This is a genomic window from Stenotrophomonas geniculata ATCC 19374 = JCM 13324, assembly GCF_001431625.1.
In the GTDB taxonomy this organism is placed as follows: Bacteria; Pseudomonadota; Gammaproteobacteria; order Xanthomonadales; family Xanthomonadaceae; genus Stenotrophomonas; species Stenotrophomonas geniculata.
On record NZ_LLXT01000094.1, the window covers coordinates 1 to 56506 of the forward strand.

At 68.1% G+C, this 56506-nt stretch carries 53 protein-coding genes and 2 pseudogenes (1 of these 55 cut by a window edge); 14 read left to right on the plus strand and 41 right to left on the minus strand.

Annotated elements, in window-relative coordinates; translation table 11 throughout:
• Nucleotides 1-22 precede the first annotated feature (22 nt).
• Nucleotides 23-730, minus strand: coding sequence for an alpha/beta fold hydrolase (locus ARC63_RS08075; protein ID WP_057502989.1), 708 nt, complete (start codon nucleotides 728-730; stop codon nucleotides 23-25).
• A gap of 136 nt (nucleotides 731-866) precedes the next feature.
• On the opposite strand from ARC63_RS08075, the pseudogene ARC63_RS23630 reads away from it, so the two are divergent.
• A pseudogene (locus ARC63_RS23630) lies at nucleotides 867-1060 on the plus strand (YbjQ family protein); the annotation flags it as partial.
• Between the two features lie 45 nt (nucleotides 1061-1105).
• Here the strand turns inward: ARC63_RS23630 and ARC63_RS08080 are convergent.
• Nucleotides 1106-3832, minus strand: a complete 2727-nt coding sequence (locus ARC63_RS08080) for a bifunctional acetate--CoA ligase family protein/GNAT family N-acetyltransferase (protein WP_057502990.1) — start codon at nucleotides 3830-3832, stop codon at nucleotides 1106-1108.
• 85 nt (nucleotides 3833-3917) lie between these two features.
• Nucleotides 3918-5288, minus strand: a complete 1371-nt coding sequence (gene mgtE / locus ARC63_RS08085) for a magnesium transporter (RefSeq protein WP_057502991.1) — start codon at nucleotides 5286-5288, stop codon at nucleotides 3918-3920.
• Between the two features lie 345 nt (nucleotides 5289-5633).
• On the opposite strand from mgtE, the gene ARC63_RS08090 reads away from it, so the two are divergent.
• The gene (locus ARC63_RS08090) at nucleotides 5634-7412 is read left to right on the plus strand and encodes a monovalent cation:proton antiporter-2 (CPA2) family protein (RefSeq protein WP_010482289.1); all 1779 of its coding nucleotides are present in this window, start codon (nucleotides 5634-5636) and stop codon (nucleotides 7410-7412) included.
• Between the two features lie 75 nt (nucleotides 7413-7487).
• Here the strand turns inward: ARC63_RS08090 and ARC63_RS08095 are convergent, their stop codons facing one another.
• From ARC63_RS08095 to ARC63_RS08220, 26 genes are all read right to left on the minus strand, one after another.
• Nucleotides 7488-10826 (minus strand): ankyrin repeat domain-containing protein, encoded by a 3339-nt coding sequence (locus tag ARC63_RS08095; protein ID WP_057502992.1) that lies wholly within the window; start codon nucleotides 10824-10826, stop codon nucleotides 7488-7490.
• Nucleotides 10819-11079, minus strand: coding sequence for a YcgL domain-containing protein (locus ARC63_RS08100; protein ID WP_010482302.1), 261 nt, complete (start codon nucleotides 11077-11079; stop codon nucleotides 10819-10821). Before ARC63_RS08100 ends, ARC63_RS08095 begins: the two co-directional genes overlap by 8 nt.
• Before the next feature lie 160 nt (nucleotides 11080-11239).
• Nucleotides 11240-11680 carry a hypothetical protein gene (locus ARC63_RS08105; protein WP_010482305.1) on the minus strand — a complete coding sequence of 147 codons (441 nt, stop codon included), beginning with the start codon at nucleotides 11678-11680 and terminating at the stop codon, nucleotides 11240-11242.
• Nucleotides 11681-11742: 62 nt separating this feature from the next.
• Nucleotides 11743-12981, minus strand: a complete 1239-nt coding sequence (locus tag ARC63_RS08110; protein ID WP_010482307.1) for a beta-ketoacyl-ACP synthase — start codon at nucleotides 12979-12981, stop codon at nucleotides 11743-11745.
• The gene (locus ARC63_RS08115; protein WP_006401885.1) at nucleotides 12981-13712 is read right to left on the minus strand and encodes a 3-ketoacyl-ACP reductase FabG2; all 732 of its coding nucleotides are present in this window, start codon (nucleotides 13710-13712) and stop codon (nucleotides 12981-12983) included. The genes ARC63_RS08110 and ARC63_RS08115 overlap by 1 nt, the downstream gene beginning before the upstream one ends.
• The gene (locus ARC63_RS08120; RefSeq protein WP_010482310.1) at nucleotides 13709-14164 is read right to left on the minus strand and encodes a hotdog family protein; all 456 of its coding nucleotides are present in this window, start codon (nucleotides 14162-14164) and stop codon (nucleotides 13709-13711) included. Before ARC63_RS08120 ends, ARC63_RS08115 begins: the two co-directional genes overlap by 4 nt.
• Nucleotides 14161-15345: a beta-ketoacyl-ACP synthase gene (locus ARC63_RS08125; protein ID WP_057502993.1), complete on the minus strand. Its 1185-nt coding sequence runs from the start codon at nucleotides 15343-15345 to the stop codon at nucleotides 14161-14163. The genes ARC63_RS08120 and ARC63_RS08125 overlap by 4 nt, the downstream gene beginning before the upstream one ends.
• The gene (locus ARC63_RS08130; protein ID WP_043399552.1) at nucleotides 15342-15899 is read right to left on the minus strand and encodes a DUF3261 domain-containing protein; all 558 of its coding nucleotides are present in this window, start codon (nucleotides 15897-15899) and stop codon (nucleotides 15342-15344) included. The genes ARC63_RS08125 and ARC63_RS08130 overlap by 4 nt, the downstream gene beginning before the upstream one ends.
• Nucleotides 15887-17137: an NAD(P)/FAD-dependent oxidoreductase gene (locus ARC63_RS08135; protein ID WP_019336780.1), complete on the minus strand. Its 1251-nt coding sequence runs from the start codon at nucleotides 17135-17137 to the stop codon at nucleotides 15887-15889. The genes ARC63_RS08130 and ARC63_RS08135 overlap by 13 nt, the downstream gene beginning before the upstream one ends.
• Before the next feature lie 53 nt (nucleotides 17138-17190).
• Nucleotides 17191-19545, minus strand: coding sequence for an MMPL family transporter (locus ARC63_RS08140; RefSeq protein ID WP_057502994.1), 2355 nt, complete (start codon nucleotides 19543-19545; stop codon nucleotides 17191-17193).
• Complete coding sequence (locus ARC63_RS08145; protein WP_228355381.1) at nucleotides 19538-20161, minus strand: LolA family protein; 624 nt, start codon at nucleotides 20159-20161, stop codon at nucleotides 19538-19540. The genes ARC63_RS08140 and ARC63_RS08145 overlap by 8 nt, the downstream gene beginning before the upstream one ends.
• 2 nt (nucleotides 20162-20163) lie before the next feature.
• Nucleotides 20164-20595 (minus strand): acyl-CoA thioesterase, encoded by a 432-nt coding sequence (locus ARC63_RS08150; RefSeq protein ID WP_019336783.1) that lies wholly within the window; start codon nucleotides 20593-20595, stop codon nucleotides 20164-20166.
• A complete protein-coding gene (locus ARC63_RS08155; protein WP_057502996.1) occupies nucleotides 20582-22132 on the minus strand; it encodes an HAL/PAL/TAL family ammonia-lyase in 1551 nt (516 codons plus the stop codon). The genes ARC63_RS08150 and ARC63_RS08155 overlap by 14 nt, the downstream gene beginning before the upstream one ends.
• Nucleotides 22122-23063, minus strand: a complete 942-nt coding sequence (locus ARC63_RS08160) for a lysophospholipid acyltransferase family protein (RefSeq protein ID WP_057502997.1) — start codon at nucleotides 23061-23063, stop codon at nucleotides 22122-22124. The genes ARC63_RS08155 and ARC63_RS08160 overlap by 11 nt, the downstream gene beginning before the upstream one ends.
• 1 nt (nucleotide 23064) lies before the next feature.
• Entirely contained in the window at nucleotides 23065-23835 is a 771-nt protein-coding gene (locus ARC63_RS08165; protein ID WP_043399560.1) for a glycosyltransferase family 2 protein, read from the minus strand.
• The gene (locus ARC63_RS08170; protein ID WP_057502998.1) at nucleotides 23825-25510 is read right to left on the minus strand and encodes an ApeI family dehydratase; all 1686 of its coding nucleotides are present in this window, start codon (nucleotides 25508-25510) and stop codon (nucleotides 23825-23827) included. The genes ARC63_RS08165 and ARC63_RS08170 overlap by 11 nt, the downstream gene beginning before the upstream one ends.
• Nucleotides 25503-26054, minus strand: a complete 552-nt coding sequence (locus tag ARC63_RS08175) for a COG4648 family protein (RefSeq protein WP_010482325.1) — start codon at nucleotides 26052-26054, stop codon at nucleotides 25503-25505. Before ARC63_RS08175 ends, ARC63_RS08170 begins: the two co-directional genes overlap by 8 nt.
• Before the next feature lie 22 nt (nucleotides 26055-26076).
• A complete protein-coding gene (locus ARC63_RS08180) occupies nucleotides 26077-26334 on the minus strand; it encodes an acyl carrier protein (protein WP_006402206.1) in 258 nt (85 codons plus the stop codon).
• Between the two features lie 17 nt (nucleotides 26335-26351).
• Nucleotides 26352-26609, minus strand: coding sequence for a phosphopantetheine-binding protein (locus ARC63_RS08185; protein ID WP_005411610.1), 258 nt, complete (start codon nucleotides 26607-26609; stop codon nucleotides 26352-26354).
• Nucleotides 26596-27393 (minus strand): lysophospholipid acyltransferase family protein, encoded by a 798-nt coding sequence (locus ARC63_RS08190; RefSeq protein WP_010482327.1) that lies wholly within the window; start codon nucleotides 27391-27393, stop codon nucleotides 26596-26598. Before ARC63_RS08190 ends, ARC63_RS08185 begins: the two co-directional genes overlap by 14 nt.
• Nucleotides 27386-28129, minus strand: a complete 744-nt coding sequence (locus ARC63_RS08195) for a beta-ketoacyl synthase chain length factor (RefSeq protein ID WP_049435994.1) — start codon at nucleotides 28127-28129, stop codon at nucleotides 27386-27388. The genes ARC63_RS08190 and ARC63_RS08195 overlap by 8 nt, the downstream gene beginning before the upstream one ends.
• Nucleotides 28130-28346: 217 nt before the next feature.
• The gene (gene cydB, locus ARC63_RS08200; RefSeq protein WP_049454168.1) at nucleotides 28347-29360 is read right to left on the minus strand and encodes a cytochrome d ubiquinol oxidase subunit II; all 1014 of its coding nucleotides are present in this window, start codon (nucleotides 29358-29360) and stop codon (nucleotides 28347-28349) included.
• 1 nt (nucleotide 29361) lies between these two features.
• Complete coding sequence (locus tag ARC63_RS08205) at nucleotides 29362-30759, minus strand: cytochrome ubiquinol oxidase subunit I (RefSeq protein WP_049413148.1); 1398 nt, start codon at nucleotides 30757-30759, stop codon at nucleotides 29362-29364.
• Nucleotides 30760-31009: 250 nt separating this feature from the next.
• On the minus strand, nucleotides 31010-31225 hold the full coding sequence (locus tag ARC63_RS08210) for a hypothetical protein (RefSeq protein ID WP_057502999.1): 216 nt from the start codon (nucleotides 31223-31225) through the stop codon (nucleotides 31010-31012).
• The gene (locus ARC63_RS08215) at nucleotides 31222-31875 is read right to left on the minus strand and encodes an RNA polymerase sigma factor (protein ID WP_057503000.1); all 654 of its coding nucleotides are present in this window, start codon (nucleotides 31873-31875) and stop codon (nucleotides 31222-31224) included. Before ARC63_RS08215 ends, ARC63_RS08210 begins: the two co-directional genes overlap by 4 nt.
• Nucleotides 31876-31912: 37 nt before the next feature.
• Entirely contained in the window at nucleotides 31913-32242 is a 330-nt protein-coding gene (locus ARC63_RS08220) for a hypothetical protein (RefSeq protein ID WP_010482336.1), read from the minus strand.
• Between the two features lie 167 nt (nucleotides 32243-32409).
• On the opposite strand from ARC63_RS08220, the gene ARC63_RS08225 reads away from it, so the two are divergent.
• From ARC63_RS08225 to ARC63_RS08255, 7 genes and pseudogenes are all read left to right on the plus strand, one after another.
• Nucleotides 32410-34779 (plus strand): S9 family peptidase, encoded by a 2370-nt coding sequence (locus ARC63_RS08225; RefSeq protein ID WP_057503001.1) that lies wholly within the window; start codon nucleotides 32410-32412, stop codon nucleotides 34777-34779.
• Nucleotides 34776-35195: an NUDIX hydrolase gene (locus ARC63_RS08230; protein WP_057503002.1), complete on the plus strand. Its 420-nt coding sequence runs from the start codon at nucleotides 34776-34778 to the stop codon at nucleotides 35193-35195. The genes ARC63_RS08225 and ARC63_RS08230 overlap by 4 nt, the downstream gene beginning before the upstream one ends.
• A gap of 30 nt (nucleotides 35196-35225) precedes the next feature.
• Entirely contained in the window at nucleotides 35226-35786 is a 561-nt protein-coding gene (locus ARC63_RS08235) for a hypothetical protein (RefSeq protein WP_019661728.1), read from the plus strand.
• 32 nt (nucleotides 35787-35818) lie between these two features.
• A pseudogene (locus ARC63_RS23845) lies at nucleotides 35819-36937 on the plus strand (hypothetical protein).
• A gap of 37 nt (nucleotides 36938-36974) precedes the next feature.
• Nucleotides 36975-38591, plus strand: coding sequence for a hypothetical protein (locus ARC63_RS08245; protein ID WP_057503003.1), 1617 nt, complete (start codon nucleotides 36975-36977; stop codon nucleotides 38589-38591).
• 54 nt (nucleotides 38592-38645) lie between these two features.
• Complete coding sequence (hemF, locus tag ARC63_RS08250; RefSeq protein WP_010482345.1) at nucleotides 38646-39542, plus strand: oxygen-dependent coproporphyrinogen oxidase; 897 nt, start codon at nucleotides 38646-38648, stop codon at nucleotides 39540-39542.
• A gap of 194 nt (nucleotides 39543-39736) precedes the next feature.
• Nucleotides 39737-41158 (plus strand): hypothetical protein, encoded by a 1422-nt coding sequence (locus ARC63_RS08255; RefSeq protein ID WP_231298604.1) that lies wholly within the window; start codon nucleotides 39737-39739, stop codon nucleotides 41156-41158.
• Nucleotides 41159-41236: 78 nt separating this feature from the next.
• Here the strand turns inward: ARC63_RS08255 and ARC63_RS08260 are convergent, their stop codons facing one another.
• Both ARC63_RS08260 and polA read right to left on the minus strand, forming a co-directional pair.
• Complete coding sequence (locus tag ARC63_RS08260; RefSeq protein ID WP_010482347.1) at nucleotides 41237-41716, minus strand: DUF421 domain-containing protein; 480 nt, start codon at nucleotides 41714-41716, stop codon at nucleotides 41237-41239.
• A gap of 328 nt (nucleotides 41717-42044) precedes the next feature.
• Complete coding sequence (gene polA, locus ARC63_RS08265; protein WP_057503004.1) at nucleotides 42045-44819, minus strand: DNA polymerase I; 2775 nt, start codon at nucleotides 44817-44819, stop codon at nucleotides 42045-42047.
• A gap of 98 nt (nucleotides 44820-44917) precedes the next feature.
• On the opposite strand from polA, the gene ARC63_RS08270 reads away from it, so the two are divergent.
• Nucleotides 44918-45202, plus strand: coding sequence for a DUF2782 domain-containing protein (locus tag ARC63_RS08270; RefSeq protein WP_005411628.1), 285 nt, complete (start codon nucleotides 44918-44920; stop codon nucleotides 45200-45202).
• A gap of 134 nt (nucleotides 45203-45336) precedes the next feature.
• On the opposite strand, the gene ARC63_RS08275 is transcribed toward ARC63_RS08270, so the two are convergent.
• Nucleotides 45337-45783, minus strand: coding sequence for a universal stress protein (locus tag ARC63_RS08275; protein WP_005411629.1), 447 nt, complete (start codon nucleotides 45781-45783; stop codon nucleotides 45337-45339).
• Between the two features lie 183 nt (nucleotides 45784-45966).
• On the opposite strand from ARC63_RS08275, the gene ARC63_RS23500 reads away from it, so the two are divergent.
• The gene (locus tag ARC63_RS23500; RefSeq protein ID WP_019337920.1) at nucleotides 45967-46113 is read left to right on the plus strand and encodes a hypothetical protein; all 147 of its coding nucleotides are present in this window, start codon (nucleotides 45967-45969) and stop codon (nucleotides 46111-46113) included.
• An 88-nt stretch (nucleotides 46114-46201) separates the two neighbouring features.
• Here the strand turns inward: ARC63_RS23500 and ARC63_RS08280 are convergent, their stop codons facing one another.
• From ARC63_RS08280 to ARC63_RS08320, 9 genes are all read right to left on the minus strand, one after another.
• Nucleotides 46202-46756 carry a hypothetical protein gene (locus tag ARC63_RS08280; protein ID WP_057503005.1) on the minus strand — a complete coding sequence of 185 codons (555 nt, stop codon included), beginning with the start codon at nucleotides 46754-46756 and terminating at the stop codon, nucleotides 46202-46204.
• 106 nt (nucleotides 46757-46862) lie between these two features.
• The gene (locus ARC63_RS08285; protein ID WP_057503006.1) at nucleotides 46863-47189 is read right to left on the minus strand and encodes a low molecular weight protein tyrosine phosphatase family protein; all 327 of its coding nucleotides are present in this window, start codon (nucleotides 47187-47189) and stop codon (nucleotides 46863-46865) included.
• A 104-nt stretch (nucleotides 47190-47293) separates the two neighbouring features.
• Entirely contained in the window at nucleotides 47294-49486 is a 2193-nt protein-coding gene (uvrD, locus tag ARC63_RS08290) for a DNA helicase II (protein WP_057503032.1), read from the minus strand.
• Between the two features lie 10 nt (nucleotides 49487-49496).
• The gene (locus ARC63_RS08295; RefSeq protein WP_057503007.1) at nucleotides 49497-50921 is read right to left on the minus strand and encodes an FAD/NAD(P)-binding protein; all 1425 of its coding nucleotides are present in this window, start codon (nucleotides 50919-50921) and stop codon (nucleotides 49497-49499) included.
• Between the two features lie 45 nt (nucleotides 50922-50966).
• Nucleotides 50967-52385: a cardiolipin synthase gene (gene cls, locus ARC63_RS08300; RefSeq protein WP_010482360.1), complete on the minus strand. Its 1419-nt coding sequence runs from the start codon at nucleotides 52383-52385 to the stop codon at nucleotides 50967-50969.
• 274 nt (nucleotides 52386-52659) lie between these two features.
• Nucleotides 52660-52827 (minus strand): 50S ribosomal protein L33, encoded by a 168-nt coding sequence (gene rpmG, locus ARC63_RS08305; protein WP_169411268.1) that lies wholly within the window; start codon nucleotides 52825-52827, stop codon nucleotides 52660-52662.
• 10 nt (nucleotides 52828-52837) lie between these two features.
• On the minus strand, nucleotides 52838-53074 hold the full coding sequence (gene rpmB, locus ARC63_RS08310; protein ID WP_005411638.1) for a 50S ribosomal protein L28: 237 nt from the start codon (nucleotides 53072-53074) through the stop codon (nucleotides 52838-52840).
• A 249-nt stretch (nucleotides 53075-53323) separates the two neighbouring features.
• Nucleotides 53324-53833, minus strand: a complete 510-nt coding sequence (gene dnaQ / locus ARC63_RS08315) for a DNA polymerase III subunit epsilon (protein WP_057503008.1) — start codon at nucleotides 53831-53833, stop codon at nucleotides 53324-53326.
• Nucleotides 53834-54005: 172 nt separating this feature from the next.
• Nucleotides 54006-54893: a LysR family transcriptional regulator gene (locus ARC63_RS08320; RefSeq protein WP_057503009.1), complete on the minus strand. Its 888-nt coding sequence runs from the start codon at nucleotides 54891-54893 to the stop codon at nucleotides 54006-54008.
• Between the two features lie 108 nt (nucleotides 54894-55001).
• Here ARC63_RS08320 and ARC63_RS08325 point away from each other — a divergent pair, with 108 nt between their 5' ends.
• The 3 genes from ARC63_RS08325 to ARC63_RS08335 all read left to right on the plus strand — a co-directional run.
• Nucleotides 55002-55400 carry a RidA family protein gene (locus ARC63_RS08325; protein WP_019661743.1) on the plus strand — a complete coding sequence of 133 codons (399 nt, stop codon included), beginning with the start codon at nucleotides 55002-55004 and terminating at the stop codon, nucleotides 55398-55400.
• Nucleotides 55401-55558: 158 nt separating this feature from the next.
• Complete coding sequence (locus ARC63_RS08330) at nucleotides 55559-55891, plus strand: hypothetical protein (RefSeq protein ID WP_019337929.1); 333 nt, start codon at nucleotides 55559-55561, stop codon at nucleotides 55889-55891.
• Between the two features lie 56 nt (nucleotides 55892-55947).
• Nucleotides 55948-56506, plus strand: partial view of a TolC family protein gene (locus ARC63_RS08335; protein WP_010482369.1) — the 5' end (the start) only. Its footprint extends 695 nt past the window's final position; the window shows 559 of its 1254 coding nt (coding positions 1-559); the start codon lies at nucleotides 55948-55950; the stop codon falls past the right edge of the window.

Consider the following 56506-nt stretch of genomic DNA (forward strand, 5'->3'; position numbering starts at 1 on the left):
GACCCAGGTCGGCACCTACCGTTCACTCCCTACCCTGCAGCAACCACCCACGCATCGCTGCACTGACCTCGTGCGGCTTTTCCATCGGGGCCAGGTGCCCGCAATCGGGCACCACCACCAGCTGCGAGTGCGGCACCAGGTCGTGCATTTCCTCGCTCACTGCCAGCGGCGTGATGCGGTCGTTGGCCCCGCAGACGATCAACAGCGGATCTTGGTAACCCGCCAGCACGTCATGGCCGTCGCGCCGCTCCAGCGCACTCTGGCGCAGGAATACCTCCGCCCCCAGGCGGGCGGTCATGTCGCGCACGCGCTGCACCAGCACGTAGTCGTCCAGCCGCGAGGCGTCGATGTAGCTGCGCATCAGCGCATCGCCGAAGCCGTGGAACCTGCCCGGCAGGCGCACGCTGGCGCGCTGGCTGCGGCGTTGTTCGGCACGTTCCGGTGAATCGGCGTGGATCGAGGTATCGATCAGCGCCAGCTGCAGCACGCGCTCCGGCGCAATGCGCAGGATCTGCTGGGCAACGAAGCCGCCCAGTGAGAAACCAGCCAGCGCAAAGCGCTCCGGTGCCTGTGCGAGCACGTCCTCGGCGACCGCTTGGAGGGTCTCGCCACGGGTCTGGTCGCCTACCGTGCAGTCAGCGATGTCGGCCAGGTCGGCCATCTGCGCACGCCACAGCTCGGCATCGTTGAGCAGGCCGGGCAGCAGGAGCAGGGGGGTACGGTCGGTCATGGGGTATTGTCGCGCCATCACGGTGACGGAGCCATGCCGCAACAGGGGGTTGGATTGTAGCGTCGAGCCACGTTCGACGGCTGCGCAGCCAGTGGCGCATGGCTCGACGCTACAGAAGGCAGCGGCGGAGCCGCTCTTCGGCGACACCATCACCATCTACACCGCGCTGTGCGAACAGGCCGCGAAGAAATCTGGCGCAGCAGGGACAAGCACGCACGGCAGCTGGGTGCCATCCTGATCATCGGCATGCGCTACGACGCCACCTATGTGATGACCGGACTGACCGAGCTGCTGTGCTATGGCACGGCGGTGGTGGTGGAACCGCTGCGTTGGGGTGATCGCCGGGCATGGCCCGGCGCTACCGATGGGCGGCGATCACGCCACCGGGGGGACATCGGGCACTTCGACCTGCTGCACCGGCAGCGTCACCACCATCACCGTCGGGTCATCCGGGTCGAGTCGGGTCTTGAAGCCCAGGCTCTGGCACATCGCCAGCATGGTGCTGTTCTCGCGCAGCACCTGGCCTTCCACCACGTCCAGGCCCAGCCACTTGGCGTACTCGATCATGATCGCCATCAGCCGCCAGCCGATGCCGTGGCCCTTCAGGTCCGAGCGGATCAGGATGCCGTACTCGCCGCGGTGGTAATCGGCATCGGCGTGCAGGCGTACCGCACCGAGCATCTCGCCACTGCGCGGTTCGATCGCCACCAGTGCGATCGAGCGTGCGTAATCGAGCTGGGTCAGGCGCGCGATGAATTCGTGGCTGAAGTGCTTCACCGACTGGAAGAAGCGCAGGCGCAGGTCCTCGTCACTGACACGGGCGAAGAATGCGCGGAACAGCGCATCGTCTTCCGGACGCACCGGACGCACGAAGGCGCGGCCGCCATCGGACAGTTCGATGGTGCGCTCCCACTCCTTCGGGTACGGGAACACCGAGAAGCGCGGATGGCCACGGCCCTTGTGCAGGATGCGCGACGGTGCCACCGCCACGCGTGCGTCGAGGGCAAGAATGCCCTTGCTGTCGACCAGCAGCGGGTTGATGTCCAGCGTGCGCACTTCGGGAATGTCTGCGGCCAGCTGTGCCAGCTTGACCAGCGCCAGCGCCAGTGCGCGCTCGTCGGCGGCGGGCACATCGCCATAGGCCTTGAGGATGCGCGAAGCCCGGGTCTGCCCGATCAGCTCATGGGCCAGGCGCAGGTCCAGCGGCGGCAACGCCAACGCCTTGTCATTGATCACTTCAACTGCGGTACCGCCACGACCGACTACGATCACCGGGCCGAACGTCGCGTCATCGGCGATGCCGACAATCAGTTCACGCGCCTTCGGGCGAACAATGGTCGGCTGCACCAGCAGGCCATCGATGCGGGCATCCGGCCGCAGCTGGCGTGCGCGCGACAGGATCGCGTTGGCCGCGCTCTGCACCGCCGGCAACGTGGACAGGTTCAGGCGCACGCCGTCCACTTCCGACTTGTGCGGGATGTCCGGTGACAGGATCTTCAGTGCGACCGTGGCACCGCGCTCGAGCAGCGGCTGCGCCAGGTCCATCGCCTCGTGCGCATCGCGCGCATGCATGACCGGTGCGGACGGAATGCCGTAGGCCTTGAGCAGTTCATGGGTGGCCAGCGGGTCCAGCCACTGCTGGCCGTTGGCCAGCGCGGCATCGACCAGCGCGCGTGCGGCCGCCGCGTCGACACTGAAGTCCTGCGGCAGGCTGGGTGGCGTTTCCATCAGGGCGTTCTGCGCTTCACGGTAACGCACCAGATGCTGGAAGCCGCGTACTGCCTCCGCCTCGGTCGGATAGGTCGGCACCCGCGCCGCGTTGAGCGTGGCGGTGGCCTGGTCATCGTTGCCCAGCCACACCGCGAACACCGGCTTGTCGCGATGATGGCGCGGACGCAGGCCGAGCGTGCGGGTGAGCGCCTGCGCAGCGTCTGCGGACGAGGTGAATGCGGTCGGCACGTTGACCACCATCACCGCGTCGTTCTCGTTGTCGGCCAGCAGCGCTTCGATGGCCGCGGCATAGCGGTCACCATCGGCGTCGACCACGATGTCGACCGGATTGCTGCGCGACCAGCCCTGCGGCAGCACGGCGTCCAGCTTTTCGACCGTGGTGTCGGACAGGTTGGCCAGGGTGCCACGCAATGCGATCAGCTGGTCCACGGCGAGGCGACCGACGCCGCCGCCGTTGCTGAGAATCGCCAGGCGACGGCCCGGGAAGGTGCCCAACCGCCCCAGCGATTCGGCAGCAGTGAACAGTTCGTCCAGCGCGCCCACGCGCAGCAGGCCGGCACGGTTGAACGCGGCGCCGTACACGTCGTCGGCGCGGGCCAGGGCCTGCACATGGGTATCGCGGCTGCCCGGCTGCACGCGCTCGGCGCGGCCGGACTTCACCACCACCACCGGCTTGGCGCGGGCGGCGGCACGCGCAGCCGACATGAACTTGCGCGCGTCCTTGATCTGCTCGACATAGAGCAGGATGGCGCGGGTGCGGTAGTCGGTGGCGAAGTAGTCGAGCAGGTCGCCGAAGTCGACGTCCATCGTGTCGCCCAGCGAGACCACCGCGGAGAAGCCGACCGAGCGCGCTACACCCCACTCCACCAGCGCGGCGGCGATCGCCGAGGATTCGGAAATCAGGGCGAGGTCGCCTGCCTGCGGGAAATGTGCGGCGATACTGGCATTGAGTCGCGCGTGCGGCGCGATCACGCCCAGGCAGTGCGGCCCGAGGATGCGCAGGCCATGCTTGCGCGCCACCGCCTCTACCTGTGCGGACAACGAACCCGGGCCTTCGCCCAGGTGCGCAGTGAGGATGATCGCCGCCTGCACGCCGCGCTCGGCGGCGGTACGCACCACCTGCGGCACGATCGCCGCTGGTGCGGTGATCACCACCAGGTCGGGCACCCAGTCCAGGTCCTTCAGCCGCTTGATCGTGCGGATGCCATCGATCTCGGCATGCCGCGGGTTGATCCACGCCACCTTGCCGGGGAAGCCGGTGCCGCGCAGATTGCGCATCACCGCACGGCCGGCCGAACGCTCACGCGGACTGCCGCCGATCACCGCGACCGACTGCGGACGGAACACAGACTGCAGGTGGTAGGTACTCATGCGCCTACGGTACCCAAAAAAGGGGACGGAGGGGATTAAGTCGTTTGTGGCACAAACGACTTAATCCCCTCCGTCCCCTTTTTTGTTACAGCAGCGTGCCGTGCAGGATCATCGCGGCGATGCTGAAATAGATCACCAGCCCGGTGACATCCACCAGGGTGGCCACGAACGGCGCCGAGGCGCTGGCCGGGTCGAAGCCGAGCCGCTTGAGGATGAAGGGCAGCATCGAGCCGGACAGCGAGCCGAAGGTGACGATGCCGACCAGGGCGGCACCGATGGTGATCGCCAGCAGGATCCAGTGCTCGCCGTAGTCATGCAGGCCGCCCAGCTGCCAGATCACGATGCGCACGATCGCCAGGCAGCCGAGGATGGCACCCAGCACCATGCCGGTCGGGATCTCGCGGATGGCCACCTTCCACCAGTCGCGCAGGCGCAGTTCACGCAGCGCCAGGCTGCGGATCAGCAGCGAGGTGGCCTGCGAACCGGAATTGCCGCCCGAACTCATGATCAGTGGGATGAACAGGGTCAGCACCACCGCGCGCGCCAGTTCGTCCTCGTAGTGCTGCATCGCGCTGGCGGTCAGCATCTCGCCCAGGAACAGCACGCTCAGCCAACCGGCGCGCTTGCGCAGCATCTCGAAGAAGCCGATCTGCATGTAGGGCTTGTCCAGCGCTTCCATGCCGCCGAACTTGTGCGCGTCCTCGGTGGATTCCTCGATCAGCGCATCGAGCACGTCGTCCACGGTGACGATGCCCAGCATCTGCTGCTGGTCGTCGACCACCGGAATCGCCAGTAGGTCGTGGCGGCGGATCAGCCGCGCCACTTCTTCCTGGTCCATCAGCGCATCCACCGTCACCGGCGGGTTGACCTGGGCCACGTCCAGGATCGACTCCTCGGGCAGGCCGGTGATCAGCCGGCGCATGGTCACCACCTGCTGCAGCTGCTGGCTGGCCGGGTCCAGCACGTAGATCGCGTATACCGTCTCGCGGGTGCGCTCGACCTGGCGGATGTGCTGCAGGGTCTGCGCCACGGTCCAGCTGGCGGGTACCGCCACGTACTCGGTGGTCATCAGCGCGCCAGCGGTGTTCGGCGGGTAGCTGAGCAGCTTCTGGATGGCCTGGCGGGCGTCGGTGCCCAGCAGCGGGATCAGCCGCGCGCGTTCTTCCTCGTCCAGCTCGTGGACGATGTCGGTGGCACGGTCATCGGCCATCAGACCCAGCAGGGCGGCGGCGCGTGCCGGCGGCAGCGCGGCCACCAGTTCGCCGCTGCGGTGCAGTTCCGGTGCCTCCAGCATCTTCACCGCACGCGGCAACGGCAGCGCGGCCAGCGTTTCCGCAGCGCGGGTCAGTTCCAGCGTGTTGAGGAATTCCACCGCATCGGCGGTGTTGTAGTTCGCCAATGGCGCGGCCAGTGCGGCGGCATCGGCCACCGGGCGCAGCAATTGCTTCTGGTTCATCGGGTTTGCCTTGTGGGGGTGCGACCTCGCGCAACGCCAACGCAGGCAAACCGTCCCGATGTCAGGCGGTGGCCATCGCTGGCGTCGAACGAGGTCGACTTCTACTGTCGCTGGACATGGGTTGGGGACTCCGGGATGCGTGTGCGGGCGGACGCGCCGCCAGCGGCGGGCAGTCTGGACCCGTGGGCCATGCAGGTCAACCCGGTCCCGCCGCGGCAGCACCCTGCCCCGCAGGTTGTTCTCGTGCGTACACAGACCGGCGCGCATAATGGCGCGGTGGTGTTCGCCACGCTTTCTCCACCCGAACGGACGCACAGCGGGCTCCCCCGATGACCAGGTATTCCCATGCATAGCGGTGGTCTGGAACTGGCCCTGGTGCTGCTGCTGGCGGCGGTCATCGCCGTGCCGGTGTTCAAGAAGTTCGGCTTCGGCGCGGTGCTGGGCTACCTGGCGGCCGGTGTGGTGCTGGGCCCGGACGGGCTGGGCTTCGTGCAGGACGCCGACCGCATCCTCGGTGCCGCCGAGATCGGCGTGGTGATGCTGCTGTTCGTGATCGGCCTGGAGCTGTCGCCGGCACGCCTGAAGGTGATGCGGCGCTCGGTGTTCGGCGCCGGCGCCGCACAGGTGGCGCTGTCCGGGCTGGTGCTGGGCGGCCTGCTGCTGCTTGACCATTTCCAATGGAAAAGCGCGCTGGTGGTGGGTGTGGCGCTGGCGTTGTCATCCACCGCGGTGGGCCTGCAGCTGCTGTCCGAGCACAAGGCGATCAACAGCGACCATGGCCGGCTCGGGTTCGCCATCCTGCTGTTCCAGGACCTGATCGCGATTCCGCTGCTGGCGGCAATCCCGCTGCTGGGCGGGGTGAAGAACGAGACCCTGCGCTGGGAAGACGCCGCCGTGGCCCTCGGTGCGCTGGCCGTGGTGATCCTGTGCGGGCGACCGGTGCTGCGCAAGGTGTTCAGCATCATCGCGCGCACCCGCAGCCCGGAAGTATTCACCGCCACCGCATTGCTGGTGGTGCTGGGCACCGCCTGGTTCATGCAGGAAGCCGGCCTCAGCCCCAGCCTGGGCGCGTTCCTGGCCGGCGTACTGCTGTCCGATTCGGAGTTCCGGCACGAACTGGAAGCGCAGATCGAGCCGTTCAAGGGGCTGCTGCTGGGCCTGTTCTTCATCGCGGTGGGGATGGGCATCGATCTGGACCGCATCGCCGCCGAGCCGTGGCTGATCGCTGCCGGCGTGGCGATCCTGCTGGTGGTCAAGTTCAGCCTGCTCTACGTGATCGGGCGTATCGCCAAACTCAGTTCGCGACAGTCGCTGCTGCTGGGCAGCGTACTGTGGCTGGGCGGCGAGTTCGCCTTCGTGGTGTTCAATGAAGCACAGCGCGCGCACCTGCTGGGCAACGCCAACCACGACCGGCTGGTGGCGATCGTCGGCCTGTCGATGGCGATCACGCCGCTGCTGATGATCGCGCTGCTCAAGCTGCTCGGTCAGGAGAAGGCCGCACCGCGCCAGGCCGCCGAGGCCGACAAGGTGGCGCCGGACAATCGGCCGAAGGTGCTGATCGCCGGCATGGGCCGTTTCGGCCAGGTGATCGCGCGCCTGCTGACCGCGCAGAAGGTGCCGTTCGTGGCGCTGGAAGCGAACCCGGACACCGTGGCCGACCTGCGCCGCTTCGGCAACCAGCTGTACTACGGCGACCCGACCCGGCCGGAGATGCTGCGTGCGGCGGGCGGCGAGCACATCGATGTGTTCGTGATCACCGTGGACGACCCGGAGACCAACCTGCGCGCGGTGCGCATGGTGCGTCGGCTGTACCCGGACGCGACGGTGCTGGCGCGTGCACGCAACCGCCAGCATGCGTGGCGCCTGATGGACATGTCGGCCGAGCCGTTCCGCGAAGTGTTCGGCACCAGCCTGGAGATGAGCGGCCGCGTGCTGACCGCGCTGGGCGTGGCACCGGACGTTGCCGAACGCCATGTGCAGCGCTTCCGCGAGCACGACGAACAGCTGCTGCGCGATCAGTATCTGGTGTACGACGACGAGGCGGCGGTGATCCAGACCTCGCGCGATGCACGCAACGACCTGATGCATCTGTTCGAGGCCGACGCGGAAAGCGACGGCAAGTAGGGTGCCGACCAACGGTCGGCACCCACCACAGATTGCGGTTGCCGGCCAGCGGCCGGCACGACCCTTTTCCAGGAATCAGCCGTTGTCGCGCAGGAACCGCGCCATCGACGAAACGCCCGGCACGCGCGGTTCGAACTCACCGGCCACGTCGATGAAGCCACGCATCACCGCGATCTCGCGCGGGCTGCGGTTGAGGCTGTCGCGCACTTCCGGATCGGCACCTGCACGCAGCAGGCGCTGCACCAGCAGCGGCAGGCCATGCAGCGCGGCCAGGTGCAGCGGGCCGAAACCGCGCGGATCGCGCACGTCCAGGCTGACGTCCTCATCCAGCAGGCGCTCCACCGCCGCCATCACCACCTGCTCGTCGCAGGCGGTACCCGGCTCGGCACGCGCGCCCAGCAACAGCAGCAGCGGCGTCACCGAACCGGCAGCGGCCTGGTCCGGTTCGGCACCGGCCAGCAGCAGGGTGTCGAGCAGGGCCAGCAGGCGCGAGCGGTCGCGGGCACTGAAACCGTACAGCGCGGCGCAGTGCAGCGGGCCCAGCTGTTGCGCATCACCGGCATGCACGTCGGCACCGGCAGTGAGCAGGCGCGCGACGATGTCCGGCAGGCCCAGCGCCGAGGCCAGCATCAGCACGGTCACGCCGCCCGGCAGGCGGTGTTCCAGCTTGGCGCCGGCGTCGAGCAGGGCCGAGACGATATCCACCTGGCGCATGCTGACCGCCGCCGACAGCGGCGTGGCACCACTGGCCGCAGCGTGCTGCGGATCGGCGCCACGCGCCAGCAGCAGGTCGGTCACCGCCAGATGGCCACCACCGGCGGCGCGCAGCAGCGCGGTGCAGCCCTGCGCATCGACCGCGTCGACGGCGAAGCCCAGATCGATCAGGCGGCGCACCGCATCCACGTCACCAGCCATCGCGGCGGCCGGCAGATCGGCCTCGCGCAGGGTGCGGCGCGGCAACGGCCATACCCGCCAGTCCAGCCAGTCGGCCAGATCGCGGCGACCAATCGACAGCGCCACGCCCAGCGGCGTCTGGCCGTCGGCGGCACGGGCTTCCGGCGAGGCACCGTGCTGCACCAGCAGCTTCAGCGCGCCTTCGCGGGCCAATGCGGTGGCCAGATGCAATGCGGTCATGCCATGGCTGTCGCGCGCTTCGCGATCGACACCAGCCTTGAGCAGGGCCTGCTGCAGGCGCAGCCAGCCCAGGCGCACCGCCAGCGACAGCGGCGGATCACCGGCCGGCGAGGCGGCGAACGGATCGGCGCCACGTTCCAGCAGTTCCAGTGCCAGCTGTTCCAGGCCACGGGCGGCCTGGTCGTGCTGCGCACACGCGGCGAGGAAGCGTGCCAGGCCACCGCGTCCGGCCGGCGACAGGCCACGCTGCAGCATGACCTGCAGCGCCGGCACCGCGTCGATGCCACGCGACAACAGCGCGAACATCGGCGTGTCGGAACAGGCGTCACGCACGTAGGGATCGGCACCGTGGGCCAGCAGCCAATCGACCGCACGCGGCTCCAGCGCCAGTTCCGGATCGAGCAGCAGGCCACCCAGTTCTTCCGGCTGGCACAGCTTGGCCAGCGCGGCCATGCCTTCGGTGTTGCCGAAGCCCAGCGCCTCACGCAGCAGGGTCAACGGCGGACGGTCCGGCAGCAGGCCACTGGCACTGGCGGCTTCGCCGCGCTCGGCCAGGCCATCACTGACCGCGGCCGGCAACGGATAGGACGGGTCCAGCAGAGCCACGATCGCCCAGCGGCCGGCTTCGGCAGCGTAGTCCACCGCACGGCGACCGACCGGATCGGCGGCATCGGCGGCGATGCCCAGTTCGACCAGGCGCTTGATCAGCAGCGGTGAGACATCCTCGGCCATCGCCGCCAGCTGCACCGCGTTGCGGCCTTCGCCGTCCACCGCGACCAGGTCCGGCTTGTGAGGCAGCAGATGCTCGACCACGGCGGCACGACCGGCACGGGCCGCTTCCAGCCATGGCGTACGGCCCAGCGCATCGCGCGCTTCCAGATTGGCACCGGCGCCGAGCAGCACGCCGATGATCTCCACGTGGCCGGCCAGGGCCGCCTCGTGCAATGCACTGCGGCGCTGGCGATCGCGGGCGTCGGCGCGCGCCTTGTGCTTGAGCAGCAGCTGCACCCCGGCCGGATCGTCATCTTCGGTGGCAGCGGCGGCCAGCAGCACCGGCGTGCCCTCGGCCGGTTCGCTGCGCGCACCGCGCTCGAGCAGGAAGCGGGCCAGGCGCCAGTTGCCGACCTGGCAGGCCACCGCCAGCGGCGACCAGCCCTCGTTGTTCAACGCATCGACTTCGGCGGCGGCATCGCGCAGCAGCGCGGCCACGCCCGGGTCGGAACTGCGCGCGGCATGGTGCAGCGGGGTGTTGCCATCGCTGTCGACGGCACGCGAGTCGGCGCCGTTGGCGAGCAGGGTCATCACCGCTTCGGGGCGGCCGTGCCAGCTGTCGCGGGTGGCGGCCAGCAGCGGGGTCATGCCCCGGTGCGGCGCATTCACATCGACGCCGCGGGCGATCAGTTCGCGCAGCAGGCGCAGGTCCGGCAGCACCGCCGCCAGCACCGCCAAGCTGCGCTGGTCGCGCCAGTTCGGGTCCGGCAGCGCATACGGATCGGCACCGGCCTGCAGCAGCTGCAGGCCCCGGTCGATGCGGCCATGGCGGGCGGCTTCATACAGTGCCGGGGTCAGTTCCTGCGGTGCCATCGCCTCCAGCGGCGCGGTTTCGGCCGCCGCTGCGAACATCGGTTCGGGTGCAGCGCTGGACGCCGCCAACGGGCTGGAGCGCAGCGACACCAGCGGCGCGGGCGCGACCCGCTGCAGCAGCAGGTGCAGCACTGGAGACAACAGCATCACCGCCAGTACGGCAGGCCAGCGTGCGCTTTCCGGCAGCAGGCCCGGCCAGGCCGGCAGCACCACCAGCGCGGCCAGCGCGATCACCAGCGCGGCCACGCCGAGGCCACGCCAGGCGGTCAGGTCGCGCCCGGCCAGCGCCTGCCAGTGCTGGGCCAGGCTGCCATCGAGGCGTTCGACATCGTTCCACAGCGGCCAGGTGCGCCAGGCCGCCAGCAGGCCGGCACTGACCAGCACGCTCAGGCCCAGCACCGCCGCAAGGCTGCCGCTGTCACGCAGTGCGGCCAGCGGCCAGGCCAGCAGCAGCGCCAGCAACAACGGCGCTGCCGTCCACAGCGCCAGCAGCGCCGGCAGGTCCTGGCGCGCGACCACCTTCAGCGGCAGCAGCGCGCGGCTGCGCCGCCACCACGACACACCCAGCGCGAACGCCGGCTGCGCCAGTGCAGCAAGGATGGCGCCTGGAACGCCGCCCACGGCGGCGCCCAGCGCCAGCACGGCGCCCACGGCGAAGGCGATCGACAGGGCGCGCGGACGGGACGTGTCAGTCATAGTGGCGCGGCATCAGGCTGGCCACCGACGGCGGCACCTGCAGGTAGAACCCGCGCTCGCTCATTTCGCTGCGGACCTTTTCCGGATCGGCCTGGGCCAGGCGGCGCTGGGCATCCAGGGCCACGTCCAGGACGAAGGCGAGCGTCCCCAGCGAGGTGAGCAGCGGCGCAGGCAGCGCGCTGAAATCATCGCGACGGGGAACGTAGACGTAGGTGTCCGGCTTGAGTTGGCTTTTATAGACGTAGGCGTGCATGTCCGCGGGACGATAACCCGGGAAGAGCCATGATTGTGTCGGAAAGCCGACACCGGGGAAAGCCGTCAGCCGACGATGACGGCGTGATCGACGGCGTTTCCCCGGCGGGGTTCAGCAATGTGGCGGCGGCGTTCAGCCACGGCCGGTACCACGCAGGCGCTTACTTGACCTTGGCGTAGGTACCCTTCAGCGCGACGCCGGCGAGGATCGCACCGGCGTAGCATTCGTAGTTGGTGCTGCTCTTGAACTCGTTCTTCTTGTAGTAGCTGACGATGTCGACCACGGCGTTGGCGCCGCGCGACTTGGCGCCGTCCTGCAACGCGCGCAGCGCCGACAGTGCGACCCAGCGGCAGGCTTCGGCATCGCTCTTGTTGGCGGCGTTGGTCTTCTTGTTGGTCACGTCTTCGCCCAGGCGCTGCTGCACGCTGACCGGCTGGCCGGCCAGGTAGAAGCGGACGCTGCCGTCGATGCCGGCGTCCTTGGCAGCCTGCGAACTGACCAGTTCCTGCAGGGACTGTTCCACGCGGGTATCGCGGGCAGAAGCGGTGGAGGCCAGGGCCAGCAGTGCGGTGGCCGTGGCGATCATCAGGGTGCGGCGCATCGGAACATCTCCTTGTCGAGGGTGCGGGTAGGTTGCGGGAACAACGGCGGTGGGGCGGTGGATCACTCGCGCCAGCGGCGGAACACCAGCGAGGTGTTGATGCCGCCGAAGGCGAAGTTGTTGCTCATCACGTACTCGGCCTGCAGTTCGCGGCCTTGACCGGTGATGAAGTCGAGCTGGCCACAGCGCGGGTCGACCTCGGCCAGGTTCAGGGTCGGCGCGAACCAGCCAGCACGCATCATCTCGATGCTCATCCAGGCCTCGAACGCACCACAGGCGCCGAGCATGTGGCCGACATAGCTCTTCAGCGAGCTGATCGGCATGCGGCTGCCGAACACCTGCGCGGTGGCCTGGGTCTCGGCGATGTCGCCGTGATCGGTGGCGGTGCCGTGGGCGTTGACGTAGTCGATCTGCGCCGGCTCCAGGCCCGCATCCTCCAGCGCCAGGCGCATGGCCTGGGCCATGGTGTCGGCGCTGGGCTGGGTGACGTGCTGGCCGTCGCTGTTGGTGCCGTAGCCGACCACCTCGGCAAGAATGGTGGCACCGCGCGCCTGCGCGTGCTCCAGGTCTTCCAGGATCAGCGTACAGGCACCCTCGCCCAGCACCAGGCCATCACGGCCAGCATCGAACGGGCGCGGCGTGGTCTGCGGCGCATCGTTGCGCACGCTGGTGGCGAACAGGGTGTCGAATACCGCCGCAGCGGTGGCATCGAGCTGCTCGGCACCGCCGGCCACCATCACCGTCTGTTTGCCGCTGCGGATCGCTTCATAGGCCGCGCCCACGCCCTGGCTGCCCGAGGTGCAGGCGCTGGAGGTGGTGTAGACGCGCCCGGACAATCCAAAGAACACACCGATGTTGACCGGCGCGGTGTGGCTCATCATCTTCAGGTAGGTGGTGGCACTGATGCCTTCGGTGGTGAATTCGTTGAGCATGCGCCCGAATTCGCCGGTGGCCTCATGGCTGCCCGAGGACGAGCCGTAGGCCACGCCGGTACGGCCGCTGCGCAGTACCGGATGCTCGTGCAGGCCGGCTTCGCGCAGCGCCACCTCGGTGGCGCGCACCGACATGACCGCGACCTTGCCCATCGAGCGGGTGGTCTTGCGGTTGTAGTTCGGCGGCAGCTCGAAGTCCTGCGCCGGCGCGGCCAGCTTGGTGTTCAGGCCGGCATAGACATCCCATTCGGGCATCGTGCGCACGGCATTGCGGCAGCTGCGCAGGTGCGCTTCGATGGTGGGCCAGTCGTGGCCAAGCGGACTGATGGCGGCAGCACCGGTAACCACCACGCGACGATCGGCGGCCATCAGAGCATGCCCCCGTTCACCGAGATCACCTGGCGGGTGATGTAGCCGGCCGGCTCGGACAGCAGGAACGCCACCGTGGCCGCCACTTCGTCGGGGCGGCCGACGCGGCCGGCGGGAATCAGCTTGAGCGCGTGCTCGATCACTTCATCGTTGAGCATTTCGGTCTCGATCAGGCCCGGGGCCACGCAGTTGACGGTGATCTGGCGGCTGGCCAGTTCGAGCGCCAGGGCCTTGGTGGCACCGATGATGCCGGCCTTGGCGGCACTGTAGTTGACCTGGCCGCGGTTGCCGGCCAGCCCGGACACCGACGACAGGGTGACGATGCGGCCCGGCTTGCGCCGACGCACCATCGGCATGATCAGCGGATGCAGCACGTTGTAGAAGCCATCCAGATTGGTGTGGATGACCTGGTCCCAATCCTCGGCCGACAGTGCCGGGAAAGCACCATCACGGGCGATGCCGGCGTTGCAGACCACGCCGTAGTACGCGCCATGCGCCTCGACATCGGCCTCCAGCGCGGCGCGTGCGGCCTCGCGGTCAGCCACGTCGAACGCCAGCACGCGGGCCTGCTGGCCCAGTGCATGGATCTCGGCCACCACGGCCTGTGCCTCTTCCAGGCGGCTGCGGCAATGCACCACCACGTCGAAGCCATCACGCGCGATGCGCAGCGCGATGGCCCGGCCGATGCCCCGGCTGGCGCCGGTCACCAGCACGCTTCGATTCCCTGTCATGCCTGTCCACTCTCCAGATAGGCCATCGCGTCGGCCGGTTCGAACACCGACACGTTGGCTGTCGCCCATTCGTCCTCACCTGCCAGGATGCGGCAGGCGAACATCCCCAATCCATTGTCACCCAACAGCTCGCAGCGCGCCTGTACGCGCAGCCGCGAACCGGCGGGGAAGCTGCTGCGCGCGCTGCTGTAGCGGCGGCTGCCGAGCAGGAAGCCCAGCTGCGGCGGCTTGCCGGCCGCACGCGCGCGGCAGCCGGCCCAGGCCGCGATGGCCTGCGCCATGTATTCGATGCCGACCCACGCCGGCACTTCGCCGTTCTCCACGAACAGGCCGGCCTCGGGCACCACCAGTTCGGCCTCGAGGGTGTCCTGGTCCCAATGCGTGATGCGCTGCAGCAGGCACATGTCCTGGCGGTGCGGCACCACCTCTTCGATTGCATACAGCGTGTTCATCGACGCTCCAGTGCCAGCACGGCGTTGCTGCCGCCGAAAGCGAACGAATTGCTCAGCACCCGTCGCGGCGGCTGCGCCAGGCGGGTGGCCGGTGCGACCAGCGGCAACACCGGCAGCGCTGGGTCGGCCACGCCGTCCCACCAGTGCGGCGGCAGCCGCTGCTGCGGGTTCTCGGCCAGCAGGATCCAGCACAGCGCGGCCTCGATCGCGCCCGAGGCACCCAGCGTGTGCCCGGTCAGCGGCTTGGTCGAACTGGCTGGCACGCTGTTGCCCAGCACCTGCGAGACCGCCAGGCTTTCCATCGCATCGTTGTGGCCGGTGGCGGTGCCATGCAGGTTCACGTAATCCACTTCGTCGGCGCCCCAGCCTGCGCGCAGCAGTGCCTGCTGCAGCGCGTCGATGGCACCCAGCCCCTGCGGGTCGGGAGCGGACATGTGGTGCGCGTCGGCCGATTCGCCCCACCCCGCCAGGCACACCGGGCCGGGCTCGCGGGTGAGCAGGAACAGCGCGGCGCCTTCGCCGATGTTGATGCCGGCGCGGTGCTGCGAGAACGGGTTGCAGCGTGCCGCCGACACCGATTCCAGCGCGCTGAAGCCAGCCACGGTGAAGCGGCACAGCGAATCGGCGCCACCGGCTATCACCGCATCGACGATGCCGGCGCGCAGCATGCGCGCGGCTGACATCAGTGCCTTGGCACTGGACGAACACGCCGTGGACAGGGTCCACGCCGGGCCCTGTGCGCCGCTGCGCTGGCGCACGAACTGCGCGGCGGTGCCCATTTCCTGCTGGGCGTAATCGAAGCCCTGCGGCCACTGGCCCTGTTCGGCGTGGCTGCGCAGGGCCTGCTCGGATTCGCCGATGCCCGAGGTGCTGGTGCCCAGCACCACCGCCACGCGCTCGGCACCATGGCGGGCAATCGCCGCGGCCACCGCCGGTGCGATCTGCGCCAGCGCCACGTCCAGCAGGGCGTTGTTGCGCCCGCGCAGGGCCACCGGCAGGTCTTCCAGCGCCGGCAGCGGCGTGCGGACCTCTCCCAGCGCCAGGGTGCGCCCCGGCAGCAGGCTGTCGTTGTCGCTGAGCCCGCCCGGCACATCGGCGAACATCGCCGACGCGACCGCAGTGCGGCCATCGCCGAGCGCGCAGACCACGCCCAGGTCGTTCAGGTAGATCGGTGCACTCATCGGTCCTGTCCGGCCATATCGATCGATTCGATGCGCAGCGCATAGCCTTCGGCACGGTTGTCCAGCTGCACGCTGCCATCGTCCAGGCGCTGCAGCAGCAGCCACACCGTGCCATCGCGCGACAGGCTGCGCTGCTGGCCGTCGTCGCTGACCTGCCAGTCGGCCGGCAGCGCGGCGGCGATGGCCGCGGTCGGCCACAGCGCGAACTGCAGGTCATCCAGCACACGCTCGGCACGTACCTGCGGCGGCAGCCACGGCGCACGCTGCTGGGTCAGCTGCTGGCCGTCCCACTGCAGGCGCACGCCGGTCTGGCCCATCGCCTGCACCGCCAGCTGCACCTGCTGCGCGTCGGCCTCCAGCAGCGCGTCGAGGTCGCGCTCATGGCTGCCGAAGCGGAAATGCAGCTGCTGCTGCAGGGCCAGCGGCGCCGGCAGGCTGGCCGGCGACAGGCGCAGCGGCGGCAGTTCCACCTGTGGCTTGGGCATGCGCCCGGCACAGGCGGCCAGCAGCAGGCACAGCAGCAGGGCCGCAGTACGGAAGATCAGGCGCTGCACAGTTCCTCCAGCACGCGCATGCGACGGCCGCTTTCGTCGGCCACATACGGGTTGTTGGTGTCCCAGGCGTAGCCGGCCAGGATGGAGCTGATCATGTCGCGCACTTCGGGCTGCTGCTGCGGGTGGTAGATGATCTTCTGGAAGCCGCCTTCGTACCAGCTTTCGACGAAGCGGCGGAAGGTCTTCACGCCGGCGCGCAGCGGGATCGAAAATTCAGCTTCCCAGTCGACGGTTTCACCGGCATAGCGGCGCGCCAGGCATTCGCTGGCCAGCTGCGCGGACTTGAAGGCAATGGTCACACCGGACGAGAACACCGGGTCGAGGAACTCGCCGGCGTTGCCCAGCAGGGCATAGCCGGGCCCCCACAGCGAGCTGACGTTGGCCGAGTAGCCGGTGATGCGGCGCACCGGCAGCACCGCCCATTCGGCGTTGGCCAGCAGGCGGGTCAGGTTGGGGTCCTCGCCGACGATGGCCTGCAGCTTCTGCAGGTCGTCACCCTCGTAGCGCTCGAAGAACGACGGCTCGGCGACCACGCCCAGCGAGCAGCAGCCGTTGGAGAACGGGATCGTCCAGTACCAGACGTCGACGTGCTCGGGGTGGGTGGTGATCAGGATCTTGTTGCGATCGAAGTCCGCTTCGGCCGGAATGTTGTCGCGCACGTGGCAGAAGATCGCGCCGCGCACCGGGAAGTTGGATGGCGATTCCAGCTGCAGCAGGCGCGGCAGCAGGCGTGCGAAGCCGGAGGCATCGAGGATGAAGTCGGCTTCGATGCGGTATTCGCTGCCATCCGGGCGGCGCACGTTCACCGTGGGCTGTTCACCGGGTTCGACCGACAGCACTTCATCACCGAAACGCAGCGTGGTGCCCATGCGCTCGGCACCGCGTGCCAGCACATTGTCGAAGTCGGCGCGCTGCACCTGGTAGGTGGTGCCCCAGCCTGGCGAGAACTTCTTCCGGAAGTCGAAGGCGGTACGCGCTTCGCCGTGCACGAAAGCGGCGCCGTTCTTGTACTGGAAGCCGGCCTCGACCACATCCTGCAGCAGCCCGGCGGCTTCAATGTATTCCATGCTCTGGGGCAGCAGGCTTTCGCCGATGGAGAAGCGCGGGAACTGCTGACGCTCCAGCATCAGCACCTGGCGGCCCTGCTGGCGCAGCATCGCCGCAGCCACGGAGCCGGCCGGGCCGGCACCGATGATCAGGATCTCAGTACGTTCGACAGCATCCACAGCAGTATTCATCGGTGCGTCCTTGTTGCTCGATCAGGTGGAAAGAAGGAAGTCGGAAGACAGGTTCAGGCTGGCGGCAGCTCATGCGGCGGCGGCCGGAACAACGGCGAGATCAACCAGACCAGGCCGATGCCGAACAGCAGGGTCAGGCCGAACGCGCGCAGCGCCGGGGTCTGCGACAGGCCCAGCAGACCGAACGACAGCCAGGTACTGGCCGCACCCACGCACACCGCCAGCCAGGCGCTGGCATCGCCACGGTGCTCGATCAGGAAGATGCCGTAGTCGATGCCCATGCCCAGCAGCAGCATCAACGCCAGCACGTTGAACAGCTGCAGCGGCTGGCCGAACAGGCCCAGCAGGCCCAAGGTCAGCGCGCCGGCGATCAGGGTCGGGGCGAACACGCGCCAGGCCTGGCGGCGGTAGCGCAGCCACAGCGCACCGAACACCAGTGCAATGCCGACCAGCAGCAGCCCACCCATCAGCTTGCGATAGTGGCCGAGCAGCTGCGAGAAATCGGCGGTGCGGTCGACCCAGCGCACGCCCGGCAGGCCCTCGGCCGCGCCACGCAGGGTCGTCAGTGCATCGGCGCGTGACAGGTCATCGACCATCACCACGCTGATCATCTGCCCACCCACCGCACCCACCCAAAGATGGCGGAACGGCTGCGACGCCGGCGAAGCGAGGAAGGCCTCGGCGGTAAGCGGTGCAGCCGCGAACTGCGGTCGCTGCAGCGGTTCACCCACGGCCTCGGACACGGCCGACAGCACGCCGGGTTCCACCTTCGCGGTCAGCGCGGCATCGGCTTGCTGGCGCGCCGGCGACGGCAGCCAATCGCTGATCGCGCGATAGCCACCAATGCGCTTGTCGTTGGCCAGTACACGCAGGCGCTCGGTCAGTGCTTCCTCGCGCTGCAGCAGCTGCGCAGCATCCGCGCCCTGCACCAGGTAGAACTGCGCCGGGCTGGGCATGCCCAGCAGCTGGCTCAGGCGGATCTGCTGCGCCATCAACGCTGGCGGTGATGACTGCAGGCTGCGCAGGTCGTCGTTGCTCTGCAGGCGTGCGATGCCGATTGCAGACAGTGCCAGCGTGATCACCACGAACATCGTCACCGCGCGACGGCCATGCAGGCGCGGGAAGCGCTCCAGCGTGTTGCCCAGCCACTGCGAGAAGCGGGTCTGGCGGATCTCGCCGCCATCCAGCCACGGGAACCAGAAGATCACCGTGAGGAACGCAGCGGCCAGACCCACCACCGAGAACAGCGCCATCTGGCGCAGGCCCGGGAACGGCGCCAGGCCCAACGCGAGGTAGGCCAGCGCACTGGTCAGCAGGGCCAGCCACAGGCCCGGCAGCAGATGCCGCAGCAGCTTCCAGCGGCGATCGGCCGGTTCAGCCTGGCGCGAGGCGAACCAGTGAATGCCGTAATCCTCGGCCACACCCACCAGCGACGCACCAAATACCAGGGTCAGCACGTGTACCTTGCCGAACACCAGCACGGTCACCGCCAGCGCCACACCACAACCGATCAGCAGCGAGGCGGCGACCAGCAGGATCGGCCGCAGCGAGCGGAATGCCAGCCACACCAGCAGCAGCACCGCCGCCAGCGAACCCCACCCGATGGTGTTGATTTCCTGATTGGCCTGCACCGCGGCGGCCTCGGCATGCAGCGGCACGCCGGCATGCAGGATTTCCAGCTCCGGCGCTGCGGTCTTGGCCGCCTTTCCGGCCCGCTCCAGCAGGCCATCAAGATGGCGCTCGCCATCGAGCTGGAACGCCGAACCCGGCGTATCGAACTGCAGCGCCGCCCAATGCTTGCCTTCTGCTTCCAGCAGGCCATCATCGCCCAACCGCAGGCCCGAACCCTGCGCCTGCTGCTGCCACCACTGCGGCCACAGCGACAGCGGGTCCTGTCGCCAGTCGGTCAGGCGCGGCGCGCCCATCGGGCCGTACAGTGCAGCCAGCGCCTGCTCGGCCAACGCGCCCGGTTCACTGCCCTGCAGCTGCTCGCGCTGGGCCGGGGTCAGCAGGCGGTCGCGGTACGGCGCGTAGAACGCGCGCGCCTCATCGAACCAGCCTTCGATCGAACCACTGGGCACCAACAAGGCGTGGTCGGCGTCCTTGGCCATGGCCGCCGCAAAGGCCGCCTGCGCGCGCTTGGCGGCGGTGCCATCCTGGCTGCCGAGCAGCACCACCACCTGCCGCGAACTGCCATCGGCGATGCGCCGGGTGACATCGCTCAACAGGCGGTCATGCGCATCCTGCGGCAGCAGCGCGAGGATGTCGGTGTCGATCCGCGACTGCTGGCTCCACAGGTGCCACTGCTGCGCGCCCAGCGCCAGCAGCAGCACCAGCCAGGCGATGCCCAGCCAGTGCCACCAGCGCCGCAGGCGGTCCGGTGCGTTGGATGCCACGGCCTCACTCAAAACGGCGGGCCTCGTCGGCGTTGAGCGTGGCCGGCGTCTCGCTCAACGCGCTGAACTGGATCTGCGTGCGGTCCTTGTTGGCCTCGACGATCTCGACCTGGCGCACGTAGCGATCGCCCTGCAGGGTCAGCGATTCGAAAGCCTTGGCCAGCATCGCCGACTTCGGCGTCAAGCACAGCCGCCAGCCCTGTCCTTCACGGCTGGCCGCCACGTTGAACTGGCTGGACAGCGCCTGCACGTCGCCACTCATCAGCGCGAACATGATGGCGTTGACCGAACGCATCGCTGGCTGCTGCCGCGCATCGAGCTCAACGCGGGTGCTGCCATCGCGCTGGCGGCTGAGGATGCGGTCCGCGGTGACCACCACCTCGGAGGGGAACGGCTTGAGCGTCGTCCAGATCACGCCGTGCTGGCGCGCGACCACGAACCGGCCCTGCGAGCGCAGCGGGTTCTTGAAGCCGCTGACCTGCTTTTCCTGGCTGAACTGGCCACGCAGCACCTCCGGCCGCGCCACCGCCTGGGTAATCGCATCGACAGCGGGGTCGGCAGCCTGCACCCGCGGTGCGGCCACCAGCAGCAGCGTGCACAGCAGCACGCTCGAAAGACGGGCAAGCATGGTCACGGCGCAGGCACTCCCAGGCGTTCCCACAGTACCGGCGGGCACTGGTACAGCATTTCCTTGCTGGTCGCGTCCACCGCGACCTGGATGGTCATTGCGCGGGTCAGCACCTGGCCGCTTTCCGCATCGAGGATCTCGTACTCGATCTTCAGCCGGTTCTCCCATTCCACGATGCGCGCGATCACGCGCAGGGCCTGGTTGAACAGCAGCGGGCGCACATATTTCACCCGTGCATCGACCACCGGCCACAGGTAGCCCGACTCGAGCATCTGCGGGTAGTCGTAGTCGTAGCGCCCGAGCAACGCGCAGCGCGCGATCTCGAAGTACTTGAAGTAGTTTCCATGCCAGACCACGTTCATCGGGTCGCAGTCATGGAAGGCGGGGGTCAACGCAATCTCGCCAACCCGTTCAATGGCCTCATTCACCGGCATACAGCTCCCAACGTTGCGCGCGGATCTCCACCAGCAGTTCCCGCAGTTCGCGATCCAGCGCGCGGTCTTCTTCAACCAGGGCGATGCGCTGCCCCAGGTCGGCGTACATGTCGGCCAGACTGCCATGCAGCTGCGCGTTCAGGCCAACCCGTTCGCGCAGCGCCAGGCCCTGGCGGGCGGCGATCAGCATCGCCGCCACCACCTGTTCGGTCAGTTCGATCACCCGCAGGCAGTCGCGCGCGGCGATGGTGCCCATGCTGACCTTGTCCTGGTTGTGGCATTCGGTGGAACGCGAGAACACGCTGGCCGGCAGGGTCTGCTTCAGCGCTTCGGCGGTCCACGCCGAAACGCTGATCTGCAGCGCTTTCAGGCCATGGTTGATGGCCGCGCGCGGGCCGGTGGCCGCCGACAGGTTGGCCGGCAGGCCATGGTTGTAGCGGGCATCGACCACCAGTGCCAGCTGCCGGTCGAGCAGATCGGCAACATTGGCCACGGTGTTCTTCAGGGTGTCCATCGCCAGCGCGATGTGGCCGCCGTAGAAGTGGCCGCCATGCAGGATGCGCTCGCCGTCGGCGTCGATCAGCGGGTTGTCGTTGGCACTGTTCAGTTCGGTTTCGATCAGCTGGCGCAGGAACGGCAGGCTGTCTTCCAGCACGCCGATCACATGCGGCGCGCAGCGCAGCGAATAGCGGTCCTGTAGGCGCTGTTCATTGCGCGGCGGGCGCTCGCTGTGCAGGTCGCTGCGCAAGCGCGCGGCGATGCGGCCCTGACCCGGGTGCGGCTTGGCCGCGAACAGGGTCTCGTCGAAGTGGTGCGCGTTGCCGTCGCTGGCCAGCACGTTGAACGCGGTCAGGCGCGTGGCCATGCGGGCCAGGTAATCGGCGCGCTGCCAGGCCAGGCAGGCCAGGCCGGTCATCACCGCGGTGCCGTTCATGATCGCCAGGCCTTCCTTCGGCCGCAGCTTCAGCGGGGTCATGCCGATCTTCGCCAGCACCTCGGCCGCCGGCTGCACGCGGCCGTCGAACAGCACCTCGCGCTCGCCGCACAGCACCGCCGCCACGTACGACAGCGGGGTCAGGTCGCCACTGGCACCGACCGAGCCTTCGGCCGGAATCATCGGCAGCACGTCGTGCTGCAGCAGCGTGGCCAGGCCTTCCAGCAGCGGCACGCTGACACCGGACATGCCGCGCACCAGCGACGCCAGGCGCGCGGCCAACACCGCACGGGTCTCGACCGGGTCCAGGTAACGACCCAGGCCACAACCATGGTAGGTGTAGAGGTGGTGAGGTAGTTCAGCCACCAGCGCCGGCGGGATGTTCACCGTGCACGAGTCGCCATAGCCGGTGGTCACACCGTAGATCACGCCGTCCTCGCGCAGCAGGCGGTCGAGGAAGTCGGCACCACGCTGGATGTGCGCACGGAATGCCGGCGCGTCGCTCAGTGCGGCCTCGCACTGGCGCTGGGCCAGGGCAACCACGTCTTCGATGGTCAACGGTGCATCGCCAAAGCGGCACACGGGTACGGCGTCAGTCGTCATGCGGAGCCTGATCCCAGAAGGGGAAGAAATTGAACCAGTCCAACGGGGACTGGATGAGCTGGAGTTCCAGCCAGCGCGCGAAGCGCTGTGCCTGTTCGGCCAGTGCCGCATCGCGTGAGCCACGCGGCAGCACGATGCGTTCGGCGAACTGTTCAAACGCCACGCGATAGCCTTCGCCCTGGTGCAGGCAGGCCATGGTGTAGACCGGGCAGCCCAGCGCGGCGGCGAGCACGTAGGCGCCGATCGGGAACGGCGCCCGGTGGCCGAGGAAATCGGCGGTGACGCTGCGACCGCCCTGCACCGGCGTGCGGTCGCCGACGATGGCGACAAAGCCACCGGCGGCCACGCGCTCGGCCAGCATCACCGCCGTGGCCGGGCCCATCTCGGTGACCTGCACCAGTTCCACCGCCGCCAGCGGGTCCAAGCGCTGCAGCAGGCGGTTGAAGCGCTGCGCATGCGCGGTGTGCACCAGCACGGTGATGCGGAACCCCGGCACCTGTTCGGCCAGCACCTGGCACAGTTCCAGGCAGCCGATGTGCGCGGTAAGGATCAGCCCACCTTCGCGGCGCGCGATCCTCTCCAGCACCAGGTCACGATGCAGGTGGATGCGTTCGGCCGGATAGCGCCCGCCCAGGCCGAGGATCTTGTCCAGCATCGTGTCGGCGAAGGCGAAGAAATGGCGCAGGCTGTCACGCCGCGTTGGCGTGCGGCCGAGCACGCCGCTGTGCGCCTGCAGCCGCTGCAGGTACTGCATCGAGGCCTGGCGCCCTACACGGTTGCCCAGCCAATGGCAGGCCACCACTGGCCACACGCACAGGCGGAACGGCCAGCGCCCGAACCAGCGGTGCACCCAGCACAGGAACAGCACGCCGGCCACCGACGTCGATTCGCCGATGTCGGCCCAGTGCGGGGCACCCTGCGCGGTCGCCATCTCAGTGCTGCCCCCGCAGGCGGCGCCACAGCAGGCGTGGTGCGCGCCAGAGCATGCCGAAGAACAGGCGGGTATGCATGCGGCTGATGCGCACGTTGTCGCGCCACACATCGAAGTGCGACACGCCATCGGCGGGATAGGTCACGCGCGTGGCCAGGTGCTCGACCGGCAGCTGCCGCCAGTACAGGCGCACCATCACCTCGGTATCGAAATCCATGCGGCGGCCGATGGTCTCTTCATCGATCAGGCGCAGCACCGCCGGCAGCGGATACACGCGGAAGCCGCACATGGTGTCGCGCAGGTGCAGCGACAGCGTGTTGATCCAGACCCAGATGTGGGTCGCGTAGCGCCCGTACAGGCGCGCCTTCGGAACACTGGCGTCGTAGGCCGGAATGCCGCAGATCACCGCCTCGGGATGGGCGCGCGCCGCTTCGATGAAGCGTGGCAGGTCAGCGGTGTCGTGCTGGCCATCGGCATCGATCTGCAGCACGTGGCTGTAGCCACGCGCACCGGCTTCGGCGAAACCGGCCAGCATTGCCCCGCCCTTGCCCTGGTTGATGTCCAGGCGCAGCAGGTCGACGCCCTGGCGCTGTGCCAGCGAGCGCAGTGCATTCGCGCACGCCTCATGCGAGCCATCATCGACCAGCAGGCACGGCAGGCCGGCGGCCTGCACGCCGTCGACCACCGCCGCGATGGCGTGCTCGTGGTCGTAGACGGGGATCACCACCAGTGGCGCGAACGCGGCACTGGCAACGGCCGGATCAGTCCGCATCGGCGAAGACCACCTTGCCGCTGGCATGCACACCGTGGCTGGAGGTGTAGCGGAAGGCCAGCACGTTGCGTGCGGCATCCCAGTCCAGCTGCAGGGTCAGCTCATCGCCCGGGCGGGCCACATGCTGGAACTTCACCGCATCCATGCGCAGGAACGCTGCAGGCATCGCGAACATCTGGCGGCCAAAACGCACTGCCCAGTCCAGCTGCGCCACGCCGGGCAGGATCGCCGCCTGCGGGAAGTGGCCCTGGAACGGCCGCAGCGCCGGGTCGAGGGTCATGCGCAGGGTGGCGCTGGCGGCGTCGCGGCGGTCCCAGACCGGCACCGGCATCAGTGGCTGGAACAGCGCTGCCAGCGCCGCCTGGGTGACCTTGCCCTGTGCGTTGATCGGCAGCGTCGGCACCAGCCGCCAGCGGCGCGGCCGGGTGACCGCGTCATGTGCCTGTGCCAGGCGCGCGCCCAGGCGCTGGCCCAGCGCGCGGCGCGCGGCGTCACCGCCCTCCAGCAGCGCCAGGTCGGCCGGCACCACCACGGCCGCCAGCTGCTCGCGCTGGCCGGGCAGGACCAGCACGCGCACGTCGTCCACTTCGGCGTCTTCGCGCAGCGCGCGTTCGAGCGCATCCAGCGAAACGCGGCGCTCTTCGATCTTGACGATGCGGTCGGCACGGCCCAGCAGGCGGAAGCGGCCGTCGGCCAAGGCTTCCACGCGGTCCTGGGTGCGCCACCAGTCGAGGGTTTCCAGATGCGCCGAGGCGACGGCCAGGCAGCCATCCTCGATGCGCCACTGCACGCCCGGCAGCGGCTGCCACGCTGGCAGGTCGGTGTCCCAGCGGCGCCAGGCGATACCACCGGTCTCGCTGCTGCCGTAAACCTCGGTCGGTGCCACGCCCAGCCACTGCCGTACCTGGCGTGCAGCTTCTTCCGGCAGTGGGCCACCGGAGGAGAACACCGCACGCAGGCGGCCATGCAGGCTGGCCCAGTCGAGCTGCTCGGGCAGGCGCTTGAGGTGAGCCGGGGTCGCCACCAGCACCGTGTCGGTACCGGCCAGCGCGCCCACCAGGTCTTCATGGAAGAACCGGCGTGGATGGATCAGGCGGCCGGCGGCCAGTGGCCACAGCACGCGGAACAGCAGGCCGTAGATGTGCTGGTGGGACACCGTGCCATGCACCTGCACGCCTTCCAGCTGCGCGCCGAACGCGGCCTGCAGCGCATCCACCTCGCGCGCCAGCTGGTCCATGCGCTTGCTGATCGCGCTCGGCTGGCCGGTGCTGCCGGAGGTGAACACGCACAGTTCGCAGGCGCGCTCGTCCAGCGCCTGCAGTTCGTCGTCCAGCGCGGCGTCCAGCGCCGCCAGCGGGCGGTAATCGGCGGACACGTCGCCTGCGAAACCGCTCACCTGCGGCTGCAGCGCCTGCAGCGTGGCCGGCAGGTTGTCGGCGGCCAGGAACACCCGCTTGCCGGCATGCCAGGCGCCGAACAGCGCCGCAGCAAAGGCCACGGCATCGTCGAAATACAGGGCCCAGTCACGGCCTTCGGCGGCCGCAAAGGCCGCGCGCCAGGCCAGCACGCGCTGGCGGAAGCGAGCGTGGTCGATCACCTCGCCATCGCAGACGCCAACATTGCGCTGCGGCCGCGCCTCCAGCAGCAGCCGGTCCAGGGCAATCCACTCAGCCATGCGCGTGCGCCGCCTTCACCCGCCGCCGCACCAGCCACTCACCTGCGAACAACACGCCCATCATCACGTACGCCAACAATCCGTTGTAGAGCATCCAGACCCGGTCCGACGCGTACAGCGCGGTCAGCAGGGCCAGGCTGCCGTTGAGAACGAAGAAGCCACACCACACCTGGGTGACGCGGCGGGTATAGGCCACTGCGAACGCTGGCAGGTCCGGTTCCTGCAGCCGTGCCAGGCGTTCCACCAGCGGCGGGCCGAAACGCAGGCTGGTGCCAAACACCGCCAGCATCACTGCATTGACCAGCGCCGGGTACAGCTTCAGCGGCAGGGCCTGGTTGAGTACCGTGGCCAGCACCGCCAGCAGGCCGGTGCCCGCGGCCGCGGCCCACCACAGCGGCTGGCGCGTACTCAGCGCGCGCAGCAGGGCCAGGGTGAACAGCAGCAGCGACAGCCAGCGTGGCTCGAAACGGCCCATCGCCAGGTACACCAGTACCGGGTAGGCCAGCGAGATCGCAGCCACCACGACCGTGCGTGCGCGTGCCATGGTGGAGCCGTCGGCGCTGCGGTCAGGCGGCTGCCTGGTCCGGCAGCAGCCTGTGCACCACATCAACGATGTCCTGCACGGTACGCACGGCCTTGAACGCTTCCGGCTGCAGATTGCGGCCGAGCAGCGGCTTGAGCTGCACGATCAGGTCCACCGCATCGATGCTGTCGATGTCCAGGTCGTCGTACAGGCGGGCCTCGGGCGTGATCCGGGCGGTTTCGATCTCGAAGCTGTCGGTCAGGATGCTGACGATGCGTTCGAACAGTTCATTCTTGGTCATGGCAGGTCCTGGCACCGTTACGACTGGCGGGCGGCGACGAACTCGCCGAGCGCGCGCACGCTGGAGAAATGGCGACGGGTTTCTTCCGAATCGGCCGAGAGGCTCACACCGTACTTCTTCTGCAGCGCCAGGCCCAGCTCCAGCGCGTCGATCGAATCCAGGCCAAGGCCCTCGACGAACAGCGGCGCGGTCGGATCGATGTCCTCCGGCGTGATGTCCTCCAGCGAAAGGGAGGAAATGATCAATTCCTTGATCTCGTGCTCAAGTGCTTGCACGGTTCGGATCTCCAGACAGGTCGAAATAGCGAGAAAGGTGCTCGGTGACGCGACGGGCTGCCAAGGCATCCCCCCTTGGCGAGTCGTCTTCGGCCAGAAATGGCGCGATCGGGATATCTTCGCCGATCTGCAGCCGAACGTGAAAGCGACGTGAGGGGACACGATACCACTTCTGCCCCTTGGTCAGCGTTGGCGGGCTGCAGGTGATCCGCACCGGGGTGATGTCCAAGCGGCCGCGCACGGCGATGTTGGCCGCGCCCCGCTGCAGCCGCGGCGGCTGTCCGGGCACGCTGCGGGTGCCCTCCGGGAAGATGACCAGGGTGCCTCCAGCGCGCACTGCGGCCACACAGTCATCGACCAGGCCGGCACCATCGTCATTGGCGATGTAGCCGGCGGCCCGTACCGGACCGCGCATGAACGGGTTGCAGGCCACGGCCCGCTTGACCACGCAGTCGGCGTTGGGAAGCAGCGAGATCAGGCAGACCACGTCGATCAGGGTGGGGTGGTTGGCCAGCACCAGCAGGCCGTCGCGCTGCAGGCGCTCACCGCCCTCGATCTCGTAGGTCATCACCCCCAGCCCGCGCATCAGCCGCAGGTGGCTGGCGAACGCGACCTGGACCACGCGCCGGGCGCGGCGGCGGCGCGCCACCGGGTCACGCATCAGCAGCAGTACCGGCATCACCAGAACGCCGAGCAGCAGCCCGCCCAGGCCAAACGCGACGAAGCTGAGGCCGGTGCCAAACACACGCCAGGCATGGTCGAGGCGGCGCAGCAGCTCAGCCACGGCGGCTCCAGCACCAGCGCTGGCCGTGGGCCACGTGTTCCAGTGCCGGCGCGCCAGACAACAGGAACCGGTGCAGGTCCAGCGCATGCGGCAGCAGGCCGGGCGCAGTGCTGGCCTGGCCGTCGGCCGGCTGCCACTGCAGCGACAGCGTCGGCCGGCCCTCCGCCGGGGCGGTCAAACGCCAGCACCAGGCAAAGAACGGGTCTGGTTCATCGGCGAACGTCGCGTAAATTTCAGGAAGTGGCGACTCGTAGACCACTACCCGTACCTCGCGGGCGCCATCGGCCAGCAGGCCGACGGCCTCCAGGCAGGCCGTCTCCACCGTGGCCTGGCCCGCCGCCAGCGCCAGGTAGTTGCCGCGGTGGCCGCGGGCGATCGAATACAGCGCGGCGATCGCGTTGTGCACGGACAGGCCGAATCCGGTCGGCGACAACGGCTGGTCGCCGACCAGCGCGCCCAGCAGGTCCATCGAACGGGCCACGTCGCCGTGGCGGCTGGCGAACACCAGCGGCACGTCACTGTCGGCGCCCTGCCCGTCCTCGCACCAGCACGCGGCCTGGATCGCCATACGACCCAGCCGCTCGATGCGACGGCGCTGCATCGCCGGCACTTCGGCCAGCGCCGGCGTGTCCCCGCCATGCGGCAGGTACGGCGCATCGGCCCAGCCCAGCCACTGGCTGCGCTCACTCAGGCCGGGCGCCCAGGCGGCCCAGTCGACGATGGAAAATTCGATCATTTGGCGATGGTGCTTCAACGGGAGAACGATAGGCACGAGCCATTACGGCGACGCGCGGCGGCCCCCCGTTCCTGCAGCCGTGCGTCCGTCCAGGACGTCGCCGGCTGCCCCCCTGGCCGCCGGAAAGGAGCGCACGCTAGCACGTCCCGCGCGGGGTGTGCAGGTTTCACATTCCCCAACACGGGGCCCGGCAAGCGCAGGCCCCGTCTTCAATCGATCAGTGGTAACCGGTGTCGGCGTGCACCTTGCCGCGGAATACCCGGTACGACCATGCCGTGTAGCCGAGGATGACCGGCAGCAGAATGACCAGCCCGACCAGGGTGAAGCCCAGCGAGGAGGCCGGCGCGGCGGCCTGCCACAGCGTCATCGACGGCGGCAGAAGGTAGGGCCACATGCCCAGCACCAGGCCGAGGAAGCCGAGCACGAACAGGGCCAGGCTGAGCAGGAACGGCGGCAGGTCACGGCGCGGGTGGGTGGCACTGCGCCACAGCGCGGCGGCTACCGCCAGGGTCAGCAGCGGCACCGGCGACAGCCACCAGAAGTTGCCGTCGCTGAACCAGCGATCCATCAACCGCGAATCGAGGAACGGCAGCCAGCTGCTGACCAGGCCCATCGCCGCGATCACCGCCACCACCAGCGGCCGGGTCAGCTGCCGCGCCAGCGCCTGCACGCGCCCTTCGGTCTTCAGGATCAGCCAGGTGCTGCCCAGCAGCGCGTAGCCGGCGACCAGCGCGGCGCCGGTCAGCATCGCGAACGGGCTGAACCAGGCGAACGGCCCGCCCTGATAGACACCGTCCACCAGCGGGATGCCCTGCACCAGGGTGCCGAGGATCACGCCCTGGGCGAAGGTCGCCAGCAGCGAACCGAGGCCGAACGCCACGCTCCACAGCCGGCGCGAACGATGCGCCTTGAAGCGGAACTCGAACGCCACGCCACGGAACACCAGCGCCACCACCAGCAGCAGCACCGGCAGGTACAGCGCCGACAGCAGCACCGCATACGCCCTCGGGAACGCCGCCAGCAGGCCGGCGCCACCGAGCACCAGCCAGGTCTCGTTGCCGTCCCAGATCGGCGCGGCGGTGTTCATCATCAGGTCCAGCTGTTCCTCGTCCTCGGCGAACGGGGCGAGGATGCCGATGCCGAGCACGAAGCCGTCCAGCACCACGTACATCAGCACGCCGAAGCCGATCACCGCGAACCATGCCACCGGCAGCCAGGTCATCAGGTCCATGTCAGCGTTCCTCCAGCGGTTCGTCGGCGGCCGACAGCGGGCGTGCCGGGGTATGGCTGCCGTGGTCCAGCGACGGCCCCTCGGCGTACGGCTGCGGCCCATGGCGCAGGATCTTCACCAGGTACCAGATGCCCCAGCCAAACACGAAGGCATAGCCAACAACGTAGACGCCCAGCGACAGCGCGGTCATCCACGCGCTCTGCGGGCCCACTGCATCAGCGGTGCGCAGCACGCCATACACCACCCAGGGCTGGCGCCCCATCTCGGTAACGAACCAACCCGACAGCAGCGCGATGAAGCCACTGGGCAGCATCCAGTTCCAGCCGCGCAGCAGCCACGGCGAATCCAGCAGTTTCTTCCGCCACAACTGGAAGGCCGACACCCAGGCCAGCAACAGCATCAGCGTGCCCAGCCCGACCATGATGCGGAAGGCGAAGAACACCGGCGTCACCGGAGGCCGCTCGCTGGCGGGTACCGAGGTGAGAGGATCGAAGGTGCCGTCCAGGCTGTGGGTGAGGATCACGCTGCCCAGCTTCGGGATGGCAACTTCGAAATCGTTGCGCTCTTCCTTCTCGTTCGGCAGCGCGAAGACCACCAGCGGCACGCCCTCGCCTTCCTTGGTTTCATGCCAGTGCGCTTCCATCGCCGCGATCTTCATCGGCTGATGCTTGAGCGTGTTCAGGCCATGCATGTCGCCGACGAAGATCTGCACCGGCACGGTCAGTGCTGCGAACCCCACCGCCGCGATCAGCATGCGTCGGCCCGCTTCCACGTGCGTTCCCTTTCGCAGGTACCACGCACCCACGCCACCGATCACGAAACAGGTGGTGATGAACGAGCCCAGCGCCATGTGCGCCAGGCGATAGGGGAACGAGGGGTTGAACACCACTTGCCACCAATCGACTGGATGCACGATGCCGTTGACCATCTCGTAGCCGGCCGGTGTATGCAGCCAGCTGTTGGACGACAGGATCCAGAACGTGGAGAACAGCGTGCCCAGCGCGACCATGCAGGTGGACAGGAAATGCAGGCGCGGCGAGACCCGGCCCCAGCCGAACATCATCACGCCGAGGAAGCTGGCTTCCAGGAAGAACGCGGTCAGCACCTCGTAGGTCAGCAGCGGGCCGATGACCGTGCCAGCCACCTCGCTCAGCCGCGGCCAGTTGGTACCGAACTGGAAGGCCATGACGATGCCGCTGACCACGCCCATGCCGAACGACACCGCGAAGATCTTCTGCCAGAAGAAATACAGCTCGCGCCACACGGGCAACTTCGTGCGCAGCCAGCGCCATTCGATGAAGGCCAGCCAGCTGGCCGTACCGATGGTGAAGGCGGGGAACAGCACGTGGAAACTGATGACGAATCCGAACTGGATCCGGGACAACAACAACGCGTCCAAGGGACGCCTCCTGCCTGTGACCGGTGGGATACCGGACCACTTTAGGAGAATTTCGTTAAGGTGGGATGCGACCGGGTGACGCGCTGCTTCACTTTGTCGCAGGGCGGCGTGAAGGCCGCCGAGCATGGCCCAGCGCTACCGATTGACCGCTCTGGTAGCTGCCAACCTTGGTTAGCACACGCACCCAGGCACCGATTACGGCCGGCATCTACCCACCGCGATGGGAGCGGCCCATCGCCCGGCAGGCGCCTCAGTGCCAGAAATACCAGCCCGCTGCAGCCAGCAGCGCGCCAAACAACAGAACCTGCACCACCACATACCCCACGCCACTGTCACGCGACTCAGCGGCGATGCGCTTCTGCAGCGCCTCGCTCACATCCGGTGTCTGTTCCTGCTGCGCCTGCTCACGCAACGCCTGCGCCAGCGCGCGCTTTTCCGCATCGCGAGGGTCGGTCGGTGGGTTCACAGCAGTTCTCCGGCGGTGGCATGCCGCGTCAGTTCCTGCTTCAGGACCTGGCGCGCACGGTGAAGGTGGCTCTTGATGGTACCGCGGGCCAGTCCAGTCACCTGCTCGATCTCGGCCAGATCGAAATCCTCCAGGTAATGCAGGCCGACGATCAGCCGCTGCGGTGCACTCAGCCGTTCCAACGCCGCGCCAAGATGGCGACCAGCCTGCAGCGCCTCGCTCAGTTCAGCCGGCCCCGGCCCTTCATCGCCAATACCCAGTTCCTCGGGTACTTCCACCGCCACCATCCATTGCGCCTCCAGCCGTCGCCTGCGCAGGTGCTGCAACGCCGTGGTGTAAGCCACCCGTGAAACCCAGGTGCGCAGCGAGGATTCAAAGCGGAACCGGTGCAGCTGGCGGAACACGGCCAGGAAGGTTTCCTGCAGCAGGTCGGCCACCTGATCACGGTCGCCCACCATGCGCCCGATCACATGCGCGCAGGTACGTTGATGGGTCTCGACCAGCTGCGAAAACGCCGCCTGCGAGCCGTCGATGATGGCCCGCACCAAGGCTTGGTCCGCATCCAGCGGTGCAGCGGGTGCCGCCGTCGCCGCTGCATCGTGGCGGCGACGGCCCCGAAGTGCCGACAGCACTTCGCCGAGCAGGCTCATGCGCGGGGCGCCTCCTGTGCCCGTGGCATGTCCTGGCTCAGCCCTTGCGTGCGGCAGGACGGGTGAAGTGCCAGGCCAGCAGCTGGCCGAGGCCGGCACTGCCGACCATCGCGGCGGCGGCGCCGAAGGTCAGTTCGCGTGCACCGATCGCCTCCAGCAGGCCCATTGCCACGGCCAGGCTGACCAGGCTGATGCCCCAGCGCAGCGCGCCCTGGCGGCGGCGTTCTTCTTCCAGTACCGCCAGCGAGCGGATCACTTCCTCCGGCACGTGCGGAGCCACCAGCTTGCTGCGGGCGCGGGCATCGGCAATGGCATGGATCGCGTAGGCGATGCAGATGAAGAGGGTGATCGGGATCAGTTCCTGCATGGTCGGACTCCTGTTCGGTGGATGATGCGGGTTCAGGAGAATGGATGCGCGACCACGGCAACCGGTTGCACCACTTTGCCAATCCCGCTGCCATGACCTGTGGCCCCTGCCCCGGGCCGGGGCGGCTGGTACCCTTGGCCGGTTTCCTCTTCTGGTGCCGTCCGCCCATGTCCCGAGTGCTGCCCCTGTCCCTCCTGCTGTCGGCCGTGCTGGCCGCACCGGCTGCGCATGCCGCGCCGACGCCGATCACCATCGAACAGGCCATGGCCGACCCGGACTGGATCGGTCCGCCGGTCGAGAAGGCCTGGTGGTCGTGGAACAGCCAGCAGGTGGAATACCAGCTCAAGCGTAGCGGCAGCCCGGTGCGCGATACCTTCCGCCAGCCGCTGGCCGGTGGCGTGGCCGCGCAGGTGGCCGATGACCAGCGCGGCACCCTGGACGTGGCCGAGCCGGTCTACGACCGCAGCCGCAGCCGCAGCGCCTTCGTCCGCAATGGCGATGTGTTCGTGCGCGACCTGCGCAGCGGCGCGCTGACCCAGCTGACCCGCAGTAACGAGCGCGCGGGCAACGTGAACTTCGCCGCCGACAACGGCGTGATCTGGCGCGTCGGCCAGAACTGGTTCCACTGGACCGCCGCCAGCGGCGTGCAGCAGGTGGCCAGCCTGAAGGCCGAGAAGGATCCGCGTACGGCACCGAAGGCCGACGTGCTGCGCGACCAGCAGCTGCGCACGCTGGAAACCCTGCGCCGCGACCGTGACCAGCGCGAAGCACTGAAGGACCAGGACCAGCGCTGGCGCCAGGCCGACCCGACCCGCGCGCCGGGCCCGGTGTACCTGGGCGCCGACGTGGAGATCGCCGACAGCGTGCTGTCGCCGGACCTGACCCACCTGATCGTGGTGACCAAGCCGAAGGACTTCGATGACGGCCGTGGCGGCAAGATGCCGCTATACGTGACCGAATCGGGCTACGAGGAAACCGAAGACACCCGCACCCGCGTCGGCCGCAACGGCTTCGAACCGCATACCCTGTGGTACGTGGACGTGCGCACCGGCAAGGCCGAGAAGGTTTCGCTGGCTGGCCTGCCGGGCATCAGCACCGATCCGCTGGCCGAGCTGCGCCGCAAGGCCGGCAAGGACGCGCTGAAGGGCGAGCGCAGCCTGCAAGTGATGAGCGACTTCATGGGCGGTGGCATCCGCTGGAGCGCCGACGGCCAGCAAGCTGCGGTGATGCTGCGTGCCAACGACAACAAGGACCGCTGGATCATCAGCGTCAACGCTGCCGACGGCCGCGTGCAGAACCGCCACCGCCTGACCGACAACGCCTGGATCAACTGGGGCTTCAACGATTTCGGCTGGATGGCCGATGGCCGCACGCTGTGGCTGCTGTCGGAGGAATCGGGCTTCTCGCACCTGTACACCCAGGCCGGTACCGCAAAGCCGCAGGCGCTGACCAGCGGCAAGTGGGAAACCTCGGCGCCGGTGCCGTCGGCCGATGGCAAGGGCTTCTACTTCCTGTGCAACCAGCAGGCGCCACATGACTACGAAGTCTGCGCGGTCGACACCGGCAGCCGCCAGGTGCGCGAGCTGACCAGCCTCAACGGCGTGGAAGACTTCTCGCTGTCGCCGGACGGCCAGCAGCTGCTTGTGCGCTACTCCGGCGCCTACCTGCCGCCGCAGCTGGCCGTGCTGCCCAGTGCCGGTGGCCAGACACGCGTGCTGACCGACACCCGCACCGCCGACTACAAGGCGCGCCAGTGGATCCAGCCGAAGCTGGTGGCAGTGCCGTCCAAGCATGGTGCCGGCGTGGTCTGGGCCAAGTACTACGAACCGGAAAACAAGGAACCGGGGAAGAAGTACCCGATCGTGATGTTCGTGCACGGCGCCGGCTACCTGCAGAACGTGCACCAGCGCTACCCGGCCTACTTCCGCGAGCAGATGTTCCACAACCTGCTGGTGCAGAAGGGCTACATCGTGCTGGACATGGATTACCGCGGCAGCGAGGGCTACGGCCGCGACTGGCGCACGGCGATCTACCGCAACATGGGCCACCCCGAACTGGAAGACTACAAGGACGGCCTGGACTGGCTGGTCGACACCCAGCAGGGTGACCGCGACCACGCCGGCATCTACGGCGGTTCCTACGGCGGCTTCATGACCTTCATGGCGCTGTTCCGCTCGCCGGGCACCTTCAAGGCCGGCGCCGCGCTGCGCCCGGTGGTGGACTGGCACCAGTACAACCACGGCTACACCAGCAACATCCTCAACACCCCGGACATCGATCCGGAGGCGTACCGCGTGTCCTCGCCGATCGAGTACGCGCAGAACCTGCAGGACAACCTGCTGATCGCCCACGGCATGATGGATGACAACGTGTTCTTCCAGGACTCGGTGAACCTGACCCAGCGCCTGATCGAACTGCACAAGGACAACTGGTCGATCGCACCGTACCCGCTGGAGCGCCACGGCTACGTGCGCGCCGACTCCTGGCTGGACCAGTACAAGCGCATCCTCAAGCTGTTCGAGCAGAACCTGAAGTGAGCGACGCCGCGGCCACGATCCAGATCGTGGCCGCGGTCATCCTGGATGACCGCGGCCAGGCGCTGGTGGTGCGCAAGCACGGCGCCAGCCGCTTCATCCAGCCGGGCGGCAAGCCCGAACCCAGCGAGGCGCCTCTGCAGGCGCTGGCCCGCGAGCTGGACGAGGAGCTGGGCGTGCAGTTGCGTACGGCTTCAGCGGCTGCGCTGGGCACGTTCGAGGACTGGGCGGTGAATGAGCCTGGCCAGCGCGTACAGGCACAGGCCTGGTGGGTGCAGGTGCACGGCACGCCGCAGGCGCGCGCCGAGATCGCCGAACTGGCCTGGGTGCCGCTGCAACCACCGCATGGCCTGCCCTTGGCACCCTTGAGCGAACACCATATCCTGCCGGCGGTCGCCACCCGGGTGACGGCCCGCTGACCGCGCGGGCACCGATTGCAAGGACACCGGATGTCAATGTCGATCCCGCCGATTCCTTCGCTGGTCCAGCCGGCCTATCACGCCTGGGTGCGCCCGATCGCACAGGCCTCGTTCTGGCTGTCACTGCTGCTCACGGTCTACTTCGTGATGCAGGGACTACTGCTGTGGCCGCTGCACAACCTTCCGATCTGGCATCTGGTTGAGAGGGAAGTGCAAGACCAGCACCTGCACAGCCTGATCTGGCTTTTGGCGCATCCGGTGGCCGCGTCGTTGATCGTCGCGCTGCTGTGCCTGGCCTCGACCCTGGCCAGCTGGGGCCTGCTGCGCGAGCGCAGCTGGGGCCTGTGGAGCTTTGTGGTGATCCTGCTGCTGAGCGCAGTGACCAACTTTGCGATCGCCGGCTGGTTGGATGTGTTCATGCGTGACGTCATCCCGTTTCTCTCCGACGACGCCCTCCTGCAGCAGGAACTCCATCTGAAACGCTGGTTGATCACGCTGACCGTGGTGGCCATGTCATTTGTGTTCCTCGGCCTGCAGGGCTGGCTGGCCTGGCGCCTGCTGCGGCCGGACATCCGCTCACGTTTCCACTGAGCCCCCCTTTTCCGCACGACAAGGACCGTTGCATGCGCTTGCAGGCTCTTCTCCCCGCACCGCTGCTGTTCGCCGCGCTGCCAGCCGGCGCCGACGCGTTGCAGTGTGGCGAATACCGCAGCGCCGATGGCGGCATGGCGCTGGTGTTCACCACCCCCAGCAGCGGCTACCACCACGATGGCGGCAGCGAGCCGCAGCCGCTGTGGGTTGATCGCAGTGCGGCGCAGACGCGCCTGGTCATGCTCGACGATGGCGTGGCGGAGCCGATCCGGATCAGTGCCGATGGCCAGCGCATCGAGGACGACGGGGTGGTGACCTACACCCTGCGCCAGTCCCGTGCCTGCACCGTCGAGCCCAGCACGATGGACGGCAGCTGTCGCGCCGCCGGCAGCCACTGCATTGCGCAGCTGCCCACGGCCTCTCCCGGCCAGGCCCAGCGCGCGTGCCGCGAGGGCGTTGGCGCGGGCTGCTCGGCGCTGTTGCGACAACTGCGCGATGGCAATGCCGCAGCCGCTGGTGACACCGGCGCCGCCCTCTTCGAGCGCCCGTCCGCCTGCCGCGAACACACGCCCGAGCATGACCCGCAGGCCTGCGAGGCGCTGACCGGTGATGCGCTGGCCACCGCGATGTAGCGGGTGGTTGAACGCCTGCAACAGGAAGACGAAGACGCACTGGATTCACCGCTTCCGGCCGCTGCACGCGATCGTCTGCAGCAGCTGTGCCTGCAGCACCGCAGTGGTCGCTTCTGCGTCGAAGTGGCCGAACAGAAGTTGATCGCGCTGGAACCCGCGTTGGCGGTGCAGGCCCTGCAGGTGGTCTGCGATGCAGGCCGCATCAGTGCCTGCGAACGCATCGCACCGCTGCGCGATCTCGGCACGGACCTGCGCCTCGTCCCGGCCCAGCGGGTGCCGTGCGGCCGCTATCAGGCCGACGGTGGCGTGATCGACAGGCTCGACTTCGGCGATGGCGCGCGTGGCCGTCTGCATGACGGCGCGATCCACCTGCAGCAGAACGGCGAAGCCCTTGTGCTGCGTCAGCTCTGCAATGGCGACCTGCTTGGTATGGATGCGCAGACGGGATATCAGCGTTACCAGCCGGTGCCCGGCACGGCACAATGCACGCCCCCGCGCGAGGGCCGTGGTTCGCCGTAGCGCCTGGAGTTTTCCGTTCGATCGTCAAGGAGACGACATGCATTCACCCGCACCGCGCCGCCGCTGGCTGGCCTGGGCGCTGCTGCTGGCCGCGCCGATGGCCGCCGCACAGTCACCGCAATGCGGCATGTTCAAGGCCGACGAAGGCAGCGGTACGCTGCGCATCAGCTCGCCAAACCGCGGCGAGCAGAAAAACTTCGGCAGTGCGCCCTCTCCGGTCGCGTTCCAGCAGATCGACGGAAAGCTGCAACTGGTGAACCTGGAGTACGGCCTGCCCAGCGCGCTGCAGGTGCGCGATCGTGGCCGGACGGTCGAGGTGGATGGCACGGTCTACATCCTGCAGGCCCCTGCACAGTGCGCCGCAGCCGCCGCGCCGACTGAAGGCAGCTGCCTGGCCGATGCGGCGGCGTGCCTGGACAACCGCCGTGAAGCGAGCCCGACCGCGCTGGAGGCAGGGTGCCGGGAAGGCGTGCCCGGCATGTGCCTGCAACTGGCTGATCGTTGGCACGAGGACGCCAAACCCACGGTCGCGGCCGATCCTGCCCTGGCAAAGGCAGCGCTCGACGCCGCCCTGTCCGGCATCAAACTCCCCGCCGCCTGTGACGACGGTGGCTTCGAACAGGGAACCCCGGCGTGTGCCGCCGCACTCGAGGCCGCCCCCGCAGTGCAGGAGCAGCTGGTCAAGGCGGCGATGACGGCAGCCATGACCGAAGCCGTGGTGACGATGGCAGCGCCGACCGCGCCGGTGATCATTCCGGCCGAGCGGCGGCAACAGTTGTTGCGGCTGTGCCGCGAGGTAGCGCACGGCGGCTTCTGCATCCGCGTGGCTGAGCTGTCCTGGGAGGCGGGAGATCCCCAGCAGGCGGTGCAGGCCCTGGTTGCAGCCTGCCCCCCCGGCAATGACACCGCCACCTGCCAGCGCCTGCCGGCGTTGCAGGCGGTGGGTGCATCGTTGCAGCCGCAGCCGGCAACGGTCCTGCCCTGCGGCAGTTACCGGTCCGACGGCGGCCTGATGGACACGCTGGATTTCGGCGATGCCGGCCTGGTCGGTGTGGGCTGGAGCAGCCATCTTCGCGCGCGCGTCGAAGCGGGCGACATCCGCATCCGCCACGACCGGGACGGCGACTTCGTGCTGCGCCCGCTGCCCGGCGGGCAGCTGCTGGGCCTGGATAACTGGACCCGCTTCCAGGTGTTCGTCCCTACCGGGGAGGGCCCGACCCGGTGCAGTGCGCCGAAGCAGTTCAGGGTGCTGCCACTGCCACAGGATTGCCCGCTGGCGCTGGCCAACGAGGACGGTGCCGACGCCTGCTGCGCGCAGGGCAAGCTGCAGGGCTGCAACATTCTCGGCAACCGTCTTGCGCTGTCCGGGCACTGGCTGCAGGCCGTCGAGCACTACACAACGGTCTGCCATGCCGGTGTCCGCGAGGGTTGCGAGAATCTGGTCACCGCACAAGGCAACGGTGCGGAGGTGGACGCGCGTCGAATCCTGGAACAGCTGTGCAAGGCCGACCGCAGCGGCCTGCATGTGGCCTGCGACGTGCTCGAAACCCAGAACTGGGAGCTGATCACGCTGGGCGGTGCCCTGCAGAAGGCGGTTGACGAGGCGACGGTGGACGACACTCCGGTACCGCGCAATTCCAACCGCAAGCGCTGAGCCGGCCAGGGCCTGCCCGCAGCTTCGGGCGGGCCCTGCGGTAAAGTACGCGCCATGAACGAATTCGAGCGCGTGCGCGCCTACCTCACCGACCTGCAGGACCGCATCTGTGCGGCGATCGAGGCCGTCGATGGCCAGGCCCGCTTCCAGGAAGACCTGTGGCAGCGGGCCGAGGGCGGTGGCGGGCGTACCCGCGTGCTGCGTGACGGTGCGGTGTTCGAGCAGGCCGGCATCGGCTTCTCCGACGTGGCCGGCAGCCGCCTGCCGCCGTCGGCCTCGGCCAACCGCCCGGAACTGGCCGGCGCCTCCTGGCGCGCCACCGGCGTGTCGCTGGTGTTCCACCCGCTCAACCCCTACGTGCCGACCACCCACGCGAATGTGCGCTTCTTCCAGGCGCAACGCGACGGTGAAGTGGTGGCCAGCTGGTTCGGCGGCGGCTTCGACCTGACGCCGTTCTATCCGTTCGACGAAGACGTGCAGCACTGGCACCGGGTCGCACGCGACCTGTGTGCGCCGTTCGGCGAGGAACGCTATGCCGCGCACAAGCGCTGGTGCGACGAGTATTTCTTCCTGCGCCACCGCAATGAAACGCGTGGCGTTGGCGGCCTGTTCTTCGACGACCTGCACGGCGACTTCGAGCGCGATTTCGATTACCTGCGTGCGGTCGGCGATGGCTTCCTTCAGGCCTACCTGCCGATCGTGCAGCAACGCAAGGACACCGCGCATGGCGAACGCGAGCGCGAGTTCCAGCTGTACCGTCGCGGCCGCTATGTGGAATTCAACCTGGTCTATGACCGCGGCACGCTGTTCGGTCTGCAGAGCGGTGGCCGCAGCGAGAGCATCCTGATGAGCCTGCCGCCGCGGGTGCGCTGGGAATACGGCTTCAGCCCGGAGGCCGGCAGCGCCGAGGCGCGCCTGGCCGACTACCTGGTGCCGCGCGACTGGCTCTGATCTTCCGGCGCCACGCCTGACGCGTGGCGCCTTCCCCGCCTGCGGTGCGCCCCGCACCGGACAGGCCCTGCCCCACTTCTTTCAAGGATGACCCCATACCTGCTGCTGTTTCCCTTCGCCCCCGCGCTGCGGGCTGGCGCTCCCTGCTGTTGCTTGCACTGGCCTCAGCCGCGCTGCCGGCATCGGCGCAGTCAATGGCCTGTGGTACTTACACCAACAGCAGCGGCACCACCACGCTGACCCTCGAGAGCGAGGGTCACGGCCACCTGTCCGGTCCCTACCAGGCCACCGAAGAACTGCGCGTGGCCCGCGAGCAGGACGTGCTCGGCACCGGCAACCTGAGCACCGGCCGCCTGGAAAACTGGTTCTTCGAGAACGACGACCGCAACATCGTCACTCCCTATGGCGAGTTCACCCGCCAGCGCTCCGCGGCCTGCAAGGCGATGCCGGAACCGATCGAGGGCGGCTGCGTGATGAATACCTCGGACTACCTGGAGGCGTTGCCCGAGGCCGCACCGCCGAAGCTGCACGCCTGGTGCGCCGAAGGCGTGGGCGCGGCCTGCGTGCAGTTGCTGGAAACCTACCAGCAGCAGGCCAAGGACGCAGTCCCCGCGCCTGCACGAGCCGAGCCGCCGAAACCGGAGATCTGCAAGGAGGATTCCGCATCCTTCAACGCCGAGGGCTGCCGGGCGATCGCCGAGGTGATCGGGCTGGAGATGATCGGCAAGTCCCTGCTCGGGCTGCAGCATGCGGTCGACCCTGCGTTGCCGTCGGCGCAGCTCGATGAGCTGGCCGCATTGTGCCGGCAGCAGCACGGCGAGACCTTCTGCGCCGACGTTGCCGAGGTGCTGTGGAGTGGTGGACGCCTTTCACAGGCCCACGAAGCCCTGCAGCTGTCGTGCGCGCAGCGCGCGGACGGCGTGGCCTGCGGCCGCGCCAAGGCACTTGCCAGCCTGGCCACCGCACCGGCCGCTGCACTGGCCCCGGTGCCGGCCACCGCACTGCCCTGTGGCAGCTTTGAAGCCGAATACGGCGTGCTCTCGCAGCTGCGCTTCCTTGATGGCGGCCTGGTTGAGGCCGAGGGTCGCGACCAGCGCATGCGCGCGCGCCTGCAGGACGGCCGTATCTTCATCCGTCGCGATGTCGGCAGCGACTTCGTTCTGCAGCCGCTGAAGAACGGAAACCTGGCCAGCGTCGACGGCGGCAACCGCTTCGCCTATTACGAGCGCAAGCCCGCCACAGGCAATGCCACCTGCACGCCGCCGGTGGCCTTCGTGGAGATCCCGCTGCCGCTGGATTGCCCGACCCTGGCACGCAAGGACGGCGCAAAGGCCTGCTGCACCGATGGCAAGCTGCTCGGCTGCAAGGTGGCCGGCGAAGCGCTGTTCGAGTCCGAAAAATGGGCCGCGTCGCTGCCCTACTTCGAGACGCTGTGCGGCGCGGGCGTGCGCGAAGGGTGCCTGGCATTGGCAGCGGTGTATTCGCACACCGCAGACCCGAAGATCCCGCAAGCCATGGCTGCGATCTGCGCGAAGGATGGCAAAGGCGCGCACGTGGCCTGTGATGTGGACGCCACCCGCAACTGGCCGGCACTGAAGGCCGAAGCCGCGTCCTGAGGCTCATGCACCTGTAGAGCCGAGCCCATGCTCGGCTCCGGACGCAAGGCAGCCGAGCATGGGCCCAGCTCTACAAGGTCAGGTGCTCTTCCTCGGAATGATGGTGATGTGCCCGTTGATTTCCAGCAGGGCCAGCTCGACATCCTTCACGCCCAGGCCGCCCTGCTGGCGCATGGCGGCCTCGAAATCGGCACGGGTGACCTGCTCGCGACGCAGAACGGCGTCGAACAGGCGCCCATCACGCGCGATCACCACGGGTTCTCCTTCAACCAGGCGCTCGATCCGCCGGCTGCGGGTACTCACCCAGCCTACCCCATAGTTGAGCAGGATCAGGGTTGCGGCCAGCAGCAGGCCACCACCCAGCGAGGTATCGGTGCCCAGCAGCGCGTTCTGCACCGCATTGCCCAGCAGCACGATCAACAGCACGTCGAACGGCGTGATCTGCCCTAGAGCCCGCTTGCCGCCAAGCCGGACCATGCCCAGCACCACGACATAGACCACCACCGCGCGCAGGATGAACTCCCACCACGGCATTGCCAGTGCGAACAGGTCGGGCATGGTCTTCCCCTGCGGAGCGGTGGCCCAGCGTGGCGCAGGCCATGGCGTCTGGCAACGGCGCAAATAAAAAGCCCCGCTGACCAGGGGGAGGTCAACGGGGCCGGGGAACGGGCACTTGGGGAGGAGTCCCCGTTCCGAGATCTGCTCCAGGGGATGGGAGAGATCCACAACAGGCGTTGCGCCTGTCGAGAGTTATAGAAGCACTCCGAACACTAACGGTTCGTGAAGGGGCCCAATTTAATGAACCTCGATCAGGGCAACATTCATGATCGAGTCAGAAACCTCTGACGAATGAACGAATTCACGTCGTTTTCGGCCTGAAACACCCTCAGTGTGCTTCGTCCCAGTTGTTGCCGATGCCGGTATCGACCACCAGCGGCACGCGCAGTTTGGCCGCTTGCGACATGCGCTCCACCACCTGCAAACGCAAGTCTTCAACGAAACTGCTTTCGGTTTCGAACACCAGTTCATCATGCACCTGCAGGATCATCCGTGCCGGTGCGCCGCTGTCGCGCAGCCACTGGTCCACGTCCACCATCGCGCGCTTGATGATGTCGGCGGCGGTGCCCTGCATCGGCGCGTTGATCGCCGCGCGCTCGGCACCGGCACGCAGGCCCTGGTTGCGGGCGTGGATGTCGTTCAGGTACAGGCGGCGACCGAACAGGGTCTCCACATAGCCCTGGTCGCGGGCCTGCTGGCGCATCCGCTCCATGAAGTCACGCACGCCCGGGTAGCGGCTGAAGTACAGCGCCACGTAGTCCTGCGCCTGGCCGCGGTCGATGCCCAGGTTGCGGGCCAGGCCGAAGGCGCTCATGCCGTACATCAGGCCGAAGTTGATCGCCTTGGCAGCGCGGCGCTCGTTCGGGGTCACCTCTTCCAGCGTACGCCCGAACACCTCGGCGGCGGTGGCACGGTGCACGTCGGCGCCCTGCTCGAAGGCACGCACCAGACCCGGGTCCTCGGACAGGTGGGCCATGATCCGCAGCTCGATCTGCGAGTAGTCGGCGGCCAGCAGCTGGAAGCCCTCCGGGGCGATGAACGCGCGGCGGATGCGGCGGCCATCTTCGGTGCGGATCGGGATGTTCTGCAGGTTGGGGTCCGACGAGGACAGGCGGCCGGTGGCGGCGCCGGACTGGTGGTAGCTGGTATGCACGCGGCCGGTGTCCGGGTTGACCATCTCCGGCAGCTTGTCGGTGTAGGTGCTGCGCAGCTTGGCCAGCCCGCGGTACTCCAGGATCACGCGCGGCAGCTCGTGCTGGTCGGCAATCGCCTCCAGTGCCTCTTCATTGGTGCTGGGCTGGCCCTTCGGGGTCTTCACCACCGCCGGCAGCTTCAGCTCGTCGAACAGCACCGCCTGCAGCTGCTTGGGCGAATCCAGGTTGAAGCTGCGCCCAGCCAGTTCGGTGGCCTTCTGCTGCGCCGCCAGCATGCGCGAGGACAGGTCCTGGCTCTGCCGGCGCAGTTCGTCGGTGTCGACCCGCACGCCGTTGGCTTCGATGCTGGTCAGCACCGGCACCAGCGGCATCTCGATGTCGCGGTACACGCTGTCCAGTGCCGGTTCGGCCAGCAGCTGCGGCTGCAGCGCGCGGTGCAGGCGCAAGGTGATGTCGGCGTCCTCGGCCGCATAGCGGCTGGCTTCGTCGATGCCCACCTGCGAGAACGGAATCTGCTTGGCGCCCTTGCCGGCCACGTCCTCGAACTTGATGGTGCTGTAGCCCAGATAGCGCAGGGCCAGCGAATCCATGTCGTGGCGGGTGGCGGTGGAATTGAGCACGAAGCTCTCGAGCATGGTGTCGTCGTGGTAGCCCTGCACGTCCACGCCGTGACGGCGCAGCACGTGCAGGTCGTACTTGCCGTGCTGGCCCAGCTTCTTCTTCGCCGGGTCCTGCAGCATCGGGCGCAGCGCATCCAGCACCTGCTGCATCGGCAGCTGGGCCGGCGCACCCGGGTAATCGTGGCCGACCGGAATGTAGGCGGCCTTGCCCGGCTCGACCGCCAGACTGACGCCGACCAGGCGCGCACGCATCGCGTCCAGCGCATCGGTTTCGGTATCGAAGCTGATCAGGTCCGCCTGCTGCAGGCGCTCGACCCAGGCCTGCAGCTGCTCGGCGGTCAGCACGGTCTCGTATTCACCTGGCGCGGCCAGCGCCGGATCCAGCGTGCCCGCTGCCGGTGCCTCGGCGCTGCCGCGGGCAAAGCCTGCTGCCGTACCGCGCAGGCTCGGCGTTGCTTCGCTGGCGGCCGTCGGCGCCGGCAGCGGTGCACCCAGCTCCTTCAGCGCCTGGGTGAAGCCGTAGCGCGCATACAGCTCGGTCAACTCCGGCACGTCCTGCTCGCGCAGGGCCAGCATGGTCGGGCTGGCGTCCAGCTCCACGTCGGTGCGGATGGTCACCAGCTCGCGGTTCAGCGGCAGCCGCTCCAGCGCCGCCCGCAGGTTCTCGCCGATCTTGCCCTTCATGGTCGGCGCGGCCGCCATCACCCCATCCAGGTGCTGATACTCGGCCAGCCACTTGGCGGCGGTCTTCGGCCCGCACTTCTCTACGCCCGGCACGTTGTCGACGGTATCGCCCATCAGCGCCAGCAGGTCGATGATCTGGTCGGCGCGCACGCCGAACTTCTCCATCACCGCCGCGTCCGAATCCATGCGGCTGCCGGTCATGGTGTTGACCAGCTCGATGCCCGGGCGCACCAGCTGGGCAAAGTCCTTGTCGCCGGTGGAGATGGTCACCTTCAGGTCCTGCGCCACGCCCTGCAGGGCCAGCGTGCCGATCACATCGTCGGCTTCCACGCCGGGAATGCGCAGGATGCTGATGCCCAGCGCTTCGACGATGCGGCACATCGGCTCGACCTGGCTGCGCAGCTCATCGGGCATCGGCGGGCGGTTGGCCTTGTACTGGTCGTAGAGGTCATCGCGGAAGGTCTTGCCGGGCGCATCGACCACGAACGCCACGTAGGCCGGGCGTTCCTTCAGCGTCGAGCGCAGCATGTTGACCACGCCGAACAGCGCGCCGGTGGGTTCACCCTGTGCATTGGACAGGGGCGGCAGCGCGTGGAACGCGCGGTACAGGTAACTGGACCCGTCGATCAGGACTAATCTGCTCATGGGTCGATTCTACGCGCCCGTGCCTGCATCGCGGCGACACGGCAGGCGCCCGGCGATGGGGCATAATCAAGGCTCTTTCCAGGCAAAGGCCCCCGCCGATGAAGACCCTGATGCTGGCTTCCCTGCTCCTGCTCGCTGGCTGCGCCAGCATGGGTGGTGCGGGCGCTCCCCCGGTGGACGTCAAGGGCGCGGATGTATCCAAGCGCACCATGGACAACGGCGATGTCATCGAGGAATACCGCGTGTCCGGCCAGCTGCGCATGGTCAAGGTGACCCCGTCGCGCGGTGCCCCGTTCTACATGTACGACAAGAACGGCGACGGCCGTTTCGACAACGACAAGGATGGCGTGTCGCCGGTGTACTGGAAGCTGTACAGCTGGTGATCTGACCGGGGTCGGATCCCTGCGATCCAGTGGATCCACGCCATGCGTGGATTCACCCCCGGCCCCCCCACAAAAAACAACGCCGGCGCGCATCCTGCGGCCGGCGTCGGGTCCCCTCCCCGGGAACGCTTGAATCAGCGGATGACCAGCACCGGCAACGTGCTGCGTGCCAGCACCTCAGCGGTCTGGCTGCCCAGCAGCACGCGGGTCACGCCACGGCGGCCATGCGAGGTCATCACGATCAAATCACTGTTGCGCTCGCCCGCCGTCTCGATGATGCCGTCGGCCGCGTAGCGGTCCAGCACATGCACCGGGTTGGCGGTAATGCCCTGCTCGGCGGCCTTGGCCAGCGCCGGCTGCAGCACCTTCTGCGCGCCTTCCTCGCGGTCGGCCTTGTACTCCGGGCTGTTCATGTAGCCCACGCTCCAGCCCATGGCGTCGTACATGCCGACGGCCCACGGCTCGGACACAGTCACGATATCGACCTCGGCATTGAGGTCCTTGGCCAGCTCCAAGCCCTTGGCCAGGCCCTTGTCGGCCAGCTCGGACCCGTCGGTGGCAATCAGGATGCGCTTGTACATGGTGGGGCTCCGTGGCGATCTGCCAGATGGGAACGACACCATTACACACCGGATGTGCAGGCTGCGCCTTGAGCAGGATCAATCCGGCGCCGCGCAGCGGCGTGTGCGCACCGTCCGCTTGCGTACCCGATCACTGCGGCGCAAGCTGGGTAGGCGGTGCCGCGCCGCCTTGGGAGAACCCGCATGCAGGACGGCAAACCGACATCACGCTCCCCGCTCAGGGTCATCCTGTGCAGCCTCATCGCCGCCTTCGTGCTGTTCTGCGGCGGTTATTACCTGGGCAAAGATCTTGCCCAGCGCGACAACGCCCGGCAGTCGGCCGGCCGATAGCCGGCTTCTGTAGAGCCGAGCCCATGCTCGGCTGCTACTGGCGGGAAAAGCAGCCGAGCATGGGCTCGGCTCTACATCAGGCCCACCCTCAGGCGATCTGCACCACGCGTGCGTTCTGGCACAGCGGATAGCTGGCCACGAATTCGGCAATCGCATCACGCATCGCCTCGAACGATTCGCCATACATGTACAGCGCGGTTTCGGTCGGGCCCTGCCACCAGCTGCAGATCTCGCCCAGGCCGTCGATGTTCTCCGACAGTTGTTCGAACACGTGGTTGGAATCGCACTGTTCGTAGACTTCGTCTGGCAGATTCAGGCCATCCAGGTAGATGCCGAGGCCCTCGGTCACGCCGAAGCTGCGGTCGGCCTCGCCCGCGCCGTGGATCTTCGAGCCCTTCGGTGCACCCAACTGCTCCAGCAGGTCGATCAGCTTCGGCACGCCACTCGCATCGACCAGCGCCACTTCGATGTCGCCGTATTCGACCTCACCCAGATCGGACATCGCAGTGCCGCCGCCCGTCAGCTCGCCCACCTGGGCCGCCTGCAGCAACGCGTCAAGCGGATCCTCGAACAGCTCGTGGCGATGCTCCGGCTGCAGCCGGGCGTTCAACTTCACGGTGACGCGCAGCGTGGGTTCGGTCATGGGGGCGTTCCTGGAAGAAGTGCCGCCTATTGTAGAGCCAGGCCCATGCTCGGCTGCTTTTCGCGCCAGAAGCAGCCGAGCATGGGCTCGGCTCTACAACAGCCCGTCAGCGCAGGAACGGCGTCACCTTGCGCTTCAGCAACTCCACCAGCACCGGGGCCATGTACTCGTAGTCATCGGGAATATCCAGGCAGATCACCCGCTTGCCGTTCATCCACGCCTTGTAGCGGCTGGACAGCCGATTGCGGTGGGCGCGTTCCATCACGAACACGATATCGGCCCACTGCAGCAGCTCGGGGCTGAGCACCTCCTCGGCGTCGGCCAGCAGCCCGGCCGAGGCGGTCTCGATGCCCGGCCAATCGGCGAATACCTGCTCGGCCGTCGGGCTGCGCAGGCGGTTCTGGCTGCAGAGGAAGAGCACGTTGCGGGTCATGCGTACTCACCTTGGTAGAGCCGAGCGATGCTCGGCTGGTTTTCTCCGCCAAAAGCAGCCGAGCATGGCTCGGCTCTACAGGAGTTCCCGCCCCTCGACGGTGATCAGATCACCGTCAGATTCGCATACGCCATCACCAGCCACTTGCTGCCGGCGTCGGCGAATTCGACCTGGACGCGGGCGTGCGCGCCGCTGCCCTCGTAGTCAGTCACCATGCCTTCGCCGAACTTGGGGTGGGTGACCAGCGCACCGAGCTTGACCGGCGGTGCCTCGATCGAGGCATGGCCCATCACCCGGCTGGCACCCATCGAGGCCGGTCGCGAGACCTGTACCTTCGGGCGCACTTCGTGCAGCAGCTCGCGCGGAATCTCACGCAGGAAGCGCGACGGCAGGCTGTAGTTGTCCTGGCCGTGGATGCGGCGCGATTCGGCATAGCTCAGCACCAGCTTCTGGCGCGCGCGGGTGATGCCGACGTAGGCCAGGCGGCGCTCTTCCTCCAGCCGTCCGCTTTCTTCCAGCGAACGTGCGCTGGGGAACAGGCCGTCTTCCATGCCCGCCAGGAACACCAGCGGGAATTCCAGGCCCTTGGCCGAATGCAGGGTCATCAACTGCACACCGTCCTCGCCGGCCTGCGCCTGGCCTTCACCGGCCTCCAGCGCGGCATAGGCCAGGAACGCGACCAGCTCGTCCATGTCCTCGCCCACTTCCTCGATGTCGTCGGCGCGGCGCACGAAGCGCGAGGCCACCGAGACCAGTTCGTCGAGGTTGTCGGTACGCGATTCCGAATCCAGCGAATTGCGGCTTTCCTTGCTCCAGTGCTCGCGCAGCTGCGAGCGGGCCAGCACGTGGTCCACGCGCTCGGCCAGGGTCATGTGCAGGGTCTGCGCCTGCAGCTCGTTGACCAGCACCAGGAAGCCGGCCAGTGCATTGCGCGCGCGTGCGGCCAGCGCGTTGCCCTGGGTGACCAGCATGGTCGCTTCCCACAACGAGATGCCCTGTGCGCGCGCCTCGCGGCGCACTTCGTCGAGCGTGCGGTCGCCGATGCCCCGGGTGGGCGTGTTGACCGCGCGCTCGAAGGCGGCGTCATCGTTGCGGTTGGACAGCAAGCGCAGGTAAGCCAGCGCATCCTTGATTTCGGCACGCTCGAAGAAGCGCATGCCGCCATACACCCGGTACGGCACCTGTTCGCTCAGCAGTGCTTCTTCCAGCGCGCGCGACTGCGCGTTGCTGCGGTAGAGCACGGCCACTTCGGTGTAACTGCCACCGTCGCGCACCCATTGGCGGGCACGCTCAACGATGTAGCGCGCCTCGTCCATCTCGTTGTACGCCGCGTACAGATCGATCGGCTCGCCGTCACCGCTGTCGGTCCACAGCTGCTTGCCGATGCGATCCGGGTTGTGCGCGATCACCGCGTTGGCGGCACCGAGGATGTTGGCGGTGGAGCGGTAGTTCTGCTCCAGGCGGATGGTCTGCGCACCCGGGAAGTCGCGCAGGAAGCCCTGCACGTTCTCGACCTTGGCACCGCGCCAGCCATAGATGGCCTGGTCATCGTCGCCGACCACGAACACGTGGCCGGAATCGCCGGCCAGCACGCGCACGAAGGCGTACTGGATGGCGTTGGTGTCCTGGAACTCGTCCACCAGGATCTCGCGGAAGCGGGCGCGGTAATGCGACAGCAGCGCCGGGTTGTCGCGCAGCAGTTCGTGCGCGCGCAGCAGCAGCTCGGCGAAGTCGACCAGGCCGGCGCGGTCGCAGCGCGCCTGGTACTCGATGTAGGCCTGGCGCATGGTTTCCAGCCACGCATCGTGCGGCTCGGGCTGGATGTGCTGCGGGCGGCGGCCCTCGTCCTTCTGTGCGTTGATCCACCACGCGATCTGCTTGGCCGGGTACTTGCCGTCGTCCAGTTCCAGCGCCTGCACCACGCGCTTGACCAGCCGCAGCTGGTCGTCCGAATCCATCACCTGGAAGCCTTCGGGCAGCTTCGCGTCCTGCCAGTGCAGGCGCAGCAGGCGGTTGGCCAGGCCGTGGAAGGTGCCGATCCACATGCCGCGGCTGCCATGGGGCAGCTGGGCGTCGATGCGGTGGCGCATCTCGCCGGCCGCCTTGTTGGTGAAAGTCACCGCGAAAATGCCGTGGGTCGGCACGCCATTGACTTCATGCAGCCAGGCGATGCGGTGGGTGAGTACGCGGGTCTTGCCGGAACCGGCACCAGCCAGCACCAGGTGGTGGCCGGGAGGAGCGGAGACGGCTTCGCGCTGGGCCGGGTTCAGGCCATCAAGCAGGTGGGAGACATCCATGCCCCCCATTTTACGGCATCGCCGTCGCGGCTCCTGCGACCACCTGGGTGGCCAGTGCCTGGGCCTGCTGACGCAGTTCAGGCACCGCCAGGCTTTCCCACAGGCTGCCGATGCGCAGGCTGCCGAGCACACCCAGCCGTGCCTGCGGCTGGCCACCGGCAGCACGCAGGCGGTCGCCCGGCACGGTGCTGTCCAGGCCCAGCCCATGCGGACCGGGGCGTGCCAGGCCATCGGCCTGCAGCTGCTGCAGCAACGGATTGCGCAGCGCACTGGCACGGGTCTCCACACCGGTGGCGTTGATCACCCCGCCAATCATCGTCCACTGCTGTTCATTGCCGGTGGCATCGCGGCCAGACAACCGCAGGGCATCGCCTTCGCGGCAGACGCGCTGCAGGCGCGACCGATGGATGCGCAGTTGGCCACTGTCCTGCAGAGACTGCAGCTGCGCATCCACCTCTTCGGCGATGCGGTGGCGATGTACGTCCCAGTAGCGCACCACATGGCGCAGGAAGCGGCGCTGGTCGGCCTCGTCGAGGCTGCACCACAGCGCCTGCCCGTGCGGACGGATGCGGTCCATCACGCCCTGCCACGGCAGGCCATCGGCCTGCGCTTGGCGGGCGAAGCCACGCAGCGCACGCAGGCGCTGGCGCAGGTTCATCGGCAGCAGCGTGGCCGGGTCGAACGTGGGCAGGCCGCCGTGTGCGTGCGGCAGCGGTAGCAGGCCGTGACGCGAGATCACATGCAGCGGGCCGGTGTGACCGGCAGCAACCAGCGCCAGCACGGTGTCGGCCATGCTCAGGCCGGAGCCGACAATGGCCACGGCCTGTTCGCCGGCCAGGGTACGCACACCGTCGTAGTCCCAGGCCTCGATCACATCATCGGCAGGCAGCGCGTCGGCACCGGCCACGGGCAACGGGCGCATGCTGTTGCCGGTGGCCAGCACCGCCTGCGCAGCATGCAGCGTGCTGCCATCGCCGAGTGTCAGCTGGTAGCCATGGTCATCCGGCTGCAGGCCCAGTACCGGCTGCGCGATCACCTGCAGCTGTGCGGGGCTGGCGGCCACGGCCTCCTGCAGGCGCTGCTGCAGGTAGGCAGCAAAGTAATGGCGACACACGTAACGCTCGCCCAGCACCTCGCGCGCCTCGCCCGGGTAGGCGTTGGCAGCCACCAGATAGTCGAGGAAATCGCCGGGCTGGTCGGCAAACGCATTCATCTTTGCCGCCGGTACGTTCAGCAGGTGCTCCGGCCATGGTGTGGCATAGGCGATGCCCTGGGCCAGCTGCGAGGCGGGTTCGAAGATGGCCAGCGCCAGCGGCGCGTGGGCCTGGCGCAGTACCTGGATCGCCACCAGCACCCCGGCCGCACCACCACCGATGATCGCCAGGTCCAGTTCGCCATTACGCGGTGAATCAGTCATGTGCCGATTGTAGGCCATCGGCGATGACAGGCCGGATTGCCGGAATGGGCGGCCGGCATTGCCTTACATCAACGCATCGGCCAAGCGTGCGATGCCCTCGCGGCTGCGCCGCCAGGCAGGACGCTTGCGCCATTGCTGCAGATCCAGCTGCCGCGATTCACGCAGGTAGCCATCCTCGATCCCGCACAACTGCTTCACCAGCGCATGGTCGTAGCAGATCAGGCCGATCTCAGCATTCAGCGCAAACGAGCGGATATCCATGTTGATCGAGCCGAGTACGGCGATGTCCTCGTCCACGCTCATGTGCTTGGCGTGCAGGAACTGCGGTTCGTACAGCGCGATGCGCACGCCACAGCGCAGCAGCTCGTCGTAGTAGGCCTCCTGCGCCCACGAGGTCAGCCGCTGGTTGTTGCTGGCCGACAGGATCAACTGCACCTGCACGCCGGACAATGCGGCGATACGCAGCGCGCTCAACGTGGCCTCGTCGGGCACGAAATACGGGGTGACCATCACCAGCCGGCGCCGCGCCAGATGAATCAGCGCCGCAACCGCATCGCGCGCGTTGCTGTACGGGTAGGCCGGGCCGCTGGGCAGCAGCTGGGTGGCGATGTCGTCGCCGCATTCGGGAACATCGGTGATCACATCCAGGCGCTGGCCGGTCTCCATGTACCAGTCGCTGGCGAACACCGCTTCCAGATGCGCCACCGCCGGGCCGCGCACGCGCGCCACCAGCTCGCGGTTCGGGTGGCCAGGCACGAACTGCGGGCCGGCCAGATTCTGCGAACCGACATAGGCCACTTCGTTGTCGATCACCGCGATCTTGCGGTGGTTGCGCAGGTCCATGCGGCCGCTGCGGCGCCAGCGCAGGCCACCGGGCAGCATCGCACGCACTTCGATATCGCGAGCTTCCAGGCGTTTGCGATAGGCACGCAGGCCGCGCTTGGCGCCCACCGCGTCGAGCAGCACGCGGCACTGCACGCCCCGTGCAGCCGCACGCTGCAGGGCCTCGACGATAGCCTCGCCCACCGCGTCGTCGAACATCAGGTAGTACAGCAGGTGCACCCGGTCTTCGGCCTGGTCGATGTCGGCGATCAGCGTGTGCAGCGATTCGTCGTAGTCGGTCAGCAGATCGACTGCGTTGCCGTGCACCGGCATGAAATCGCCCTGGCGCTGCACCAGCGGCACGATCTCGGCGCTTGCGGTATCCGGCTGCGGGGTCCAGCGCAGGCGGTGCTGCAGCGCCTGTTCCTCGCGGATGACCTGCGAGGCCTCGGCCTGGCGGCGGATGCGTTCGCGTGACAGCCACGGGTGGCCAAACAGCAGATACAGCGGCAGGCCCAGCAGCGGCACGAAGCCGACCAGCAGCAGCCAGCTGCGCGCCGCACCCGGCGTGGTGCGGGTGGGAATCCAGCACAGCGCGACCAGCCGGATCAGCCAGTCGATCAGCAGCAGATACGAACCCAGCAGCCACTCGAACAGCATCGCGTCGCCCGTCGGGAGGTGATGGGCCATTCTGCCCAGCAGGGTGTGTAGAGTCGAGCCGCGCTCGACTGCTTTGAACCAGCGTGTTGACCAAGGTCGACACCTACCAGGCGCGGGGACAGTGCGCCGGCCAAGGTTGGCGGCCGCCGGGTATGGGAACAGCGTGCCGACCAACGGTCGGCACCCACCATGGGAACACCGGGCGTGGATACCGGGCATGAAAAAACCCGCCACAAGGGCGGGTTTCTTCGCGGGGATCAGCAATCCTTGCGGATTACTTGATCTTGCCTTCCTTGTACAGGACGTGCTTGCGCACGACCGGATCGTACTTCAGGAATTCCATCTTCCCCGGGGTGTTCTTCTTGTTCTTGTCGGTCGTGTAGAAGTGGCCGGTACCGGCCGAGGAAATCATACGGACCTTATCGCGCTTGCCTGCCATGATGCTTTACTCCTCAGACCTTTTCGCCGCGCGCACGCAGCTCAGCCAGAACGGAATCAATGCCGTTCTTGTCGATGGTGCGCAGTGCATGCGCGGAAACACGAAGCTTGACCCAGCGGTTCTCGCTGGCCACCCAGAAACGGCGCTCGTGCAGATTCGGCAGGAAACGACGACGGGTCTTGTTGTTGGCGTGCGAGACGTTGTTACCCGTCTGCACTCGCTTGCCGGAAACCTGGCATACGCGGGACATTGCGCACCTCGATAGTAGTAGTTGTCAGCCCGTAGCCCGGGAGACGGCGGCCTCGATGGTTGCCCACCACACGTCAAGAGAATCAAAGGGTTACGCTGGCGTTGGGCGGCCGGGGACGTGCTCCCGGGGGCGCCGCCCGGTAGAAAACCGGACACAGCGAGCCGCGCATTATGCACGGGTTCAAGCACTTGCGCAAGTTACCCACAGGCCGGGGCTGAACACGACGGCCCCCTGTAGAGCCGGGCCGGCTTAACGCAGGTGCGGAATCACCTGGGCCAGCAGATGGGCGTCCTTCAGTGCGCCATGCAGGCCACGCGTCCCTGGAATGCGCAGGCGCTGCAGCACGTCGTCCAGCTTGTTGCCCTGACCGGGCCAGCGCCCACGCGCCAGCTTCAGGCTGCAGGTGATGCGGCAATGCTGGGCCAGCGTGCCGGGGATGCCAGCCAGGCGCAGCTCGTTGTCCAGGAAGCCCACGTCGAAGGTGGCGTTGTGCGCGACCATCTCGCTGCCGCGCAGGAAATCCAGCAGTTCGGCGGCCTTGCTGGAAAACAGCGGCTTGCCCACCAGCATCGCATCGCTGATGCCATGCACGCGCTGTGCGCCCCAATCGACCCTGCGCTGCGGTTGCAGGTAGGTGTGGAACTGGCGCCCGGTGAGCTGGCCTTCGATCAGTTCGACGGCACCGATCTCGATCACGCGATGACCCAGGCGGTGGGAGATGCCGGTGGTTTCGGTGTCCAGTGCGACGATGCGATTCATGCGTGGCGATGGTTCCTGTTGCGTGCCGCGATGATTTTCGCATGTCTGCAGCAGGAAGGTCCCACTGGAGAGCCGAGCCCGTGCTCGGCTCACGCGCTAAGCGCGGGCCTTGGGCGCTGGTGCCAGACGCAGCCGAGCGTGGGCTCGGCTCTACAGGCGCGCGCGATCAACCCTACGCTTCCACCACCCAATCGATGAACACCCGCAGCCGCTGGCTCATGTGCCGATTGGGCGGGAACATCACATGCATCGGCATCGGCGGCAGCTGCCAGTCCTCCAGTACCGGCAGCAGTTCGCCACGTGCGACATGCGATTCGGCCATGTAGCTGGGCAGCGCGACCACGCCGAGACCTGCCAGCGCCGCCGCCAGATAGGCGTTGCCGTCGTCGAAGCCGACCGTGTAGCGGCCCTGCACCTCGATGCGCTCATCGCCGCGCTGTGCAGTGAACACGCGGGCACGGCCACTGCGCGGGCTGAGGAAACCGACCATGTGGTGGTCCGGCCCCTCCAGCGCGCGCGGGTCGGCCGGCATACCGAAACGCTGCACATAGCCCGGGCTGGCATGGAAGCCGATTGGCAACGCCGCCAGCGGCCGCGCCACCAGCGCCGGGTCGGATGGTGTGCCGCCACGGATCACGCAGTCGACGTTGTCGGCGATGACATCGACCTCGCGATCACTCACGCCGACGTTGAGCTGGATCTCCGGGTAGCGCGCCTGGAAATCCGGCAGCACCGGTACCAGCCGCAGCCGCGCGTAGGGCCCTGGCACATCCACGCGCAGGCGGCCACGCGGCTGGGCGGCCGCGTCGCCCAGCCCGCCTTCGACCTCGTCCAGTTCGGCCAGCAGGCGGGCGATGCGCGGGTAATAGGCCGCGCCGTCGGCGGTGACGCTGACCCGCCGGGTGGTGCGGTTGAGCAGGCGCAGCCTTAGGTGCGCCTCCAGCTGCTGCACCAGCTGGGTAACCGTGGTGCGGCTGATCTGCAGGGTGTGCGCGGCGCGGGTGAAGCTGCCGGTTTCCACTACCCGGGCAAAGGCCCGCATCGCCTCGAAACGGTCCATGGCCGGCCGTGATTATTTGGGATTGGCAATCAATCTAGGCCGATCATCGCGGTTTATCCAGACAGCGCTCGCGAGGAGGATGGCGTTCTCTCCCACGGGATCTTCCCCATGTCACAGCGTGATGTCGTTTTCCCCGCCGGGCGCCAGGCCCTGTACGAGCGCAACCGCTACTCGCCGGCGATCCGGTCCGATGGCTTCCTGTTCGTTTCCGGCCAGGTCGGCAGCCGCGAGGACGGTTCGCCCGAGCCGGACTTCGAGACGCAGGTGCGCCGCGCCTTCGAGAATCTCAATGCGGTGTTGGCTGCTGCGGGCTGCACGTTCGATGACGTGATCGACGTGACCGTGTTCCTGGTCGATCCGGAAACCAACTTCGAGAAGGCCTGGGCGATCGTGCCCGAGTACTGGGGCGAGGCGCCGCACCCGACCCTGACCGGTATCGGCGTGACCTGGCTGTATGGGTTCCAGTTCGAGATCAAGGTGATCGCGAAGCTGCCCGCAGACCGGTAGAGCCGGCCGCTGGCCGGCAACGTGTCAGGGTCAGAGCCCTTTCCGAAGGAAAGGGATCCGACCCCGCGCCCGGCCCACCTGAACGGGAGATTCCGACGTATTCCCGAAGCGGCCATTGATATTGTATCCGGTGAAAACCGCTTGCTAGCCTCCCCTTCATGCGCTGGATCACCCGCCACCTCCGTTCGACCCTGCTGATGCTGCTGATGGCGGCATTCGTGGTCGTGCCGGTGGCCGATGCCCTGGCGTGCACGGTGGAACCGCATGCCAGCACGGTGCATGTGGAATCCGCACCGGATGCCGATGGCGATACCGACGGCAAGCATGTCGGTGCCTGTGGCCACAACCACTGCCACCACTCCAACCTGAGCCTGCCGGCGCACACGATCGCCGCCTTCGGGGCGCCACTGCCGGCGCGCTGGATGAGTGCGGGCGATGCGGCGACCTATGCGGTCGCCCAGGATGAATTGACGCGTCCACCCCGGGCGTGAGTTGAGCGCGTCCCGCGATTGCGGGCTCCCGTTTCACTCACAACCGGAATCCCCCTATGTCGATCCTGACACCTCGGTCGCCGCGTGCGGCCGGGCTGGTCGTCGCCGTGTTGCTGGGCCTGGCCCCGGCGGCATCGGTGATGGCGCAAGCCGCCCCCTCCTACGACACCCTGCTTGAACGCCTGGACCAGCTGCCCGGCACCCGTGTGGGCACGGCACTGGCCGAGGCCGCCGATGCGCGCGCCGACCAGGCCCGTGCGCTACCCAACCCCTCCCTTTCCTGGTCGGCCGAAAACGCCTGGGGCTCCGGCACCTACCGCGGCATGGGCAAGGCCGACACCGTACTCACCCTGTCCCAGCCGCTGGAGGTCTGGGGCCAGCGTGGCGCGCGCGTTCGTGCCGCCCGTGCCGAGGCCCAGGCGGCCAACCTGCGTGGCGCGCAGAGTCGCAGCGACGTGGCCAGCCAGCTGGCGGTGGTCTATGCACAGGCGGAAAGTGCACTGCGCCGCTACACCCTGGCCGAGGAAGCACTGTCACTGACCCGCGATGACGCCAACGCCGTCAACGCCATGGTCAAGCAGGGCCGCGAACCACAGCTGCGCGCGGTGCAAGCGC

Excerpts from the sequence above, each read along its gene's own strand:
- ARC63_RS08075 (WP_057502989.1), bottom strand. The coding sequence starts at position 730 with ATGACCGACCGTACCCCCCTGCTCCTGCTGCCCGGCCTGCTCAACGAT.
- ARC63_RS08170 (WP_057502998.1), bottom strand. The coding sequence starts at position 25,510 with ATGGCTGAGTGGATTGCCCTGGACCGGCTGCTGCTGGAGGCGCGGCCG.
- ARC63_RS08275 (WP_005411629.1), bottom strand. The coding sequence starts at position 45,783 with ATGTACAAGCGCATCCTGATTGCCACCGACGGGTCCGAGCTGGCCGAC.
- rpmB (WP_005411638.1), bottom strand. The coding sequence starts at position 53,074 with ATGTCCCGCGTATGCCAGGTTTCCGGCAAGCGAGTGCAGACGGGTAAC.
- ARC63_RS08160 (WP_057502997.1), bottom strand. The coding sequence starts at position 23,063 with ATGGCGACCGCGCAGGGTGCCCCGCACTGGGCCGACATCGGCGAATCG.
- ARC63_RS08120 (WP_010482310.1), bottom strand. The coding sequence starts at position 14,164 with ATGAACACGCTGTATGCAATCGAAGAGGTGGTGCCGCACCGCCAGGAC.
- ARC63_RS08320 (WP_057503009.1), bottom strand. The coding sequence starts at position 54,893 with ATGGACCGTTTCGAGGCGATGCGGGCCTTTGCCCGGGTAGTGGAAACC.
- cydB (WP_049454168.1), bottom strand. The coding sequence starts at position 29,360 with ATGGACCTGATGACCTGGCTGCCGGTGGCATGGTTCGCGGTGATCGGC.
- ARC63_RS08280 (WP_057503005.1), bottom strand. The coding sequence starts at position 46,756 with ATGACCGAACCCACGCTGCGCGTCACCGTGAAGTTGAACGCCCGGCTG.
- mgtE (WP_057502991.1), bottom strand. The coding sequence starts at position 5,288 with ATGAACCAGAAGCAATTGCTGCGCCCGGTGGCCGATGCCGCCGCACTG.
- ARC63_RS08215 (WP_057503000.1), bottom strand. The coding sequence starts at position 31,875 with ATGAGCCTGCTCGGCGAAGTGCTGTCGGCACTTCGGGGCCGTCGCCGC.
- ARC63_RS23500 (WP_019337920.1), top strand. The coding sequence starts at position 45,967 with ATGCAGGACGGCAAACCGACATCACGCTCCCCGCTCAGGGTCATCCTG.
- ARC63_RS08260 (WP_010482347.1), bottom strand. The coding sequence starts at position 41,716 with ATGCCCGACCTGTTCGCACTGGCAATGCCGTGGTGGGAGTTCATCCTG.
- ARC63_RS08110 (WP_010482307.1), bottom strand. The coding sequence starts at position 12,981 with ATGGCCGCCGATCGTCGCGTGGTGGTTACCGGTGCTGCCGCCATCAGT.
- ARC63_RS08220 (WP_010482336.1), bottom strand. The coding sequence starts at position 32,242 with ATGCAGGAACTGATCCCGATCACCCTCTTCATCTGCATCGCCTACGCG.
- ARC63_RS08155 (WP_057502996.1), bottom strand. The coding sequence starts at position 22,132 with ATGACGACTGACGCCGTACCCGTGTGCCGCTTTGGCGATGCACCGTTG.
- ARC63_RS08100 (WP_010482302.1), bottom strand. The coding sequence starts at position 11,079 with ATGCACGCCTACGTCTATAAAAGCCAACTCAAGCCGGACACCTACGTC.
- ARC63_RS08105 (WP_010482305.1), bottom strand. The coding sequence starts at position 11,680 with ATGCGCCGCACCCTGATGATCGCCACGGCCACCGCACTGCTGGCCCTG.
- ARC63_RS08080 (WP_057502990.1), bottom strand. The coding sequence starts at position 3,832 with ATGAGTACCTACCACCTGCAGTCTGTGTTCCGTCCGCAGTCGGTCGCG.
- ARC63_RS08295 (WP_057503007.1), bottom strand. The coding sequence starts at position 50,921 with ATGGCCTACAATCGGCACATGACTGATTCACCGCGTAATGGCGAACTG.
- hemF (WP_010482345.1), top strand. The coding sequence starts at position 38,646 with ATGAACGAATTCGAGCGCGTGCGCGCCTACCTCACCGACCTGCAGGAC.
- ARC63_RS08330 (WP_019337929.1), top strand. The coding sequence starts at position 55,559 with ATGCGCTGGATCACCCGCCACCTCCGTTCGACCCTGCTGATGCTGCTG.
- ARC63_RS08195 (WP_049435994.1), bottom strand. The coding sequence starts at position 28,129 with ATGATCGAATTTTCCATCGTCGACTGGGCCGCCTGGGCGCCCGGCCTG.
- polA (WP_057503004.1), bottom strand. The coding sequence starts at position 44,819 with ATGAGCAGATTAGTCCTGATCGACGGGTCCAGTTACCTGTACCGCGCG.
- ARC63_RS08135 (WP_019336780.1), bottom strand. The coding sequence starts at position 17,137 with ATGAATACTGCTGTGGATGCTGTCGAACGTACTGAGATCCTGATCATC.
- ARC63_RS08180 (WP_006402206.1), bottom strand. The coding sequence starts at position 26,334 with ATGACCAAGAATGAACTGTTCGAACGCATCGTCAGCATCCTGACCGAC.
- ARC63_RS08325 (WP_019661743.1), top strand. The coding sequence starts at position 55,002 with ATGTCACAGCGTGATGTCGTTTTCCCCGCCGGGCGCCAGGCCCTGTAC.
- ARC63_RS08150 (WP_019336783.1), bottom strand. The coding sequence starts at position 20,595 with ATGCCGGTGAATGAGGCCATTGAACGGGTTGGCGAGATTGCGTTGACC.
- ARC63_RS08225 (WP_057503001.1), top strand. The coding sequence starts at position 32,410 with ATGTCCCGAGTGCTGCCCCTGTCCCTCCTGCTGTCGGCCGTGCTGGCC.
- ARC63_RS08145 (WP_228355381.1), bottom strand. The coding sequence starts at position 20,161 with ATGCTTGCCCGTCTTTCGAGCGTGCTGCTGTGCACGCTGCTGCTGGTG.
- ARC63_RS08285 (WP_057503006.1), bottom strand. The coding sequence starts at position 47,189 with ATGACCCGCAACGTGCTCTTCCTCTGCAGCCAGAACCGCCTGCGCAGC.
- ARC63_RS08095 (WP_057502992.1), bottom strand. The coding sequence starts at position 10,826 with ATGACTGACACGTCCCGTCCGCGCGCCCTGTCGATCGCCTTCGCCGTG.
- ARC63_RS08125 (WP_057502993.1), bottom strand. The coding sequence starts at position 15,345 with ATGAGTGCACCGATCTACCTGAACGACCTGGGCGTGGTCTGCGCGCTC.
- ARC63_RS08245 (WP_057503003.1), top strand. The coding sequence starts at position 36,975 with ATGCATTCACCCGCACCGCGCCGCCGCTGGCTGGCCTGGGCGCTGCTG.
- ARC63_RS08175 (WP_010482325.1), bottom strand. The coding sequence starts at position 26,054 with ATGGCACGCGCACGCACGGTCGTGGTGGCTGCGATCTCGCTGGCCTAC.
- ARC63_RS08165 (WP_043399560.1), bottom strand. The coding sequence starts at position 23,835 with ATGCGGACTGATCCGGCCGTTGCCAGTGCCGCGTTCGCGCCACTGGTG.
- dnaQ (WP_057503008.1), bottom strand. The coding sequence starts at position 53,833 with ATGAATCGCATCGTCGCACTGGACACCGAAACCACCGGCATCTCCCAC.
- uvrD (WP_057503032.1), bottom strand. The coding sequence starts at position 49,486 with ATGGATGTCTCCCACCTGCTTGATGGCCTGAACCCGGCCCAGCGCGAA.
- ARC63_RS08235 (WP_019661728.1), top strand. The coding sequence starts at position 35,226 with ATGTCAATGTCGATCCCGCCGATTCCTTCGCTGGTCCAGCCGGCCTAT.
- ARC63_RS08270 (WP_005411628.1), top strand. The coding sequence starts at position 44,918 with ATGAAGACCCTGATGCTGGCTTCCCTGCTCCTGCTCGCTGGCTGCGCC.
- ARC63_RS08090 (WP_010482289.1), top strand. The coding sequence starts at position 5,634 with ATGCATAGCGGTGGTCTGGAACTGGCCCTGGTGCTGCTGCTGGCGGCG.
- cls (WP_010482360.1), bottom strand. The coding sequence starts at position 52,385 with ATGCTGTTCGAGTGGCTGCTGGGTTCGTATCTGCTGCTGATCGACTGG.
- ARC63_RS08255 (WP_231298604.1), top strand. The coding sequence starts at position 39,737 with ATGGCCTGTGGTACTTACACCAACAGCAGCGGCACCACCACGCTGACC.
- ARC63_RS08115 (WP_006401885.1), bottom strand. The coding sequence starts at position 13,712 with ATGACAGGGAATCGAAGCGTGCTGGTGACCGGCGCCAGCCGGGGCATC.